The 57,336-nt window shown below is 58.9% G+C and carries 52 protein-coding genes (2 of these 52 cut by a window edge); 27 read left to right on the top strand and 25 right to left on the bottom strand.

What is annotated here, in order from left to right; genetic code table 11:
• The 4 genes from BUB72_RS12355 to BUB72_RS12340 form a co-directional block, all read left to right on the top strand.
• Positions 1–84, top strand: the end of a protein-coding gene (locus BUB72_RS12355) for an acyl-CoA thioesterase (protein ID WP_073144184.1). The gene continues 444 nt to the left of window position 1, outside the view; only the last 84 of its 528 coding nucleotides appear in the window; its start codon lies beyond the left edge, outside the window; it ends in the stop codon at positions 82–84.
• Between the two features lie 103 nt (positions 85–187).
• Positions 188–1,591 (top strand): MFS transporter, encoded by a 1,404-nt coding sequence (locus BUB72_RS12350; protein WP_073144182.1) that lies wholly within the window; start codon positions 188–190, stop codon positions 1,589–1,591.
• Between the two features lie 26 nt (positions 1,592–1,617).
• Positions 1,618–2,448, top strand: coding sequence for a penicillin-insensitive murein endopeptidase (gene mepA / locus BUB72_RS12345; protein WP_073144406.1), 831 nt, complete (start codon positions 1,618–1,620; stop codon positions 2,446–2,448).
• Positions 2,421–3,305 carry an esterase-like activity of phytase family protein gene (locus BUB72_RS12340; RefSeq protein ID WP_073144181.1) on the top strand — a complete coding sequence of 295 codons (885 nt, stop codon included), beginning with the start codon at positions 2,421–2,423 and terminating at the stop codon, positions 3,303–3,305. Before mepA ends, BUB72_RS12340 begins: the two co-directional genes overlap by 28 nt.
• 97 nt (positions 3,306–3,402) lie before the next feature.
• Here the strand turns inward: BUB72_RS12340 and BUB72_RS18850 are convergent, their stop codons facing one another.
• Positions 3,403–3,927 carry a hypothetical protein gene (locus tag BUB72_RS18850; protein ID WP_175549158.1) on the bottom strand — a complete coding sequence of 175 codons (525 nt, stop codon included), beginning with the start codon at positions 3,925–3,927 and terminating at the stop codon, positions 3,403–3,405.
• A 125-nt stretch (positions 3,928–4,052) separates the two neighbouring features.
• Positions 4,053–4,856 (bottom strand): LOG family protein, encoded by an 804-nt coding sequence (locus BUB72_RS12335; RefSeq protein WP_073144179.1) that lies wholly within the window; start codon positions 4,854–4,856, stop codon positions 4,053–4,055.
• 88 nt (positions 4,857–4,944) lie between these two features.
• Between BUB72_RS12335 and dapD the strand changes: the two genes are divergently transcribed.
• Complete coding sequence (gene dapD, locus BUB72_RS12330) at positions 4,945–5,772, top strand: 2,3,4,5-tetrahydropyridine-2,6-dicarboxylate N-succinyltransferase (RefSeq protein ID WP_073144177.1); 828 nt, start codon at positions 4,945–4,947, stop codon at positions 5,770–5,772.
• Entirely contained in the window at positions 5,772–6,146 is a 375-nt protein-coding gene (locus BUB72_RS12325; RefSeq protein WP_425435168.1) for a hypothetical protein, read from the top strand. Before dapD ends, BUB72_RS12325 begins: the two co-directional genes overlap by 1 nt.
• Here BUB72_RS12325 and BUB72_RS12320 read toward each other — a convergent pair.
• The gene (locus BUB72_RS12320) at positions 6,143–6,790 is read right to left on the bottom strand and encodes a Hint domain-containing protein (protein ID WP_073144175.1); all 648 of its coding nucleotides are present in this window, start codon (positions 6,788–6,790) and stop codon (positions 6,143–6,145) included. The genes BUB72_RS12325 and BUB72_RS12320 overlap by 4 nt on opposite strands.
• Positions 6,791–6,925: 135 nt before the next feature.
• Positions 6,926–8,506: a Hint domain-containing protein gene (locus BUB72_RS12315; protein WP_073144173.1), complete on the bottom strand. Its 1,581-nt coding sequence runs from the start codon at positions 8,504–8,506 to the stop codon at positions 6,926–6,928.
• A 297-nt stretch (positions 8,507–8,803) separates the two neighbouring features.
• Between BUB72_RS12315 and dapE the strand changes: the two genes are divergently transcribed.
• The 4 genes from dapE to BUB72_RS12295 all read left to right on the top strand — a co-directional run bounded on the left by dapE (position 8,804) and on the right by BUB72_RS12295 (position 14,239).
• Positions 8,804–9,952, top strand: a complete 1,149-nt coding sequence (gene dapE / locus BUB72_RS12310; protein ID WP_073144171.1) for a succinyl-diaminopimelate desuccinylase — start codon at positions 8,804–8,806, stop codon at positions 9,950–9,952.
• A complete protein-coding gene (locus BUB72_RS12305) occupies positions 9,945–10,544 on the top strand; it encodes a TIGR04282 family arsenosugar biosynthesis glycosyltransferase (RefSeq protein ID WP_073144169.1) in 600 nt (199 codons plus the stop codon). The genes dapE and BUB72_RS12305 overlap by 8 nt, the downstream gene beginning before the upstream one ends.
• Before the next feature lie 31 nt (positions 10,545–10,575).
• Positions 10,576–12,819 (top strand): ribonuclease R, encoded by a 2,244-nt coding sequence (gene rnr / locus BUB72_RS12300; protein WP_073144166.1) that lies wholly within the window; start codon positions 10,576–10,578, stop codon positions 12,817–12,819.
• A 64-nt stretch (positions 12,820–12,883) separates the two neighbouring features.
• On the top strand, positions 12,884–14,239 hold the full coding sequence (locus BUB72_RS12295; RefSeq protein ID WP_073144164.1) for a lytic murein transglycosylase: 1,356 nt from the start codon (positions 12,884–12,886) through the stop codon (positions 14,237–14,239).
• Between the two features lie 358 nt (positions 14,240–14,597).
• On the opposite strand, the gene BUB72_RS12290 is transcribed toward BUB72_RS12295, so the two are convergent.
• Positions 14,598–15,335: a response regulator gene (locus tag BUB72_RS12290; RefSeq protein ID WP_073144162.1), complete on the bottom strand. Its 738-nt coding sequence runs from the start codon at positions 15,333–15,335 to the stop codon at positions 14,598–14,600.
• 147 nt (positions 15,336–15,482) lie between these two features.
• On the opposite strand from BUB72_RS12290, the gene BUB72_RS12285 reads away from it, so the two are divergent.
• The 10 genes from BUB72_RS12285 to BUB72_RS12240 all read left to right on the top strand — a co-directional run bounded on the left by BUB72_RS12285 (position 15,483) and on the right by BUB72_RS12240 (position 29,987).
• Positions 15,483–17,636, top strand: a complete 2,154-nt coding sequence (locus tag BUB72_RS12285; protein ID WP_175549157.1) for a hybrid sensor histidine kinase/response regulator — start codon at positions 15,483–15,485, stop codon at positions 17,634–17,636.
• A 269-nt stretch (positions 17,637–17,905) separates the two neighbouring features.
• On the top strand, positions 17,906–18,979 hold the full coding sequence (locus BUB72_RS12280; protein WP_073144158.1) for a cytochrome-c peroxidase: 1,074 nt from the start codon (positions 17,906–17,908) through the stop codon (positions 18,977–18,979).
• 12 nt (positions 18,980–18,991) lie between these two features.
• Complete coding sequence (locus BUB72_RS12275; protein WP_073144156.1) at positions 18,992–20,116, top strand: cytochrome-c peroxidase; 1,125 nt, start codon at positions 18,992–18,994, stop codon at positions 20,114–20,116.
• A gap of 16 nt (positions 20,117–20,132) precedes the next feature.
• The gene (locus tag BUB72_RS12270) at positions 20,133–20,720 is read left to right on the top strand and encodes an arsenate reductase (azurin) small subunit (protein WP_073144154.1); all 588 of its coding nucleotides are present in this window, start codon (positions 20,133–20,135) and stop codon (positions 20,718–20,720) included.
• Between the two features lie 12 nt (positions 20,721–20,732).
• Positions 20,733–23,408, top strand: coding sequence for an arsenate reductase (azurin) large subunit (locus tag BUB72_RS12265; protein WP_073144152.1), 2,676 nt, complete (start codon positions 20,733–20,735; stop codon positions 23,406–23,408).
• 70 nt (positions 23,409–23,478) lie between these two features.
• Positions 23,479–25,623 (top strand): HEAT repeat domain-containing protein, encoded by a 2,145-nt coding sequence (locus BUB72_RS12260; protein ID WP_073144150.1) that lies wholly within the window; start codon positions 23,479–23,481, stop codon positions 25,621–25,623.
• 44 nt (positions 25,624–25,667) lie between these two features.
• Complete coding sequence (locus tag BUB72_RS12255) at positions 25,668–25,904, top strand: hypothetical protein (RefSeq protein WP_073144148.1); 237 nt, start codon at positions 25,668–25,670, stop codon at positions 25,902–25,904.
• Positions 25,905–26,043: 139 nt separating this feature from the next.
• Positions 26,044–27,861, top strand: a complete 1,818-nt coding sequence (gene typA, locus BUB72_RS12250; RefSeq protein ID WP_073144145.1) for a translational GTPase TypA — start codon at positions 26,044–26,046, stop codon at positions 27,859–27,861.
• 143 nt (positions 27,862–28,004) lie between these two features.
• Positions 28,005–29,276 (top strand): tetratricopeptide repeat protein, encoded by a 1,272-nt coding sequence (locus BUB72_RS12245; RefSeq protein ID WP_073144143.1) that lies wholly within the window; start codon positions 28,005–28,007, stop codon positions 29,274–29,276.
• Positions 29,277–29,366: 90 nt separating this feature from the next.
• Positions 29,367–29,987: a hypothetical protein gene (locus BUB72_RS12240; protein WP_073144140.1), complete on the top strand. Its 621-nt coding sequence runs from the start codon at positions 29,367–29,369 to the stop codon at positions 29,985–29,987.
• 51 nt (positions 29,988–30,038) lie between these two features.
• On the opposite strand, the gene BUB72_RS12235 is transcribed toward BUB72_RS12240, so the two are convergent.
• The 6 genes from BUB72_RS12235 to recQ form a co-directional block, all read right to left on the bottom strand.
• Positions 30,039–30,299, bottom strand: a complete 261-nt coding sequence (locus tag BUB72_RS12235; RefSeq protein WP_073144138.1) for a hypothetical protein — start codon at positions 30,297–30,299, stop codon at positions 30,039–30,041.
• Complete coding sequence (locus tag BUB72_RS12230; RefSeq protein WP_073144136.1) at positions 30,300–31,355, bottom strand: hypothetical protein; 1,056 nt, start codon at positions 31,353–31,355, stop codon at positions 30,300–30,302.
• Positions 31,352–31,759 carry a hypothetical protein gene (locus tag BUB72_RS12225; protein ID WP_073144135.1) on the bottom strand — a complete coding sequence of 136 codons (408 nt, stop codon included), beginning with the start codon at positions 31,757–31,759 and terminating at the stop codon, positions 31,352–31,354. The genes BUB72_RS12230 and BUB72_RS12225 overlap by 4 nt, the downstream gene beginning before the upstream one ends.
• Before the next feature lie 4 nt (positions 31,760–31,763).
• On the bottom strand, positions 31,764–33,248 hold the full coding sequence (locus BUB72_RS12220; RefSeq protein WP_073144133.1) for an FAD-binding oxidoreductase: 1,485 nt from the start codon (positions 33,246–33,248) through the stop codon (positions 31,764–31,766).
• 129 nt (positions 33,249–33,377) lie between these two features.
• On the bottom strand, positions 33,378–34,160 hold the full coding sequence (gene yaaA, locus BUB72_RS12215; RefSeq protein WP_073144131.1) for a peroxide stress protein YaaA: 783 nt from the start codon (positions 34,158–34,160) through the stop codon (positions 33,378–33,380).
• A gap of 46 nt (positions 34,161–34,206) precedes the next feature.
• Positions 34,207–36,246 (bottom strand): DNA helicase RecQ, encoded by a 2,040-nt coding sequence (recQ, locus tag BUB72_RS12210; protein WP_073144401.1) that lies wholly within the window; start codon positions 36,244–36,246, stop codon positions 34,207–34,209.
• Positions 36,247–36,442: 196 nt separating this feature from the next.
• On the opposite strand from recQ, the gene BUB72_RS12205 reads away from it, so the two are divergent.
• A complete protein-coding gene (locus BUB72_RS12205) occupies positions 36,443–37,468 on the top strand; it encodes a TRAP transporter substrate-binding protein (RefSeq protein ID WP_073144129.1) in 1,026 nt (341 codons plus the stop codon).
• A gap of 59 nt (positions 37,469–37,527) precedes the next feature.
• On the opposite strand, the gene BUB72_RS12200 is transcribed toward BUB72_RS12205, so the two are convergent.
• The 4 genes from BUB72_RS12200 to BUB72_RS12185 are packed head-to-tail and all read right to left on the bottom strand — an operon-like array spanning position 37,528 to position 40,131.
• Complete coding sequence (locus BUB72_RS12200) at positions 37,528–37,872, bottom strand: hypothetical protein (protein WP_073144126.1); 345 nt, start codon at positions 37,870–37,872, stop codon at positions 37,528–37,530.
• Positions 37,869–38,375: a hypothetical protein gene (locus tag BUB72_RS12195; RefSeq protein WP_073144125.1), complete on the bottom strand. Its 507-nt coding sequence runs from the start codon at positions 38,373–38,375 to the stop codon at positions 37,869–37,871. Before BUB72_RS12195 ends, BUB72_RS12200 begins: the two co-directional genes overlap by 4 nt.
• Positions 38,372–38,932: a 16S rRNA (guanine(966)-N(2))-methyltransferase RsmD gene (gene rsmD / locus BUB72_RS12190; RefSeq protein ID WP_073144122.1), complete on the bottom strand. Its 561-nt coding sequence runs from the start codon at positions 38,930–38,932 to the stop codon at positions 38,372–38,374. The genes BUB72_RS12195 and rsmD overlap by 4 nt, the downstream gene beginning before the upstream one ends.
• Positions 38,929–40,131: an NAD(P)/FAD-dependent oxidoreductase gene (locus tag BUB72_RS12185; protein ID WP_073144120.1), complete on the bottom strand. Its 1,203-nt coding sequence runs from the start codon at positions 40,129–40,131 to the stop codon at positions 38,929–38,931. Before BUB72_RS12185 ends, rsmD begins: the two co-directional genes overlap by 4 nt.
• A gap of 79 nt (positions 40,132–40,210) precedes the next feature.
• On the opposite strand from BUB72_RS12185, the gene BUB72_RS12180 reads away from it, so the two are divergent.
• Together BUB72_RS12180 and BUB72_RS12175 are read left to right on the top strand one after the other, a co-directional pair.
• Positions 40,211–40,699: a peroxiredoxin gene (locus BUB72_RS12180; RefSeq protein WP_073144399.1), complete on the top strand. Its 489-nt coding sequence runs from the start codon at positions 40,211–40,213 to the stop codon at positions 40,697–40,699.
• Between the two features lie 152 nt (positions 40,700–40,851).
• Positions 40,852–41,241, top strand: coding sequence for an eCIS core domain-containing protein (locus BUB72_RS12175; protein WP_073144118.1), 390 nt, complete (start codon positions 40,852–40,854; stop codon positions 41,239–41,241).
• Between the two features lie 12 nt (positions 41,242–41,253).
• On the opposite strand, the gene BUB72_RS12170 is transcribed toward BUB72_RS12175, so the two are convergent.
• The 7 genes from BUB72_RS12170 to BUB72_RS12140 are packed head-to-tail and all read right to left on the bottom strand — an operon-like array spanning position 41,254 to position 47,895.
• Positions 41,254–42,099, bottom strand: a complete 846-nt coding sequence (locus tag BUB72_RS12170) for a mechanosensitive ion channel family protein (protein ID WP_073144116.1) — start codon at positions 42,097–42,099, stop codon at positions 41,254–41,256.
• Positions 42,100–42,399, bottom strand: coding sequence for a 4a-hydroxytetrahydrobiopterin dehydratase (locus BUB72_RS12165; protein ID WP_073144114.1), 300 nt, complete (start codon positions 42,397–42,399; stop codon positions 42,100–42,102). It lies immediately after the preceding gene.
• A complete protein-coding gene (locus BUB72_RS12160) occupies positions 42,396–43,601 on the bottom strand; it encodes a GNAT family N-acetyltransferase (protein ID WP_073144112.1) in 1,206 nt (401 codons plus the stop codon). The genes BUB72_RS12165 and BUB72_RS12160 overlap by 4 nt, the downstream gene beginning before the upstream one ends.
• 30 nt (positions 43,602–43,631) lie before the next feature.
• Positions 43,632–44,387 (bottom strand): glycerophosphodiester phosphodiesterase family protein, encoded by a 756-nt coding sequence (locus tag BUB72_RS12155; protein WP_073144110.1) that lies wholly within the window; start codon positions 44,385–44,387, stop codon positions 43,632–43,634.
• Positions 44,384–44,848, bottom strand: a complete 465-nt coding sequence (locus BUB72_RS12150) for a RidA family protein (protein ID WP_073144108.1) — start codon at positions 44,846–44,848, stop codon at positions 44,384–44,386. Before BUB72_RS12150 ends, BUB72_RS12155 begins: the two co-directional genes overlap by 4 nt.
• A gap of 12 nt (positions 44,849–44,860) precedes the next feature.
• Positions 44,861–46,162 carry an HlyD family type I secretion periplasmic adaptor subunit gene (locus BUB72_RS12145; RefSeq protein ID WP_073144106.1) on the bottom strand — a complete coding sequence of 434 codons (1,302 nt, stop codon included), beginning with the start codon at positions 46,160–46,162 and terminating at the stop codon, positions 44,861–44,863.
• Positions 46,159–47,895, bottom strand: a complete 1,737-nt coding sequence (locus BUB72_RS12140) for a type I secretion system permease/ATPase (RefSeq protein ID WP_073144104.1) — start codon at positions 47,893–47,895, stop codon at positions 46,159–46,161. Before BUB72_RS12140 ends, BUB72_RS12145 begins: the two co-directional genes overlap by 4 nt.
• A gap of 184 nt (positions 47,896–48,079) precedes the next feature.
• Between BUB72_RS12140 and BUB72_RS12135 the strand changes: the two genes are divergently transcribed.
• A complete protein-coding gene (locus BUB72_RS12135; RefSeq protein WP_073144102.1) occupies positions 48,080–48,832 on the top strand; it encodes an MlaA family lipoprotein in 753 nt (250 codons plus the stop codon).
• Positions 48,825–49,418 (top strand): MlaC/ttg2D family ABC transporter substrate-binding protein, encoded by a 594-nt coding sequence (locus tag BUB72_RS12130; RefSeq protein WP_083588662.1) that lies wholly within the window; start codon positions 48,825–48,827, stop codon positions 49,416–49,418. The genes BUB72_RS12135 and BUB72_RS12130 overlap by 8 nt, the downstream gene beginning before the upstream one ends.
• On the opposite strand, the gene BUB72_RS12125 is transcribed toward BUB72_RS12130, so the two are convergent.
• A complete protein-coding gene (locus BUB72_RS12125; protein ID WP_073144097.1) occupies positions 49,415–51,625 on the bottom strand; it encodes a transglycosylase domain-containing protein in 2,211 nt (736 codons plus the stop codon). The genes BUB72_RS12130 and BUB72_RS12125 overlap by 4 nt on opposite strands.
• Positions 51,626–51,883: 258 nt before the next feature.
• On the opposite strand from BUB72_RS12125, the gene BUB72_RS12120 reads away from it, so the two are divergent.
• Both BUB72_RS12120 and BUB72_RS12115 read left to right on the top strand, forming a co-directional pair.
• On the top strand, positions 51,884–52,222 hold the full coding sequence (locus BUB72_RS12120) for a P-II family nitrogen regulator (protein ID WP_073144095.1): 339 nt from the start codon (positions 51,884–51,886) through the stop codon (positions 52,220–52,222).
• Between the two features lie 13 nt (positions 52,223–52,235).
• A complete protein-coding gene (locus tag BUB72_RS12115; RefSeq protein WP_073144092.1) occupies positions 52,236–53,552 on the top strand; it encodes an ammonium transporter in 1,317 nt (438 codons plus the stop codon).
• A 73-nt stretch (positions 53,553–53,625) separates the two neighbouring features.
• Here BUB72_RS12115 and trxA read toward each other — a convergent pair whose 3' ends face one another.
• Together trxA and addA are read right to left on the bottom strand one after the other, a co-directional pair.
• Positions 53,626–53,946, bottom strand: coding sequence for a thioredoxin (gene trxA / locus BUB72_RS12110; protein WP_073144090.1), 321 nt, complete (start codon positions 53,944–53,946; stop codon positions 53,626–53,628).
• Positions 53,947–54,010: 64 nt separating this feature from the next.
• On the bottom strand, positions 54,011–57,336 hold the 3' portion of the coding sequence (gene addA, locus BUB72_RS12105; RefSeq protein WP_073144088.1) for a double-strand break repair helicase AddA. Its footprint extends 13 nt past the window's final position; 3,326 of the gene's 3,339 nt are visible here — the last part of the coding sequence; its start codon lies off the right edge, out of view; it ends in the stop codon at positions 54,011–54,013.

The following is a 57,336-nucleotide window of genomic DNA, read 5'->3' as shown; positions in this document are numbered from 1 at the left end:
CTGAAGATGGAGGCCCCCGAGGTGCCAGCGTGGATCAAGGCCTGGACCGAAGCCGAAGCACTGCGTCCGTGGCCTCCATTCTAGCCTTAAAGTGACGTCAACGTCAGTTTTGTAAGGTAAGTTATTCCTTGCTTCGTGAGCTTAGATAGCCCTAGGTCAATGCAACAGTGCTGGGAAATATGTAACTATGGCGACCTCTGCCAAGAAGCGCATTTGGGGATGGTTTATGTTCGACTGGGCTTCCCAGCCGTATAATACCTTGTTGCTGACATTCATTTTTGGCCCCTATTTTGCCGAGCTTGTAACCGCGCAATATGTGGCTGACGGCATGGAAGTGGACTTGGCCAAGGCCAGCGCCCAAAGCATGTGGGGCTGGGTGCTGACCATCTCTGGCCTGCTAATCGCGCTATCTGCGCCTGTGCTGGGTGCCGTCGCGGACAGCACCGGACGCAAGCTTCCGTATATCTGGGTCTTTTCAGTACTATACGTCTTTGGCGCGGCTGGCACGTGGTATGCCGACCCGCAAGGTTTCAGCCTGCCTTTGGTGATGGGATTGTTCATTGTCGGGCTCATCGGAATGGAGTTCGCGACGATCTTCACCAACGCCATGCTACCGGATTTGGGCACGCGCGAGGAAATCGGGCGCATTTCCGGTTCGGGCTGGGCGATGGGGTATTGGGGCGGCTTGCTGGCCTTGATTTTTGCCCTGCTGTTTCTGGCGGAAAACAATGAGGGCCGCACCCTGATCGGATTGTCGCCCTTGGGCGGGCTCGACTCCGAACAGCGTGAAGGGACGCGCTTTGTCGGTGTTTTCTCGGCCATTTGGTTCATTCTGTTCATGGTGCCATTCTATATCTGGGTGCGGGACTCGAAAGATCGCCCCGCTCGCACAAAGGGCGTTATTGCGGCCGGCCTTCGCAACTTGGGCCGCACCATAAAGCGGCTGCCAAGAAGCCCGAGTCTTGCGAATTATCTGGCGTCTTCGATGCTGTACCGCGACGCGTTGAACGGCATGTATACGTTCGGCGGTGTTTATGCGGTCGGAGTTTTGGGTTGGAGCGTTGTGGATGTTGGCGTTTTCGGCATCCTCGCAGTGATTGGCGGGGCCATCGCGGCCTATCTGGGCGGACGGGCTGACAGCCGTTTCGGGCCTAAACCGGTTATTCTGGTGTCGATTATTGCGCTAATTATTGCGGCGATTTCGATTGTGATGATTACGCCGACCTCGATATTCGGGTTTGCGGTTCTGGACGAGGGCGTAGTCGCAGGCCGCACCGCGTCCGACATCGCGTTTTATCTGGCGGGTATTCTTGTCGGGGCCGCGGGTGGCACGATCCAGTCCGCGTCGCGCACAATGATGGTCCGGCAGGCCAACCCGAACCGCATGACCGAGGCGTTTGGCTTGTATGCGCTGGCGGGCAAAGCGACGTCGTTCCTTGCGCCGGGATTGATCGCGCTGGTCACCACATTGTCCGGGTCCCAAAGAATTGGCGTGACACCGCTCATCGGCCTCTTTCTTTTGGGGCTGGTCCTGTTACTCTGGGTGAAACCAGACGGAGAGGACGCATCAGTATGGGAATCCGGCACCTGATAGTTGCGGCATTGGCGGCGGTCTGCATGACCTTGCCTGCCAGCGCGGAGAAGCTAGCAAAGCAGTATTTCGGGGCCAAGAGAGATGGCTCTGCGCAACAAGCAGCGGCCTTTGGCTCTTACGCCAAAGGATGCGCCGCCGGCTTGGTGCAAATGCCGGAGACCGGCCCGACATGGCAGTCCATGCGCCTGTCGCGTAACCGTAATTGGGGCCATCCCGAATTGATTGATTTCAGCCAGAAGCTGAGCCGTGTTGCGGTGAAGCAGGGCTGGAAGGGGCTGTATTTCGGCGACTTCTCGCAGCCGCGTGGCGGGCCGATGCTAACAGGTCACCGCAGCCACCAGCTGGGGCTGGACGCCGATATCTGGATGAATCCGGTGGGCCGCGTGAACCTGAACCGCAACCAGCGCGAGAATATTTCCGCCATGTCCATGCGGCGCGCGGGCGGGGCTTATGTGAACGACAAATGGACCCGCGCGCATCATGAAATCCTAAAAGCCGCCGCGAGTGACCCGCGGGTGGCGCGGATTTTCGTCTTCCCCGGTGCGAAGGTGCAGATGTGCAAGGACGAGAAGGCCAAAAGCAAGCGCAAGCGGGCATGGCTGCGCAAAATCCGGCCTTGGTGGGGACATCACTACCATTTCCACGTGCGCCTGAGCTGCCCGAAAGGGTCGCGCGGTTGCGTGAACCAAGACCCGCCACCCGCTGGTGACGGCTGCGCAGATGCCCAGCAATGGGTGAACAACATCCTGAACCCGCCACCCCCGCCAAAGAACCCGCCGAAAGCGAAGAAGCGGCGCGAACTGCGGCTAGCTGATCTACCAAAAGCATGCGTTGGCGTTCTGAACTCCAACTAGCACTCGCCGCCCTCGGGCTTTCTGCGGGGATTGCCTGTGCGCAATCGCTGGAGTTTGTCAGCAGGTATGGCTGGCAGAATGCTGTCGACGGCTTCGGCGGGTTTTCCTCGCTTGAGGTGAGCCGGAATGGTGTCGGTTTCATCACCACCTCCGACAAGGGCATGATCGCCGAGGGGCGTATCCTGCGCGATGGCAACCGCATTCGCGGCTTGGACAACCTGCGGTTTATGCCTTTGTTGAACGCAGACGGTGTGCCTTGGCGAAGCTATCGCTCCGATGCGGAGGGGTTGGCGGTGTCGCCCGGCGGGACGATCTATGTGTCTTACGAGGGGACGCATCGGGTTGTGGCCTATGACAGCTTAGGTGGCGTGGGCAGACCATTGCCGGACCTGCCTTGGCGCGAGTCCCTGCAAAGCAATTCGTCGCTTGAAGCGCTGGCGATCGACAATGCGGGTGTGCTGTATACGATGCCGGAACGCTCCGGTGATCTGAACCGGCCCTTTCCGGTGTATCGCTATCGTGGCGGGCGATGGGACCGCACGCTGAGCATCCCGCGCCGCGACGGGTTCTTGCCGGTTGGCGCGGATTTCGGGCCGGACGGGCGGCTGTATCTGCTGGAACGGGAACTGGTGGGGCTAAGCGGCTTCGCCAGCCGCGTGCGCAGCTTCAAGCTGAGCCGCAACGCGCTGACCGACGAGCGCGAGTTGCTGCGAACGACCGCGGGCACGCATGACAATCTGGAAGGCATTGCCGTGTGGGCCACCCCCGAAGGGGCGATCCGTGTCACGATGATTTCGGACGACAACTTCAGGTTTTTCCAGCGCACCGAGTTGGTGGAGTACCGGTTGGTTCAGTGAGGTGGATTTTTTGCTGGAATGGGGAGGTCGGGTTTGAGCCCATAGCGGACATCTTTGGGAGCGCCAATCCACTCCAAATGATTAAAATTGATGTAATTCAAGCCTGCTTAGAGAGTAGATTTCGCAGTTTACGCGCCCTTGCGCGAACCGAAGCGGCTCCATCTGCATCTGCTGCCTCAAGGTCAAGTATGACTGCAGGTCTGAGCTTGGCGTACCTGATCCCAAGCATCACTCTCGCATTCAGACTCCATGCTCTCAGAAATGGGCGGGGGTGGTCAGAAAGACGTGTAACCCACTGTATGAACTGATCAGCTTGAGTTGCCGTAAATTGAAAGCCCTCAACTGATTGACAAATATGAAGTTTTGCTTGCCAAGATTGAAGGCGCTCCAATGAATTGACAACGAGATCAACCAGGTCAGGTGCCAGTTTTGCACCTTCTTCGAACTCGGCCTTGAGTATCCAAGTGGCTCCAACTGAAACAAGCGGTCTAGGATCAAAACACAATGATACTAGGTCTTCAAAATAACCGCTCGCACTTCTGCAGGCAACTCGCGCCTCCGACAATACGGAAACGGCAATACCATCAAAATGCTGTATTTGAGACTCAAGACCGGATTGCATGGATTGCAGTGTAGAACGAGTCTCAGCACGTTGTCATCAAAGCCTGCTTCGTCCGCATAGCGGCCCTTCTTAGACGCGCTTATCTGCCGGATCATCTCTCAGGCACTGGCGGGGTGACCCCCGCGCTACTTGTGCGCATCGATGACGGCGATGGCTTCCTCGGCGGTTTCGACGAAGTGGAACAGCTCAAGGTCGTCGGCGCCGATAGTGCCTGCATCCAGTAGTGCCTCCCAGTTTATGATCTTGCGCCAGAACGCCTCGCCGAACAGCACGAAAGGCACGCGGTTCATCCGGCCGGTCTGGATCAGGGTCAGCGCCTCGAAGGTTTCATCCAAAGTGCCGAAGCCGCCGGGGAACACGGTGATCGCGCAGGCGCGCATCAGGAAGTGCATCTTGCGGATGGCGAAGTAGTGGAAGTTGAAGCACAGCTCCGGCGTGACGTATTCGTTCGGGGCCTGCTCGTGGGGTAGAACGATGTTGAGGCCGACGGAGCGCCCGCCTGCCTCCAGCGCGCCGCGGCTGCCGGCCTCCATGACACCGGGGCCGCCGCCGGTGCAGATCACGTTGTGATTGCCGTCGGAGCGTTCGGTCATCAGGTGCGCGAATTTGCGGGCCTCTTCATAGTATTTCGACAGCTCGGCCAGCGTTTCGGTGCGGGCGGTATCTTTCTTGGCAGGCTCGGGGATGCGCGCGCCGCCGAACAGAACGACGGTCGAGACAATTCCGGCCTCGTCCATCATCAGTTGCGGCTTCAGCAATTCCAGCTGCAAGCGCACGGGGCGCAATTCTTCGCGGCACATGAAGTCATTGTCGGTAAAGGCCAGTTGGTAGGCAGGGGACCGCGTCTGCGGGGTGTCGGGGATCTGTTTGACCTCCTCCATGTCCTGACGGGAGTGGCGCATAGGGTGCCTGCGGTGGTCGTCTTTCATAATGTCTGCCTCTTCATTGCGCGGATGCGTCGTTTCGGTCTATAGGCGTTCAAGTTTTGAAACCAGACACGATTCAAGGAACCCTACCATGTCCAACGCTCAGCTAGAGACTGCTATCGAGGCCGCATGGGAGGCCCGCGACACCATCACGCCATCGACCACGGGTGAAACACGTGACGCCATTGAAGACACGCTGAACGCGTTGGATAGCGGTAAGTTGCGGGTTGCCGAGAAGCAGGACGACGGGTCTTGGCATGTGAACCAGTGGGCCAAAAAGGCCGTGCTGCTGGGCTTCCGCATCAAGGATATGGAACAGCAAGACGGTGGCCCGCAGGGTGCGGGCTGGTGGGACAAGGTTGATTCCAAGTTCAAAGGCTGGGGCGACAACCAGTGGAAAGCCGCAGGGTTCCGCGCTGTGCCGAACTGTATCGTGCGCAAGTCGGCGTTCATTGCGCCGGGCGTGGTGCTGATGCCGTCCTTTGTGAACCTTGGCGCGTATGTCGACGAGGGCACTATGGTCGACACATGGGCGACCGTCGGGTCCTGCGCGCAGATCGGCAAAAATGTGCATTTGTCCGGCGGCGTTGGCATTGGCGGCGTGTTGGAGCCGATGCAAGCCGGCCCGACGATCATCGAGGACAACTGCTTTATCGGCGCGCGGTCCGAAGTGGTTGAGGGCTGCATCGTGCGCGAAGGCGCGGTTCTGGGGATGGGCGTGTTTATTGGCCAGTCGACCAAGATCGTGGACCGCGAAACTGGCGAAGTGATGTATGGCGAAGTGCCGCCGTATTCCGTGGTTGTCGCGGGCTCCATGCCGTCGAAAAACGGCGTGAACCTGTATTGCGCCGTTATCGTGAAGCGTGTGGATGCGCGCACGCGGTCCAAGACTGGCATCAACGAGCTGCTGCGTGACTAATGGCAGAGCTTTGGACGGAGGCGCATGAGTCGCTGATGGTTAAGGATAAACCAAAGAAGCAGCATAAAGTGTTCACCCTTCTGGTCGAAGTTGGCCGGAAGGAGGAAGACGGGCTGCCGGATGCGGCGTCAGGTGCCGCGCTGATGTGCTACGCCAGTGGTGTGGACGAGGCGGAAGCGGTGCGCGAAACCGTGGCGCTGATGAAGCAGGCGGGGTTGGCCCCGCTGGATGTCACGGGCTACGGCTCGCTCGATGACCGGTTGGCGGAAGGGCATGACATTGAGGAAGAAGAGCGCGTGCTGATGCAACGGGCGCTTGACGAGAACTCTGTCGTTGTGGCGCAAACCACCGCGTTTTACGAAGGTGACGCCTAGTTCTGGAAGCCGACGCGGTGCTCGGTTGCGAAGCAGCGGGCTTCTTCGTCGCTGAGCACGCGTCCTTGCGTTGCCCCGTCCTTATACAAGGCGGATACCGCGCAACGGCCAATGGCCATCGGCTCGGGTGTGTCGAGCTGTAGCTGATACATCCGGTCGGTCGAGCGGGTTTCATAATGGCCGACCTTGCGACCATCGGCCAATGCCCAAACCGGCATGATCACCGTTTCCTCGCCAAACAGGTATTCAGCGATATCGGATGTAACGACGATCTTTTGATCGGGGGCGAGAACCACATCGTGGTCCAACCCGAAATAGGGCGCGCGCATCAGGAACGAGTTGCGCGGCGCGTCGGTTTTCAGAACGTGGCGGATTTTGGCTTCACGGCCCTGCGCGTCCAGCACGGTATCGCCGGCAGACAATTCGTCGATGCGGCGAGGCCCTGCGGGCGTTGCGATACGTGTATCGGCCATCATGCCGGTATTCGCGGGGGCTTCTGGCAAATCGTTGATGTTTGAGGACGCGGGCTTGAGGCCCATATCGTTGGCAACACGACCGTTGGCGCGTAATGCAACTGTTTCCAACAGCTCTTCACGGCCCAGTATGGCTTCGTGCCCGTATATTTTTAACGCGATTTGTCTCATTACCTAATACCCCACACACGACCAAACAGGTCTTTGGATGTATGTTGGATATCGGTCATCCGCGCCAAAAGCGTGAAAAGGCCGTGATCATTCCGAGGAATAACCAAGGCATTGTTGCCATATTTGGGGGTAATGCTACGCAGCATAGCCTTGCGACAGCAGCAGCTGCGCCTCGTATCCCTTTAGCGCGGTGCGCGCTGCTGCCCCATATCCAGTTCCGGTCATGGGATCAATCTCGGGGAAAATGGTGCAGATTTCGTTTATGACGTCATGGTCAAAGCTTTGGAGCGACTGCGGCCCGGGTAGGAAGCTTTCGGTGGCCAAGCGTTCCGAATAGACCACCTGATGGGTGTCGAAGAGGATATGAACGTAAGTGACCTGCGCGTGTGACGTGTCGCGGCGCACGGTCTGATCGTTGACCAGATCCTTTGCGGCGACCAGTACCTCTTTCTCGCCAAACAGGATTTCGGCCATCTCGTCACTGATCAGAATGCGGTGCTGCGGAGAGACCGACAAGGCGTCGTGATCGCCGAAGGCTCCGGCCTCGATGCGGATGGGGGCCAGCGTTCCAGTGGCGTCCACCGCGCGCGACCCGATCCAGCGCACGGGCTGCGCGCCCTCGTCTTTGGTGATGACCAGATCGCCAGGGACCAGAGTTTCGACCGCGCGCGCACCGGAGGGTGTTTCCACCAAGGTTCCGGCAACAAAGCAGGGGATGGTGTTGACCGTCACGAACGCGACGTCCGACACGCCGGAGCTGTTCTCGACCGTATAGGTAAAGCTGATATCTTCGATATCGGCATCGTTCACATAGCCGAATGTCCCATCCGCGTTCAACGTGACCTGCGCGCCGGTTGCCAGCGTGACGGTGCTGCCGGTCGTCACGGCCTGCCCGTTGATATGGGTGATGGTAAGTGTGCCGCCCAGATGCTCCACATCGTTGCCCAGCACGTCGAGCGTCGGGGTGCCGTTCTGGACCACGTCAAACGCATCGTCATAGGCCAGCACGTCGCTTTGAATCGAGCCGCCCGCGATGAGCAGGTTACTGTCGTAGTTGCTATCGGCCACGTCGGCGATGCCGATGCGGATGGAGTTCACCACGCCCGGGTTGACGTTCAGCGTCAGCGTAAGGGTGACGGTGAAGCCGTCCATTTCGGTGTTGTAGTCGTCGGTCGTGTTGTCGTTATACAGGTTCTGGTTGTTGGTGGCGTGGATGTTGCCGATGTCGGACACCCCGTCGCCCACCGCCAGTGACACCGGCGCCCCATTGACCCAGACGCCAACAAGGTCGTTGTAGATGGAGTTCACGTATTCCGGATATTCTTCTGAGGAATAGACGAACTGCAATGACAGCGTATCGCCATCAGGGATGAAATCCACAGTAAGGATCGACGCGTCATAGGTGTTGGTGCCCGCAAGTGCGTTGAATTGCGCATCATTGCTTGCACCCGACGTATTTGTGGAGGTGTTGGTATCCTGGTTGGCCTGCCCGCGCGAGTTGGTGAAGTGGCTGGCCCGCCCTGTGGACAGGATCACGCCGGTATCGCTGGGCGTCGCCCCGGGGGACACGCTGTCACCGTTGGAATAGATGCCGGACGACTGTGACCAACCGGAATAAGATGCGTCGACCACGGTTGCGCCGTTGCCGAAAATCTCGTTGGCCATCTGCACTGCAGACGCGCCTTCATTGATCGGAATTTCCGATGCTGCAACCATTACTGCCTCCGTCCCCAGAGGGCAGGCGAGCGTAAACCGGAGAAAGAAAACGATTCTTTCCGCGTAAGCTGGAACTCGGTAATCTAACGCTCGAACGGTTCTATTGCGAACCGCATACCCTGCCTCGGGCTAAATATTATTAATATCTTGTTAACGTACGGTTTTGCTTTCGGGGAAGGATTTTCTTGGGATCGGCCCAATTTCCCCAAGATTTTGCCTTAGTTTCAGCCTGCCTGTTGCGATTGCGCCGCACCTACGGGGCGGGCTAGAAGGGGTGGAGAATGAGCGGAGAGCGATATGACCCAACCTGTTGATCCTGTTGACCTAACGGCAGCTTTAGTGCGCTGTGCATCGGTGACGCCTGTCGAAGGGGGCGCCTTGGTGGCCTTAGAAACGCTGCTGACAGAGGCCGGATTTGACTGCACGCGGGTCGACCGGGGTGGAGTTTCGAACCTCTATGCGCGCTGGGGTGACAAGGGCCACGGACGCAGCTTTGGCTTCAACGGACACACGGATGTGGTGCCTTTGGGGGACGAGGCCGCTTGGACGATGGACCCGTTCGGGGCGGAGATCAAAGACGGGTATTTATACGGGCGCGGCGCGACCGATATGAAGTCCGGTGTGGCTGCTTTTGCTGCCGCAGCGGTGGATTTTGTGCGTGAGACGCCACCCGACGGCGCCGTGATTCTGGCGATTACCGGCGATGAGGAAGGGGACGCGGTGGACGGCACCGTGGCGCTCTTGGACTGGATGAAGTCGCAGGGCGAGGCGATGAGCGTCTGTTTGGTGGGCGAACCGACCTGCCCCGACAAGATGGGCGAGATGATGAAGATCGGGCGTCGCGGCTCAATGACCGCCTATTTCACCGTGAAGGGTATGCAGGGGCATTCGGCCTACCCGCACCGCGCGTTGAACCCCGTGCCGGTGATGGCGCGGCTGATGGACCGGCTGGCGTCTCATGTGCTGGACGAGGGGACGGATCATTTTGACGCGTCCACCTTGGCGGTGACGACGATTGATACGGGGAACACCGCCAACAACGTCATTCCGGCGGACTGCCGCGCGACGGTGAATATCCGCTTCAATGACGACCATACGTCAGACGGCCTGATCGCGTGGCTGCGGGCGGAGGCGGATAAGATCGCCGCCGAGAGTGGGGCTGTGGTCGAGATGAGAACCCAAGTGTCGGGCGAAAGCTTCCTGACCCCGCCGGGGGAATTGTCGGCGATGGTCGCCAAAAGCGTCGAGGCGGAGACGGGTGTGGTGCCGGAGATGTCCACCTCTGGCGGGACGTCGGATGCGCGGTTCGTGAAAGATCATTGCCCCGTGGTAGAGTTCGGGCTTGTGGGCAAGACGATGCATCAAGTGGATGAGCGGGTGAGTGTGGAACAGGTGCGCCAGCTTAAAGGTATCTACACCCGCATTTTGCAGGACTACTTTGCGTAAATCCCTCGTCGTCATGGTCAAGGAGCCGCATCCGGGCCGCGTGAAGACGCGGCTGGGGCGGGATCTGGGCATGGTCGGGGCGGCATGGTGGTTTCGCCATCAGACGGGCGCGCTGTTACGGCGGTTGCGCGATCCGCGATGGGACTTGGCGCTGGCGGTGTCGCCGGATGTAGAAGGGCTGGTGTCCAGGGTTTGGCCTGGGGATTTGCCGAGGTTTGCACAGGGTCGCGGGGACTTGGGCGACCGGATGGGCGCAGCAATGGATGCCATGCCAGCGGGGCCGGTTTGCTTGATCGGCGCGGATATTCCGGGCGTGACACGGGCGCATGTGGCACGCGCGTTCGCGGCATTGGGATCGGCGGAGGCCGTGTTCGGCCCTGCGCCTGATGGCGGCTATTGGTTGGTTGGCCTCAAGCGGATGCGCCGCCATGCGGGGCTTTTTGACGACGTGCGCTGGTCGACGGAATATGCGCTGGCCGACAGTGTTGCGTCGCTGCACGGGGCGCGGGTGGCTTATGTTGATACTCTTAGGGACGTCGATACTGTGGCGGACCTTGGTGCTGTGAATATTTATACCAAGATGAAGCAATGACGTCCCGCGTGGGGCATGCTAGGCGGTACCCATGAAAAATCTTCCCACCAAAGCCGACATCCTGTCCTTTATCGAGGACAACCCGACCAAGACCAACAAGCGCGACATCGCACGCGCCTTTGGCATCAAGGGCGCCGCGCGGATTGATCTGAAGCGGATGCTCAAGGAATTGCAGAACGAGGGGCATCTGGAGAAGCGGCGCAAGACCTACCGCGAGGACGGGGCGTTGCCGCCTGTTTCGGTGTGTCGTGTTATTGGAGTGGATACGGATGGCGATTTGTTTCTGGAGCCGGTGGAGGTGGATGATACCCCGCCGCGTGTTCTGTTCATCGCCAAGGACGGCGATCCGGCTTTGGCCGAAGGCGACCGCGTATTGTGCCGCCTGACCAAGGTGTCGGGCGAGGATCATGCCTACGAGGCGCGTCTGATCCGGCGCATCGGCACGGGACCGGCGAAGATTTTGGGCATCTACCGCAAAGGCGCGGAAGGCGGGCGGGTGACGCCCATCGACAAGGGTGACGACAAGGAATGGCGGGTGCCGCCGGGTGCCGTGTCCGGCGCACTAGACGGCGAGTTGGTCGAGGCGGAGCAGACGGGGCCGAAGTCGCGGATGGGGTTGCCGCAGGCGCGGATCGTGGCGCGGCTGGGCGACCCTGCGGGGCCGCGTGCGGTGTCGCTGATCGCCATTCACCAGCATGGGATACCGGATGAATTCCCTGACGACGTGATTGCGGAGGCCGAAGCGGCCAAGCCAGTGAGGCTGGGCAAGCGCGAGGATTTGCGCAAACTGCCGTTGGTTACCATCGACCCCAGCGATGCGCGGGACCATGACGATGCGTGTTACGCCCACGCCGACGACGACCCGAAGAACAAGGGCGGGCATGTGGTTTGGGTCGCGATTGCGGATGTGGCGTATTATGTGACGCCCGGCTCGAAGCTGGATGTCGAGGCGCGCAAACGGGGCAATTCCACCTATTTCCCCGACCGTGTGGTGCCGATGCTGCCGGAGGCGCTGTCGGGCGATTTGTGTTCGTTACATGAGGGGGTTGAACGCCCGTGTATGGCCGTGCGCATGGTGCTGGATTCGCAAGGCAACAAGTTGGCGCACCGGTTCACGCGCGGGCTGATGCGCTCCCCTGCGTCGTTGAATTACGAAGAGGTTCAGGCGGGGCAGGATGGCACGCCGAATGACAAGGTTGCGCCGTTGATGGAGAGCGTGATCGCGCCGCTGTTTGCCGCCTATGAGGCGTTGAAATCCGCGCGGGTGCGGCGGCAACCTTTGGAGTTGGACTTGCCGGAGCGGCGCATTGCGATGGATGACGACGGCAAGGTGATCTCGGTCGCGTTCAGGGACCGTCTGGATGCCCACAAGCTGATCGAGGAATTCATGGTGTTGGCAAATGTCTGCGCCGCCGAGGAACTGAAAGCGCGCAACACGCCGCTGCTGTACCGTGTTCATGAGGAACCCAGCCCCGAAAAACTGGATGCCTTGCGCGAGATTGTGCAGGCCAGCGGGCTGACGCTGGCCAAGGGGCAGGTGCTGCAAACGCGGCATCTGAACCAGCTTCTGGCACAGGCTGAGGGGACGGATCAGGCGGAGTTGATCAACATCTCTGCCTTGCGTTCGATGACGCAAGCCTATTACGGGCCGCAGAATTTCGGGCATTTCGGGCTGGCCTTGAAGGATTACGCGCATTTCACCTCGCCCATCCGGCGCTATGCGGATTTGATTGTACACCGTGCGCTGATCTCGGCGCATAATTTTGGCAATGACGGGCTGGTCGATGACGATCTGAAATCGACAGGCGAGCATATCTCGATGACCGAGCGGCGCTCTATGGTGGCGGAACGTGACACCACCGACCGCTATCTGGCCGCCTATCTGGCGGATCGTGTGGGGACCGAGATGGAGGGCCGCGTCAGCGGGATCGCCAAATTCGGGATGTTCGTGAAGCTGGACGGGTCTGGCGCAGACGGGTTGATCCCGATTGGCACGTTGGGGCGCGAATACTTCGCCTATGACCGCGACGCGCAGACCTTGCGGGGCGAAAAATCCGGCGTGGTGATTGGACTAGGCGCACGGGTTCTGGTGCGTTTGGCGGAGGCCACGCCGATCACCGGCGGATTGGTGCTGGAATTGCTGGAGCTGGACGGAAAAGCGCTACCGCAAACGGGTGGGCGCGGTCGTGGTGGTCCGCCAAAAGGGCGCAAGACCGGCAAATACAAGGCCAAAGGTGCCAAGCTGAAGAAGAAGCTGTCGCGCAAGCGGGGTTAGCTTTCCTCGGGCCGTGATTCTGGGTAGACTGTTTCCAAATCGAGAACACGAGCAGGTGTCCAAAATGAGAATTCTTACTGCGATAACAGTCGCAATCTGCATGGCGCAGGGCGCCTTGGCCGAGGGGTCGAAGCGCCCGATATTGCGGCCTGCCTTTGACGTGCCAGCGGTGCAGGCGGCGCTGGTCATTCCGCCTACGAGCTCGCGCTTGGCGGTGGAGCGGTCCTTGCGCCCGCGTTTGCGCGGCGTTGTGCGCGAGGCGGCCCCCGCAGAGCCTGCTCCGGTTGATTTAGTCGCATCCAATGCGCGGTTTCAGGCATGGATCAAAGGGTTCCGCCCGCGCGCGCTTGCCAATGGCATTTCCGGGGCGACCTTTGATCAGGCGTTTCAGGGTGTCCGCTATGATGCGGATGTGATCAAGCGCGATCGCAACCAGTCCGAATTTACCAAGACGCTTTGGGACTATCTCGATAGTGCGGCCAGCGACGTGCGGATTGCCAATGGCAAGGCGGCGGTGGCCAAGCATCGCAGCACGCTGGACCGGATCGAGGCGCGTTATGGTGTCGACAAGGAGGTTGTGGCTGCCGTGTGGGGGCTGGAGAGCGCCTATGGTACGTTCCGCGGCTCAAAGGATCTGGTGGGCTCGCTTGCGACCTTGGCATTTGACGCGCGGCGCGGCGCGTTTTTCGAGCAGCAGTTGATTGCGGGTCTGAAAATCCTGCAATCCGGTGACGTCGCCCCGCGCAGTATGACCGGCTCATGGGCCGGTGCGATGGGGCATACACAGTTTATCCCGACATCTTATCTGGACTACGCGGTGGATTTCACCGGCGACGGCAAGCGCGACATTTGGGGGGATGACCCGACGGATGCGCTGGCGTCGACGGCTAATTATCTGGCGAAGTTCGGTTGGGTGAAGGGCCAGCCTTGGGGGGTGGAGGTCACCTTGCCTCAAGGGTTCGACTACGCGCTGGCGAACCGCAAGATACTGAAATCGCCTGCAGAATGGGGGGCTTTGGGGATCAAGGGGTTGAATGGCCAGAACGTCACCAACCATGGGCAGGCGTCGATCCTGTTGCCTGCGGGGGCAAAGGGGGCGGCGTTTATGATCTTCAAGAATTTCTCGGTCATCGAGCGCTACAACACCGCGGATGCCTATGTGATCGGGGTCGGGCATTTGTCGGACCGGTTGAAGGGTAAACCGGCGATCCGCTCGGGGTGGCCGCGCGGCGACCGTGCCTTGAAGTTTGCAGAGCGCAAAGAGATGCAGCGGCTGCTGACCGCCAAGGGCTTCGACACCAAGAAAATCGACGGCAAGATCGGGCCGCTGACAATCGAGGCGGTGCGGGGGTTCCAGCGGTCTGTCGGGTTGGTGCCGGACGGGTATGCGAGCTTGGATATCTTAAAGCGGTTGCGGTAGGCGGAAGTTAATGCCGCGGACGCTGACAGGCCGCCAGCAACACCTTGTCCGCGAATCGGAAGGTTAACGCCAGTAAATGCTGGGGTTTCGGCGGTCTGCAAACCGTCTGCACCCTGTCGGCTTTGCGTCGGGCAACATGTGTGGCTGGGGCGGGGTTAACGGGGCGGTCGGTAAGGATGGTTAAGGAAGTGTGTGGCTTTGACGCACGGGATGCCCGAGCGGTTGCGAGCATACTTTGGGCTGGGCCGAAATGTGTGATGCGTTTGGGGCGGTGCGCTGCCAGTCTGAGGCCACAACATGCGCGACGGGCGCGGAGCAGACATACGCGGAGGTTAATGTAAGAGTCAGCGATGCAGGACTACTGCTCTTCGCGGGCAAAGTTTACCAATTCGAGCTCGGCTGCAAATACATATCCTTTTCCATGCACTGCGCGGATTAACGACGCACTACCATCATTGATATCAATCTTTCGCCGCAGCCTAGTGACATGGGCATCGATCGCCCGGTCAGTTACTGTGACGCTGTTTCCATACAGCGTATCCATGATTGCCGCACGCGAAAGCACTTTATTCGCATGCTGAACTAATGCATGGAGCAGCGTAAACTCTGTGTTGGTCAGTGGGATGGCGTGGTTATCTGACGCATTGATTAGTGTGCGTTGAGAAAGGCTAAGTTCCAGTCCCATGAAGCGTATCGTTTGCGCTTCTATTGGTTCGTTGTTCGGCTCATTAGACGTGGACCGTCTTAATACTGACCTGATCCGCGCCAGCAGTTCTCGTGGTTCATATGGTTTGGTGACGTAGTCGTCCGCGCCGATCTCCAGGCCGACAATTCGGTCATAAACTTCGTCGCGCGCGGTTAGCATTATGACGGGTGTCTGGGACTCGTGTCGGATTTCACCGGCTATTTCCAAACCGTCTGCATCTGGCAGATTTAAATCAAGTACTACCAACGCATATGTGTCCGACTTCAGCAAATGACGCGCGTCACGTCCAGTTGCGGCAATGTCGGTTTTGAACCCCTGCTTGTCCAGAAACCTCTTCAAGAAGGCGGTCAACTGACCGTCATCATCGACAACTAGAACGCGGTTGCACATCCACTTCTTCCCATTTTTTTACTTGTTGCTATCTTGCGAATTCCGGAGGCGTTTACAACCGACTCCTAAGTGAGGTCGATTTCTATGCCTGAGGCTGTGAACAAAAACACCTTGTCGCGGAGCCAACGAATTCGTCTCGCGTCAGTGATGCTATTGCTTCTGACTGTCTCGCTTGGAATATATCTTGGCCTGCAAACGAGGGCCCAGTTTCGTGAAGTCGAAGCCAGTTGGTCTGATTATTCAGATGGCGTTGGTCGCAAAGGCGTCTGGATCAGTTCCATTCGCGGGCATCTGGGATATGGCGGAATTATTCACAATTTCAAAAACTATGTGCTGCGCCGCGAAGAAGTGTACTTGGATCGCACAAGAGAGCAGATTGACCAGTTCATGACGACGACGGCCGAATATTTGGAAGCCACAGTCGACCCGGATGAGCGCAACGCGATCGGCATGGTTCGGAGAACGATTAAACAATACAGCGCTATCCTACCACTTGCTGTTCAGGCCGCAGAAGAGCAGTGGGATGTCGCGCGAACTGACGATGCTGTCAGAATAGATGACGCTGCCGCGATCCAGGCGCTTGCAGAACTGGAACGCCTTTGGACTGCTAATCGACAAGTCAGTGCGGAACGGATGCTGAGTGCGGTTAGTCGCGGGCAAACGCTAATCTGGATTGGCTTTGCGTCCATAGCGGGACTTGTTATGTCGTCGCTGTTGATTGGCTATCTATTGATCCTTCTGCTGCGGGATATGCGAGGCGCATTGTCTCAATTGTCTGACGAATTGAAGAAGCGGCGCGCGTTACAACAGTCCAATGAGCGGCTGGCACGCGCGGTAGAACAAAGCCCCGCTACAATCTTTATGACCGATACTGATGCTCGGATCATTTATGCCAATCGTCAATTCGAGAAGCTAACTGGATGGTCACGCGACGAGGTCATTGGCCAGACGCCTCAGTTCTTGCAATCTGGTGACACGCCCCCAGCCGAATACGAAATTATCCGTAAGCGTTTGGCAAAAGGGCTCGACTGGCGGGGTGTTTTTCGCAACCGGAGTAAGGATGGGGGTAGTTATTGGGCTGAGACCAAAATCCTTCCACTCGTCGCCGCAGATGGCACAGTTCAGAACTACATTGGCATCGGCGAAGACGTGACCGAGAAAAGGCAAGCCCGCGAGCAGGTCGCACGGGCTCAGAAACTCGAGGCCGTTGGGCTCTTGGCAGGCGGGATTGCGCACGACTTTAATAATGTCTTAACAACCATAGTAGGTGCGGCGCATCTGGCTGCACTGGATGCGCCGGAACGAAGTGAAATTGCGGTCGAGATCGAGCAGATCGATATTGCGGCGCGACGCGCTCAGAGCCTTGTACGCGGACTGCTGACATTCGCGCGCCGAGAACCAGGACTTCGAAAGCCGACAGATTTTGGCGCAATCATTGACGAAGTATCTAGGCTCTTGAATGCTTCAATGCCTCCGACGATCACACTGGACTGCACAGCAGTTGAAGATAAGCTGATTGTGCTTGGTGATGAAACACACCTGCATCAAATCGTTATGAACTTATGCCGCAATTCGATTGAAGCTATTGGCGGGTCGTTGGGTGAAATTCGAGTCTTGGCTCGAACCTTGTACGATGATTTGCCAGAAGGGCTGGCCTCCCGACCAGGCGGGTGGATTCTGTTTGAAGTTGCCGACAATGGTCCCGGAATGAGCACCGAAACGCTGCAGCACCTGTTTGATCCGTTTTTCACGACAAAGCCCTTGGGCAAAGGCTCTGGGCTTGGCCTCGCGGTGGTATTCGGGCTGATTGAAGAGTTGGACGGGACAATCGATGTCACGAGCAAGCCAAAGCAGGGGGCAAAATTTACCATTTACTTGCCGGGCACGGAAAGCGACACCTCCCAACCTAAACTTGAAAACACGGATATCCCACGTGGCCGGGAGCGCATCGTTGTGGTGGATGATCAGGCAGAAGTCGCGGCGACATTCCGTCGGGTGTTACTGCGCCTCGGCTATCAAGTCGAGGCGTTTACATCACCGCTAACTGCGCTTGAGCATATTCGCGCAGAACCTCAACGCCCTGATTTGCTTATCTCCGACATGGTCATGCCACAGATGAGCGGCGAGGAGTTGGTGAATGCGGTGCGCGAACTGCGCCCAGATATTCCGGTGATAATCTGCACTGGATATAATCCGTCAGGGTTAGAGATTGCCGGGCCTGCCGTCGATTTAATGAACAAGCCGGTGGATCCAGCAAAACTGGCGCGCAGCATTCGGGCAATGATTGACGCCGCCTCCTAGGTAAGTCCGGCCTGAGAAGCCTAGCGCGGCTCAGGCCGTCGCATTTCGTCATAAGAAGTCACATAAGACCATGCTGCCCGCAACAATTGGGAGCAGCGGTTCGCCTAGGCTGTGGTCAGGCTGAGTCCCTGTGTCATTTGATGCAACTGTCCGCCTGCTGAATATTCTCACGGCGACCGCGTGCAAGTGCGATCGCTTACAATAGGTTTGATCAGTCGAAACAGCCGAATTGATCAAAGCCTGCTGGAATGACCCAAGGGGAGGCATTCATGCTAAAAAAACTCACTTTGATTTGCTCACTGCTAGCCGGTACGGCTGCAATCGCACAGGACGTGGTTCCTATCCCTCCAATGGATGTGAATGCTGCGCGTGCCGAACTGGGCAAACGCCTGTTCTACGACACGCGCCTTTCGGGGGATACCACGCTCAGCTGCTCAAGCTGCCACCAGCCGGACAAGGCGTTCACAGATGGCGAGGCTTTGAGCCAAGCATATACCGGGGCCGGGCATTTCAGAAATGCTCCGACGTTGGCCAATGTAGGTTATCGCGACGCTTGGTTGCATGATGGACGTCTGGGGACAAACCTGAACGATGTCGCGCGTGAGATGATTACTGAAACCTACCTGATGAACATGGACATGCGTATCATGCAGGAGCGTTTAAAGCAGGACCCAATCTATGTGGAAATGTTCGCTGCGGCTGGCATGTCAGAGCCCGGAAATGGTGGCGCTCGTAACGCCTTGATGGATTTCATGAAAACAATCGTATCGCGCGGTGCAGCGGTCGACACGGGCACTCTGAGTTCAGCGGCAGAGCGCGGCAAAGGTATCTTCGAAGGCAAAGGCAGTTGTTCCTCGTGCCATGCTGGTGCGCGCTACACTGATGACAAGCCGCACAACACCGGTGTGCCGGACAATCCCGATATCTGGGCCAGCCCTGAGCGGCACTCGGCTTTTGTGACCTACGCCAAGTTCATGGGAGTCGAGAACTACATGAACCTGCGTGAAGATCTTGGGGCCTATATCCGCACGCACAAAGATGACACCAAACGCAGCTTCCTGACGCCGACATTGCGCGAGTTGGTGTGGACCGCGCCTTACATGCACAACGGTGCGTTCGAGACGCTCGAGGAAGTCGTGGACTTTTACGACGCTGGTGGCGGGAACGACCCGCTGAAAGACGCGCGCCTGAAGCCCTTGGGACTGGTGCCCAGCGAGAAGGCCGATCTGGTTGCCTATCTCGAAGCAATGTCGGGCGAGAGCTTCGACACCGATGAATATGTCTGGCGCGAGGATGATTACGACTACGTGCCAATTGAAGACTGGAACAACGCCAAAAACTAAGGAGGCAGGACCATGAAACACTTAACCGCATTCGCCTTTGGCCTGACCACTTTGACGGCTACCGCCATAATGGCTCAAGATCGACCCGAGGGTTTGGCCGCTCTTGGCCCACCACCAATTCCGGCAGACAACGCCATGACCCCAGAAAAGATCGCTTTGGGTGAGAAACTGTTCTTTGACCCAATCCTTTCAGGCAACAACGCTATGCCGTGTTCGTCGTGCCACCTTCCTGATGCCGGTTGGGCCATTCAGGATAAAATTAGCTTTGGCTATCCCGGGACGACACACTGGCGCAATAGCCAGACAATTGTAAATTCAGCTTACTACGGCAAGCTGTTTTGGGCTGGTTCGTCCGGATCGCTTGAACATCAGGCGCGTTCAGCCGCACGCGGCGGCGTCGCGGGCAATGGCGAAGACGACATGATGGAAGCGCGCCTTGCCTTTGTGCCTGAATACCGCAAAGCCTTCGCAGAGGTTTTTGGCGATGACTGGCCCAATGTCCGGCATGCTTATATGGCGATCGCTGCCTATGAGCGCTCGATCGTGCAAACGGACACACCGTTCGATATCTACATGGACGGAGACGATGACGCGCTGGATGACGCGCAAAAACGCGGCTTGGATCTGTTTGTCGGTAAAGCCAAATGCATTGCCTGTCATTCTGGCCCGTTACTGACCGATGAAAGCTATCATAATCTTGGCGTTCCCGCCTATGACGGCTGGCAGGATGATGCCATCGCGCAGATCACGTTCCGGTTCGAACTTTTGGCCAAAGGATCCACCGAGGAAATGTATCGGACGACCAAGGACGATCCAGGTCTCTATTTCCGCACCAAGCAGAAATCCGACAAGGGCAAGTTCCGCACGCCAAGCCTGCGCTATACCAAATACACCTATCCCTACATGCATAACGGCATGATTGAGACGCTGCACGACGTTGTGGAATTCTACAATGCAGGCGGCGGTGAGAACGAGTTTGCCGACAATAAATCACCCCTGATTGAGCCGCTTGGCCTGTCTGATAGCGAGGTGAATGATCTGGTGGCCTTCCTCGAAAGCTTGAGCGGGGATGAAATTTTGCCCACCGAGCCAGACCTGCCCGAAATGCAACCTTTGCCCGTCGCGGCCAACAATTGAACAGGAGACAGGACCAATGAACGATCTTGATCCCAAAATCGCTGCTGCCATTAATGGCGAAAATGGTGAAGCGGAGAAGGCAGGTACTCGCAACTGCTTGATGAACCGTCGCCAGTTTTTGCTGACCAGTGGCATCACTACAACCGTCGTAATGGTTGGCATTCCGGGCATGCCGCAGGCACAAACACCAGCCGTCGTGTCGACCTATCAGCGCAAGTTCATCGCGAAGCTAAGCGAGCTGGTTGTCGATGAACCGTTTGATTTCGAATATCCGGACTCGGGGGAATACGCTGAAAGCATTTTGGTTAAGCTGGGTAAGGAAGCCGGGGGAGGCCTGGGACCAAACAGGGATGTTGTGGCCTTCAACTATACCTGCACCCACCAAGGCGGTCCGCTGCAAGGCACCTATCAAGCCGCAGACAAAGCGCTAGGGCCTTGTCCGCTGCACTTGACCACCTTTGATCTGACTCGCCACGGGATATTCATCTCCGGTCAGGCTTACCAATCGCTACCACAGGTCCTTTTGGAATTGGATGGCGACGACATTTACGCCGTCGGCATGTTTGGCCTGATCTACGGCCGTTTTGACAATCTGCAAGGTTGAGGAGGAACACCAATGTCCACACCATATTATGTGCCGGAACAATCCATCCCGTTGCCTCCACCAGACGCTGATGTGATTTCTACCGCCTGCGATTACTGTATCGTTGCCTGCGGTTACAAGGTTTACCGCTGGCCCGTTGCAGGCGGGCGCAATGGTGGCCCGGCGGCCGACCAGAACGCCTTCGGTGAAGATTTTCCAGTGTCTCCTTTGGGGGCTTGGGTGGCGCCGAACCAACACAACATCGTGCTCCACAATGGTGAGCCGCATCACGTCGTAATCATTCCCGACAAAGACACCGATTTCGTGAATTATTCCGGGAATTCGTCCATTCGTGGCGGTGCGCTGGCGCAGAAAGTTTATAACCCTCAGACACCGACCCGTGACCGCCTAAAATCACCAATGGTGCGTATGTTCGGGGTGCTGATGCCTGTTACTTGGGACTTCGCACTGGATATTGCTGCTGAGGTTGGCAACCACGTGCTCAAAAAACACGGCACTAACGCCTACGGCGTGAAGACGTTCTCTTACGGGTATATGGAGAACACATATGCCATCACGAAATATGCGCTTCGCCATATTAACACCGCGAACTTCACATTTCATGACACACCTTCCGACGTATCATCGACACCGGGCTTCAGGGATGCAGGGTTCGATAATTTTGGACCCAGCTACGACGACTGGGCAGATGCTGATACGCTGATGATGTGCGGAACGGACCCCTACGAATCCAAGACAATCTTGTTCACCGACTACATCATGCCTGCCATCCAAGGAGGTCAAAAAACCATCTTCATGCTGCCACGCCGAACTGCGGGCACGGCATTCGCTGAAAAGAACGGCGGCATCGTTCTGGACATCCAGCCCGGCACCGATTTGCCCGTGGTTTTGGCGATTGCCCGCGTCATCGTCGAAAACGGCTGGCAGGATGACGAATGGATCGAGAAATGGGTGAACAACAAGTGGGAAAGCTCGTCCGGCTTTGGTCAAGGCACGCGTAACACGCCGTGGCAGTGGCGCACAACTTGGGGCAAATTTCAGACTGATGGCTTTGAGGATTGGAAAGAATGGCTGTTAGCCCAGGACTATACTGTTCCTGAGAAAGCCGCCGAGATTGCCCAAATCGATGTGCAGAAAATATATACTGCCGCCGAATGGATGGCCAAACCCAAAGAGGACGGCACTCGCCCCAAAACCTCGATCATGATCGAGAAAGGGTTCTATTGGTCCAATAACACTGGCAACACTCAAGCAATTTCCGCTCTGGGGATTGCGGTTGGTGCAGGCGGGCGTCCCGGTCAGGTTATCGGGCGTGCAGGCGGTCACCAGCGTGGTGGTCTTCGCGGTGGTGGGTACCCTCGCAATAAGTCACCCGAAAAGCTGCCCGGTCGGCGGCGTCGCGCTATGGACACAGACCGCTACCTGATGAGCGGCCATACACGGCTAGCCCACGTCATAGGTACAACTTGGGTTCAAGCGATGTGCGGCAGCCAATCGTTGCAAGCCAAGTTCGATGAGCTAACGACACGCAACCCGCATCAAGTCCAGAGCTTCGAGAAGCAGGATATCATCGACACGTTAAAGCGGCGTGCTGATAGCGGCGGTATGGTTGTTTGGAATCAAGACATTTATCTGGTCGACCCGATCGGTGCGCGCTACGCGGACATCGTGTTCCCGGCCTCGGGTTGGGGAGAAGAAACTTTCACCCGTGCAAATGGCGAACGTCGCCTGAGGTTGTACCCCAAATTCTACGACGCCCCCGGCGAAGCAAAACCCGATTGGTGGATCATCGCCAATCTGGCCAAAAAGATGGGCTTTGAGGGGTTCGACTGGAAGGACTCTAACGACGTGTTGGAAGAGGGTGCGCGCCACTCTCGCGGGTCTCGTAAAGACTTCAACATGGTCCACGTTGCGGCGAAACGTGAAGGCAAGACCCTGCACGAAAAATTCGGTGAATTCGGGACGAACGGCATTCAAGGCCCAGTCTTGATGCTTCCAGACGGCTCTTTGGAGGGAACTAAACGGCTGCACGATGTGAATCGCGTTCTTCCAGATACCGGTCCTCAGGGGGCCAATGTGTTCAACAAGAAGTTGACCCATTTCAACAGCCAGACCGGCAAGTGCAACATTCAAAAAGCGCCTTGGGATTTGTTCTCGAGCTATTGGGAGTGGATGAAGCCTCGCGAAGACGAGATCTGGATTTCCTCGGGACGCATTAACGAGCGTTGGCAATCGGGATATGACGACCGACGTCGTCCCTATATTGTGCAGCGCTGGCCGGAAAACTGGATTGAAATCCACCCTTCTGTTGCCGAGGCGCGTGGCATCGAAAGTGGCGACTACGTGCAGGTTTATTCCGACCGAATTCCTGTTCAGACCGATACAATTGTCGGTGTGGAAGGAAGCGATTTTGATTTTGCGGAGCTGTTGAAAAACGGCCATGTGGAGTTGACGAAAGGGTCGATTACGGCCGTGGCGATCGTGACCCCTGCGGTCAAAGAGAACCTTGGCTACATGGATTTCTTGCACACTTCGCAGCCAGCAAACGCTTTGTCAGGACGTGTCGTTGACTGGATCAGCGGCAACTACAACTACAAGATGGGCGTCGGTAAGGTCCGGAAAATGGGTGTCAGTCCATACAAAAACCAATTCCGGTCAATGTCGTTTGCGCGGCGCGACATAGCCTGAGTTGCGCGGCATCTGTCCGGCTCGACCAAGGCCGGACAGACCAAAATATAATCGCAGACAGGAGCCGTTCATGTTGGGCAACAGCGCCATACCCGCCACAGATCATCTCGACCCAATTCGTTTAATCTTGGAGCACCTATCCAATGGCAACGAGGTTATCCGCACCGGCGCCGTCCGTGCAGTTGCCGCCATTGGGCTTCACGACAATCGGGTGCACGATGCCCTTTTGGCCAGCCTGCTGGACGAAGACCCGGACGTGCGCACGGATGCGATGGACGCCTTGGTGCTGTGCGGCAAGCCGGAAGAGGTAGACACCTTGCGTCTATCCTTATGCGGAGACCCCGTGCGCGAAGTCAAACATGCAGCCATTCAGGCCTTGGCCAAGCTAAATGACGCAGCGTCGATCCCGATATTTCGCCAACTTGTAGCCTCACGCGCCAGCGATGACGTGGCATGGGAAGACGACAGTGATGCTTGGGATGATTGGCTGGATGTGCAGGTTGCGGTGATCAAGGCATTGGGCGAAATGAATGCCAAGGGCAGCATTCAGGACATCCTCGCCGCACGCGACGATGAAGAGGGTCAAGTCTTAGATGGCCCTGTATTTGCCGCCCTGGCAGCTATGGGCAGTGATGGAGCCGTTTGGCTATTGTCTATTGCGCAAACGGAAACAGGCCTCGGACGCAAACGTGCACTTGAGGCTTTGGCCAACATGCGCTCGGAGCTCCTGCACGATTACCTTGACGTCATTGTAAAGGACAGTGCTGCTGATGTTAGGCGTTTAGCCTTGCCACTACTGAAGAATGATGATGATCGCGTTGAGGCATTGACGCTGCACGATCCGGACGAAAATTTGCGATGTGAGGCGTTGTCTCATTTTGCCGCGGCTCGCCCCGATATTGTGGTCAAATCACTCTCGGATCCAAGCGAGTTGGTGCAAGCCGCAGCGCTGGATCAAGTGCAATTACCGCTTGATGTCGAACTTCACGCCAGTTTGATAGCTAACGTTTTAGCATGGGTCTCCATCAGCAAGTCCAGCTTGGCCACTGCCGCGGCACGAATCTTGCCACGCCTCGCTCCCGAAATGGCTTTGGAGCCGTTGTTGGATTTGGTCCGCGATACCACGCGCCCGCTGGAGGCGCGGCTTGCCGCCGTCTCATCATTGGCACACCTCAACGACGCATCGTCGACCGAGCGTCTGGTCGCGTTGTTGAGCAATGAAACTCAGCAAGTTCGCACGGTTGCGCTGACGCGATTGGTGGAACGGTGCAACGACGGCGATTCATCTGCGGGCCACGCATTGGCCATGTCTATCGACGGCACATTGTTGTCCCCAGACAAAGCGATTGTGACGCATGTGGATGAAGACGGCTCCGATCTAGCGATGTCCAAGATTGACACTCCGCCTCGCGGACATGTCAAAATTTCGCGTGACGGAAAAATCGTTGAAGTAGAGAAGGGTGAAGGGGTCGATTCAGCGCAGTCGACTCTGTCTGCGCTTCAAAGCGAGGAATCGCAGTTCGTGGAAGCAGAGCTTGCTGAAGACACGCCCGAAGAATCCGGTGCCAAACGCAAACATCGCCGACCCGTCGAAGGTCCAGACGCTATTGCCGACGACCTGCGTGTGGTCGCGCTTGGCATCGCTGGCCGCGCAAATGATCGGGCAATCGAAACGGCCGTTTTCGACGCATGCGAAAGCGAAGATGACGCCCTTCGTCTCGCTGCTTGGCGCGCTCTTGAACAGCGGGCAGAGGCGGGCCTACTCAACGCTCAACCTGAGGTCGACATCGAGGTTGGGCTTACAGATGAAAATCCAGCCATTCGATCCGCTACCGCAAATATTCTGGCGATGACCCCGGAAACCACACATGCGCTCAGGGGCGCATTGTTGGACCCGGATGCCCTTGTGCGCGCAATTGCCTTGCGCCATTGCTCATCCGATGGTGAGGCAATAACAGCGCTAAGTGATTCAACATTGGTCGTGCGAGTGGCCGCGCTCGAAAGAATTCTGGCGTCGAAAGATACCGGTCTTGCTGCATTAGTGTTTGACACCTTGGTGAAAGCAGAGCGCATCGACACTTTGGCGGATGCTTGCAGCAAATCCGACGAAATTCTGACTCTCAGCATTCAAGCTCTAGCAGAGACTGAAATCTCGCCAAAACGAGCCCATGTGCTTCTCGAAGCAGTGGCGCGATCAAGGCCAGTCTACGGCTAGCCTAGGCGAACAAGGTTAGAGGATTTTGTGCTGATTGGACATGAATGAAAAATGTAACGGCCTTCACACAAGAATGCCTGCCAGTTCCTTCCGATGACTTTCTTCTCTTTGATACTGATCAATTCTTTGGCCACGACACTGGATTGTTCTACGTTGAATTAGGCAAGAATGGCCTAAGCAATCAAGCACTATTAGGCCTTGCTGAACAGATACGCGACGAACAGCGCCGCGTTCTAGGCTATATCCTTGAATGTCCGCTTCGGGCTTCCAGCCGCTTCTAAAATCCGACCTTTCAACACTAACTGCACACTGCAACCCGGCCGGCATGTGCTCTGCTTGTGTCTTGATCCCCCTTTTTACTAGCCATTGCGCCCTTAGTGCGATAGGTCGCGCGCAAACACTCCTTACAAGGTTAGTCTAATGGACCTTCGCAATATTGCGATTATCGCTCACGTTGACCACGGCAAAACGACGCTCGTGGATGAAATGCTTAAGCAATCCGGCTCTTTCCGCGCGAACCAGGCTGTGGCCGAACGCGCCATGGACAGCAATGATCTGGAACGCGAGCGCGGGATTACGATTCTTGCCAAAGCCACCTCGGTTGAGTGGAAAGGCATTCGTATGAACATCGTCGACACCCCTGGCCACGCGGATTTCGGCGGCGAGGTGGAGCGCATCCTGTCCATGGTGGACGGCGTTGTGCTGCTGGTCGATGCGGCTGAAGGCCCGATGCCCCAGACCAAATTCGTAACCTCAAAAGCGCTGGCCTTGGGTCTGCGTCCGATTGTGGTCTTGAACAAAGTAGACAAGGGCGATGCCGAGCCTGACCGTGCTTTGGACGAGTGTTTTGATCTGTTCGCGAACCTTGGTGCGACTGACGATCAGTTGGACTTTCCGTCGATGTATGCCTCTGGCCGGTCGGGCTGGGCTGACATGGAGCTGGATGGCCCGCGCAAAGACCTGTCGGCCCTGATGGACCTGATTGTCGAGCATGTGCCTGCCCCTGCGCAGGTCGCAAACCGTGACAAGCCGTTCAGCATGCTGGCGACCACCTTGGGCGCCGATCCGTTTATTGGCCGTCTTCTGACGGGTCGTGTCGAAACCGGCACGTTGAAAGTCGGTGAGACTGTTAAGGCAATGTCGCTGGACGGCACCAAGGTCGAGCAGTTCCGCGCCACAAAAATTCTGGCAGCGCGCGGTTTGACTCAAGAGCCTATCGACGTGGCTGAAGCCGGTGACATCGTCTCGCTGGCCGGTATGACCAAGGCAACCGTGGCGGATACGCTTTGCGCTGTGGAAGTGAGCGAAGCGATCCCTGCGCAGCCGATTGATCCGCCAACCATTACCGTGACCTTCGGGATCAATGACAGCCCGCTGGCGGGCAAGGACGGCAAGAAAGTGCAGTCACGCGTTATTCGTGACCGCCTGATGAAGGAAGCCGAGTCCAATGTCGCCATCAAGATCAGCGACACCCCCGGTGGCGACGCTTTCGAGGTTGCCGGTCGTGGCGAATTGCAGATGGGCGTTCTGATCGAGAACATGCGTCGCGAAGGGTTTGAGTTGTCGATCTCCCGCCCGCAGGTTCTGTTTCAAGAAATTGACGGCGTGCGCCACGAGCCAATCGAGGAAGTCACTGTCGACGTGGATGACGAATATTCGGGCGTTGTGATCGAAAAGCTGACCGGCGTTCGCAAAGGCGATCTGACCGAGATGAAGCCTGCCGGTGCCGGCAAGACCCGCATTATCGCGCATGTGCCGTCGCGTGGCCTGATCGGCTACCACGGGGAATTTCTGACCGACACGCGCGGGACAGGCGTTCTGAACCGCGTGTTTCACGAATGGGCGCCGCATAAGGGCGAAATTCCGGGCCGTCGTGCAGGGGTTCTGATCTCGATGGAAAGCGGCGTGTCCGTGGCCTATGCGATCTTCAACCTTGAAGACCGTGGCAAGTTCTTCATCGGCGCGCAAGAAGCGCTGTATCAGGGCATGATCATCGGGGAGCATTCCCGTGAGAACGATCTGGAAGTGAACCCGCTGAAAGGCAAGAAGCTGACCAACGTGCGGGCCTCCGGCACTGACGAAGCGGTGCGTCTGACCACACCAGTGCGCATGTCGCTGGAAGAGGCGATTGCCTATATCGACAATGACGAACTGGTCGAGGTCACCCCGAACGCCATCCGTCTGCGCAAGCGTCACCTTGACCCGCACGAGCGCAAACGCGCGTCGCGCTCGGCTTAAGGTCACTCCGATAACTTGATGTGAGGCCTCGGCAGAAATGCCGGGGCCTTTTCCGTTGCAGGAGCCTTGGATGGTGTAAGTCGCTGGGCAGACAAATCGCGCGTTTTAATGTATCTTGGCGGCGTCCAGCGAAGGTACACCCAATGAAGGACCGCTACGAAAACCCAGTGTCTACCGATTCCCAAGCTGCGCGGGACGCGTATGTTTCAGGGCTTGATCTGTTCCTTGGTGCCGGAACCGGGGTGGAAGCCGCACTCACTTTGGCCAACCGCGAAGACCCCGATTTTGCCCTGCCTTACGCGGTTCTGGCCCGCTACCGTCAGCTTATTGGAAACGTTGAAGGCGCACGCGCGGCCCTAGATGCGGCACAGAAGTGCGGCAGGCCGTTGACCGACCGCGAGCAACGGCAGATCCATATCGTCGGGTTATTGGTCGCGGGCCGAAGCACCGCCGCCTACGATGCCGCCCGCGAGCAACTGCGCGACTATCCCCGCGACGTGCTTGTCGCACAGGCCTGCCTTGGCGTTCTGAGTTTGATCGGGTTCAGCGGACAGCCCGGGCGGGAGGCGGACAACCTTGCAATGGCGGAAATTCTAGCGCCGCATTACGGCGACGATTGGTGGTTTCAAGGTCTTTTGGGCTTTGCACAGGTTGAGGTGGGGCAGTTTGATCGCGCAGAGATCAGCATCGACAAATCCCTGACGGCGAATCCGCGAAATGCTCATGGTGCCCATTTCCGGTCTCATCTTTACTATGAGACCGGCCAAACCGACGCCGGATATGTGTTTATCACCGACTGGCAAAGCTCTTACGAGAAAGAGGGGCAAATGCACTGCCATATCGCGTGGCACATCGCGCTGTGGGCGTTGGCGCGCGGTGACACAGATGAGATGTGGCGGGTGGTAGACCGCGATATCGACCCCAGCGGGGCGTGGGGGCCTCCACTCAACGTGATGGTTGATCTGGCCGCCGTCCTCTACCGCGCCGAACTGTCGGGCGTCGAGGTTCCTAAGAGGCGCTGGCAGGTCGTTTGTGACTATGCCGCCGCGAAATTCCCACAACCGCGGTTGGGGTTCGCGGATGCACACGCGGCACTTGCCTACGCGATGGCCGGACGGTCAGAGGCGCTAGAGCGCATCATTATCGGCGCCAAGGGCCCCGCCGCAGATATAGTGCGCTATCTGGCGGAGGCGTTCAGGGCTATTGCGGATCAGAACTGGTCTACGGCGAACGACTATTTGACCAAGGCGATGTGGGATCATGCGCGGCTGGGGGGAAGTCGTGCGCAACGCGATCTGATTGAATATGCGTCGATCGGGGTCTTACTGCGACTGGGACGTCACGACGAAGCGCGCCGGCAATTGGCCATGCACCGCCCCCAGGCCGCGATTGGCAACGCGGTCCTCGGGCTTTGATTTGCGTCGCTGCAGGCCGCCTTCACGCACGTTCTTTTCAACGGGCTTAATGTCGGGCAAACTGGCCGCATTGTTTTTTGGAGTTTCACAATGCGCCTACACCGACTTGCCCTGATTTTGATGTTGCCACTGGCCGCCTGTCTTGATGTCGAATCCGAGGTTACGATCGGCGAGGACGAGATCATTACCGCCGACACCACGATGGTGCTGGGGCGTCAGCTGTTCGATATGATGCAGATGATGGGGGAGCAGGGGGCAGGGCTTTGCCCGCCGGACTCCGAGAAGGTTGAGACACCGGAAAGCGTGTCCTGCCGGACCACCGAGACCATGACCATCGACGACGCCATGAAGGAAGCCGAGAAGGCCAAAACCGAAGACCCGTTCTTTGGCGAGATGGAGTTTGTGCGGCTGGATGACGAGCGGATGAAGATCAGCCTGCCGCTGGACTTTGAAAACATCGAAGGCAAGCCGGACGAACTTGACGCCAGCAACCCGATGTTCGGAATGATCACCGGTGGGTTGGAAGGGTCCGAGATTGTCATGCGGTTCCGCGCGCTGGAAGTGGAAAGCTCCAACGGGACGATTTCTGCGGATGGCACGACGGTGGAGCTTGTGATCCCGACGCTGGAGATTATCCAGCCGTCTGGCACCTTGCCGAAGACGTTTGAAGCGGTTCTGAAATATCGCGATTGCGGGTTTTTCGGCTGCTGACGGAATTTGAGTATTTTTGACCAAATGGAAACAGGGGTTTGCCATGCGTCTTCAGCGTTGCAGCTCGAGGCAGGTCTTGCGACGGGCGGGCAACACGAAGGCCGCGCCTGCCTGGTATAGTTTGCTCACGTAGTCCGGATCATCGCTGCGTAGAATGAGCAAGCCGGGGGCGGTGCCGATGATCGCGACATTCGCGGGGATGCGGGTGCCTTTGGGGACCGCCGCCGTGGCGATTGTGCCCGTGAGCATGGCGCCGAGGGCCAAGGCGACCCATGCGACGGCGAGGGTGCATATGATCAGGAACGGGCGCATCTAGTAGTCATATATGTGCTCTAGCGCGCTCAGCTTCAATGTGGGGGTGAGCGTATGCAACTGGTTGACTTTCATCGCAACCAGCACGCGGGTTCGCTCGTAAAAGCCAACGCGATTGGTGATGGACAGCACGTTCAGATCGTCACGGAGCACAGGATTTGCGCGGGCGTCGAGGCTGATAAGGATGTCGTCATTGCCCGCGATTTCCAAGATGCGGGCCTGACTGTAGTCGAAGAGGAGCTTTTCGACGAGTTTGGTGAAGGTGCGGTAGCGGGGGGCTTCGGCGATGATGATGCCGCCTTCGTTGGAGATCACGGTGATCTCGGGATAGGCCGTCAGATCATCGGGCGTGACGCCTTGGATGGCGATGCGCATGGTAAGCTCGTCCACACCCACCGCGCCTGCGGCCTTGGCGATGAGGCGGGCATAGGCCGCCTTGGCTTTCCATTCGATGCCGAGTGCGATGCGGCGCTCGTGGGAGCGGACCCCTTCGGTGGGCGCGGCCATGAGCTTGGCGTACCATGCGTCGAAGTCGTACTTGTACCACGGGATTTCCTGCAGGAATGTGGCGTAATCGGCGGCCATTGCCATCTCGACCTTATCTTGCGGCGAGGTGTCGGAGGTCCATGACGCGACGCGCCCGATGGTTTCCTCGTAGGCGGCTTTGAACAGCATCTCCAGCGTGAAGCTGGCGCCGATGGTGTAGATCGTCAGCTTGGCATCGGTGCCTGCCTTGCCCAGCTCATCTGCCTTTTGGGTCAAGGCGCAGAGGGACGACCAGAAGCCGATGATAGCGTTGGTATAGGGGAAGTTGTGCGGGTCGGCGCGTTTCAGGACCTCGGCGTAACCCTCATAGGCGTAGACGATGTGCCACTCAGGGTAGGTCAGATAGGTGCGGGCCTCAGCCCGTTGCCATGCGGGGTCGGTGATGTATCTAGCCTCGGCCTGTTCCAGCGGGGTGCCGCGGCACATGGTTTCGGTGTAGGCGATTGGGGTGGCGATCAGCAAGATCAGCGCCAGAAACGCCAGCCCGAGCCATTTGAGCAGGCGCTTCATTTGCGGCCGAAATAGTCGGCGGCGAGGGCGAAGCCACCTAAGAACAAGTGCGGGATGTTGGCGGCGAGCTTGATCAGGAAGCTGGGGTATTCATAGAAACCGTAGATCAGGATGCCCGCGTCCAGAAAGCCGGAACCTGTGGCAAGGCCGAGCAGGCCGTCAGCAAAGTACAAAGCGCCGAAATAGGTCAGGAAAATGCGGCTGGCGCGGTGCGAGATCAGCGCGGCGGCGAGCGCCCACAGGGCGGAGGCGACGTGCAGCAGGTCGTCGAACACATCGAGCGCGAAGATGCCGAAGGCGTAGCCTTGGTCGTCGATGATGCCGGGTATCGGCAGGTAGTTCAGCGACGCCGCGATAAGCAGCGAGACAAAGTAGCCGAGTGTGATCAGGCGCAATGTGGTCATCGGGCTAACCCCTTGCCATATATGTGTCCCACATCGCATGGCGGAACAGGTTGGTGGGGTCCATGGCGCGCTTCTTGGCCACGAAGGGGCGTAGGCCGGGATAGGCCTTGATGATCTGGTCTTGGCGCGCATGAAGGCGGTAGGGCAGGTAATAGCTGCCGCCCAGATCGAGCGTGCGGTCGATCAGTTCCTGCGTCATGCGCTTCATGTCCTCCTCACCGCGATGGGTTTTCTCCTGAGAGAACAGCATCACGCAGGCGATGCGGTCGGCGGGGGCGTAGCTGAGCCAGCTTTCGCCGTCTTGGGCGACATAGCGCAGCGTGATGTTGAGCAGCTCTTGGTAGCTTGAGGGGATCACCTCGCGGCAGGCGTGTATCCAGCCTGCGAATTTGTCGGGTGCGATGAAGTATTCGTGCAGGATGTCGGTGCGGGTGTCGTCGCGGTCGTCCAGCGTGATGACTGGCTCGTTCAGCAACGTGTTGCGGGTGACCTCGCCGCCGCCGATCCATGGCCCAAGGCCGGACTCGAACCACCAGCGACGATGCTTGGCGCTGTCGGAGCCGAGCTGCGCGCGGAAGACCGACCGCGCCGCTTTGGACATGAAGCCCGATCCGGGGGCGGGGGGCAGGTCGCTTTGATCCTGAGTTGGGCGGTAGGTGATCATCATCGCCCGCTCGAAAAAGCGATCCTTGCTGACGTCGAGGCGACCATAGGCCATTTGTACGCCGGTCTCTCCCTTGACGGCTTGCACGAAGCGGGGGCCGAACAGCTCGGCGTCCATCTTCTCGAAGGTCGGTTGCAGGCGGGAGTTGGACACCATCTTGACGGTCATGTCGGTGATCACGCCAAACAGCCCGTAGCCGCCCATTGCGGCAAAGAAGATGTCGGCATTCTCGTCGCGAGAGCAGTTGATATAAGACCCGTCGGCCAGCATCATGCGCAGGCTGACGACGGTAGAGCCCATGCCGGAATAGGGCGTTGGCCAGCCATGAGCATTGACCGAAAACGTAGCGGCCACGCCGAAATCATTGTTGGACTGCATGACGGCGGGAGAGAACCCTTCCGCGTCCAGCTTGGCGATCACGGTCGACCAGCGGGTGCCAGCGCCGCAGCGATAGGTGAGCGCGGTTTTGTCCATCTCGATCCAGTCGTGGTCCATGGTGATCGTGGTGCCAGCAACGGCCATGCTTTGCCCGCCCATCGAATGGCGCGCAGCGGAGGCTATGACGGGGCGGCCCGCTTGTTTGGCGTCGGCCAACTCGGCCCTGAGCGCGTCGATCTGCGGGGTCTCGAACCGGTCAGTGAGCGTGAGATGTTTGGCCACCCGCGTTGGTGACAGCTCGGAGGCGTCATTGAGGACAAGCGGATCGTTCGAGACGCCACCAAGCAGACGACCGGACGGATCGGGCGTGGTGTAATACTTGCGGGTTGCATAAGCGCCAGCCAATGCGCCGGTGCCGAGCAGGAATGCGCGTCTTGTATTGCTCATCTGGTGTCCTCTGCCCCGTCTTCTGTTTCGACCCCGTCATTGAAATTTCCGCGGAGTTTGTAACGGATATCGGCAGATTAAGCAGATTCTATCTGTTTGGCAAAAGATGCGTTGCCACCCGCTGGCGAACTAGGAGGCCTTGGCGAGCGCCTCGGCGCGTAGGAAGACAGGGCGGTCCGGTGTGGATTGATCCGGCTGGTAGGCATAGCCGCCGGTGTCGAAGTCGCGGATTTGCTCTGGCTTGGTCAGGCGGTTCTGGATGATGAACCGCGCCATCGCGCCACGGGCCTGCTTGGCATAGAAGCTGACGATCTTTGGGCCGCCGGGTTTGTCCTCGTAGAATTGCGGGGTGACGACATTCAGCGTCAACGCGTCGGGCTTCACCGCGCCGAAATATTCCTGACTGGCGCAGTTGATGAGCGTGTCGGTTTGCACTTGTTCGGCCTGTGCGTTCAGCGCCTCGCTGATGGTGCTGCCCCAGTAGTCATAGAGCGACTTGCCGCGCTGTGTTTTCAGGCGGCTGCCCATTTCCAAGCGGTAGGGCTGGATCGCGTCGAGGGGCTTCAACAGGCCGTAGAGACCCGACAGGATGCGCAGGTGGTTTTGGGCGAAGGTGACTTCGTCTTGGTCTAGACTTTTGGCCTCCAGCCCCGTGTATGTGTCGCCCGCGAAAATATACATCGCGGCTTTGGCATTTTCGGGCGTGCTGGCATCGGCGAAATCGCGGAAGCGGTCTCGGTTCAGCGTCGCCAGATTTTCGGAGATGTCCATTAGCTTGCGCAGATCATTGACGGACAGCTTACGGGCCACCTTTGCCAATTCGTTTGCCTGTGTCTGGAACTCCGGCAGGGTCGGGGTGATGTCGACAGCGGACATATCCAGTTTCTTGGCGGGCGAAATGACTGTCAGCATGGGGCGGTCTCCTTTGGGAGGCAATGTAGTCGGCTAGGCGCTGGCCTCAAGAGGCTTTCAGCACATTCAGGAATGCCTCGCCGAAACGCTCCGCGCGGCGATCGCCCAGAAGGCGGGCCATGGAGTTGGGGTCGCTTGGCTTTATCTCGGCCACCTTCGCGATCAAGGAGGCGGAGCAACTGAGGGGTTTGTCGTAGCCCTCGGGGCCACGGGAGAGATTGGCTTGCGCCTCTAGTAGTTGGTCGTAGAGCGCGCCGCTGTCGCGGCCTGCCAGCTTGCGGCGGGTCGGGTGCAACTCTGGGGTTGGCGCGCCGTTGATGATTTCCAGAAAGGCCGCGCCGAAGCTTTCGAGCTTCTTGGCCCCAACGCCGGAGATGCGGGCGAATTCGTCCAGATCGGCGGGGCGGGTTTCGGCCATCTCGATCAGGGTCTTGTCGTTGAAGATCACATAAGCGGGCGCGCGGGCCGCCTCGGCAAAGGCGCGGCGTTTGGCCTTGAGGGCGGAGAGCAGCGGCGCATCTTCGTCCGAGACAAGCGTTTTGACGGCGGGGCGGTTCGCGCCCTTCTTGATGGTATCTTTGCGCAGCGTGATCGTGGCCTCGTCGCGCAGAATCGGACGAGCGGCCTCGGTCATGCGGAACGCGCCGTGGCGGGACGGGTCTGGGCGGATCAGGTCGCGGCCCATCATCTGCCGGAACACCGCCTGCCAGCCGCGTTTGTCGTATTCCCCGCCAATGCCGAAAGTGGGCAGTTGGTCGTGACCGCGCGCCTGCACCTTGTCGGTGGAGTTGCCCAAGAGGATGTCGATCAGGTGGCCTGCGCCGAAATACTCGCCGGTGCGCAGGATGGCGGACAGTGCCTTGCGCACGGCGACGGTGCCGTCGAACGTGTCGGGGGCCTTGTCGCACAGATCGCAGTTGCCGCAGGTGATATCGGTATCGCCGAAATATTCCAGCAGGGGTTTGCGGCGGCATTCAAGCGCCTCGGCCAGTCCGAGCAGCGCGTTCAGGCGGGCGTGGTCGGCGGCTTTGCGGTCGTCGGGGGCAAGGCCCTCGTCGATTTGCTGGCGGCGGAAGCGGATGTCGTCTGGGCCGTAAAGCGTCAGCGTGTCGGCAGGGGTGCCGTCGCGGCCTGCGCGGCCGATTTCCTGATAGTAGCCTTCGATGGATTTTGGCAGATCGGCGTGGGCGACCCAGCGGATATCGGGTTTGTCGACGCCCATGCCAAAGGCGATGGTGGCGACAACGATGAGGCCGTCTTCTTGGTTGAACCGGCGCTCCACCTCGCGGCGGTCGTCCTTGTCCATGCCGCCGTGATAAAAACAGGCGGAATGGCCTGCCTCACGCAGGGCTTGGGCCAGCGTTTCGGTTTTGGCGCGGGTGCCGCAATAGACGATGCCCGCCTGATCGCGATGCGCGGCGGCGAAGTCGAGGATCTGGCGACGGGGGCCGTCCTTGACCTCGAACGCGAGATTCAGGTTGGGACGGTCGAAGCCCTGCATAAAGGTTTCGGGCTGCACCCCGTCAAACAGTCGGATGACGATTTCTTCGCGGGTTTCGGCGTCGGCTGTCGCGGTGAAGGCAGCGAGGGGGACGTTCAAGGCGCGGCGCAGCTCGCCGATGCGCAGGTAATCGGGTCGGAAGTCGTGGCCCCACTGGCTGACGCAATGTGCCTCGTCCACGGCGATCATGGTGCAATTGGCACGGGTCAGCATGTCGCGCGTGCCGGTAGAGGCGAGGCGTTCGGGGGCGATGTAGAGCAGTTTCAGGGTGCCCGCGTGCAGCGCGTCGAAGACCATGTCGGTCTCTTCCTCGGTGTTGCCTGAGGTGAGCGCACCGGCCTGCACGCCCGCCGCCCGCATGGCGCGGACCTGATCGCGCATCAGGGCAATCAGCGGTGAGATCACCACGGTTAGCCCGTCACGTGCCAGCGCAGGCAGTTGGAAGCACAGGGACTTGCCGCCACCTGTGGGCATGATGGCGAGCGTGTTCTTTCCTGCGCAAACGGCATCCACAATGTCGCGTTGGCCGGCACGGAAGGCGTCGAATCCGAATATATCGGCCAGCAGCGTTTGCGGGTCTTGCATGGAGGTGTCGCCTGTTTTTGTCATTTGCTCGATTTTGACCGAAACTCCCATATTTTACTTGTGCAAACAATCCCTGTGACCACTACATCTAGAAGAAGTTTTTGCGAATGACTTGCAATAAGAGTATCTCTGCTTACATATTTTCTGCGATGCAGCTAATGCTTCGCCAACCGATCTTGCAAAAGGAGGTCTTAAGATGACCTTTCTCAAAACCACGACTTTCGCCCTTTTCACCATGGCAAGCGCCTCGACGGCCTTCGCACAGGACGTGACATTGCGTTTCCAGCACTTCGTGTCGCCGAAATCAGCGAACCCGACCTATTTCATGCAGCCATGGGCGGACAAGATCGAGAAGGACTCGGATGGCCGCATCAAAGTGGAGCTGTACCCGTTCATGCAGTTGGGTGGCAAAGCGCCGAACCAGTATGACCTGATCCGCGACGGTGCGGTGGATGGCGGCTGGGTGATCCCCGGCTACCAGCCCGGTCGCTTCCCCGAGGCGGAGGCGATGGAGCTGCCCTTCATGACCACCAAATCCGGCGAGGCCGCATCGGTGGCGGCTTGGAAATTTACCCAGAAATACCTGATGGACGACTTCAAGGACGTTCACCTTATCGCGGCCCACATGCACGGTCCGGGGATCGTGCACAAGAAAGGCCCGTCGATCAAAAAGGTCGAGGACTTCAAGGGTCTGAAACTGCGCGGCCCGTCGCGCCCTGCAACGCTGTTGCTTGATAAAATGGGGGCAACTCCGATTGGCATGCCTGTGCCGGCCTTCCCCGAGGCGCTGTCTAAAGGTGTCGTGGATGGTGGCGTGATTACATGGGAAATGTCGCCGTCGCTGAAGCTGGACGAATTGACAGATAGCCACACGGATGTAGCAGGTGATCAGGCGCTGTATAACCTGTATTTCATCTGGGCGATGAACAAGGACAAGTACGACAGCCTGCCCGCCGATCTGAAGGCTATAATCGACGCCAATTCCGGCGAATTCGCATCCGCTTGGGCCGGTCGCGCCCATGACGAGGGCGACGTGGTCGGCAAGCAGGTGATGACCGCTGACGGCAACGAAATCGGGGTTCTGTCCGAGGAAGAAACGGCCCGCATCATGGCGCTTGGCGAAGAAGTCACTGCCGAGTGGATCGTTGAAGCGACAGAAAAAGGCCTTGATGGCGCGGCCCTCGTTGAAGATGCCAAAGCGTTTGTTGCTGAAGGTCAGTAATTACCCAATGTCGCTAGTGAGATTACCCAGCCGCTCCGAATTTCGGGGCGGCTTTTTCGTTAGTCTTTGCGAATGTCGATGGATTTGAACAGGCCTTCGGTGTCCGTCGCGCGATACCGCGAAAGCAACGGTTGCGCCACGATGCCACCAAAGCGCGCCTCGGTGAGATACACGTCGCGATTTAGAATGTAGCAGTAAAGACCACGGCAGGTTGTCCAGTCACCCGTCCCGACATACCGCCATTGGAAGCCACCCGACATGCTGACATTGGTGCATTCCACCTGTCGCCCGCTGCCATCGGTCGCTTGTTCGCAGCAGTCGTTGCAGAAGTGCCAAGCGTAGCGCGGGAAGCTTTTTCGGGCGACACCACAACCGGGGCAGAAATGATCGGGGGTGTCGGTCATGCCGTCAATCCGGTGAGGTTTTCCAGAAGCGAAACCATGTCCTTCCGGCTTAAGCTATCGGGCAGGGCTGTATCGAGAATTGGCATATATTCGACGTCGCCAATGGCCAGCACGATCATATTTTTCACCGGCTTGATGGCTGACACGGTGCTCCATGCCGCCCAGTTTTCGGTTCTGGCGGTGTGGACGCGGTAGCCGTCTTGCTCCAGCGTCACGGTGACCCCGCCAAGTCGCGAGGGGGAGTTTCGGATACCTGCGGCCATCTTTCTATAGCGAAGCGCGCTCCATGCAATGCACGCATAGACTCCGACTAAAAAGCCGAAGAGGCCAGCAGCACCGTTGGAGGACGACAATGCCCGATCTACCAAGGCCGCGACGGCTGCGCCGCCAAACAGTAAACCAAAGGTTTGCCACCATTTTGGATTGAAATTAGCGGACAGTGCTTTGGAGGCGACCGCTTGGTTCACATCCTTCCAGTCGAAAGAGAACGTGACCGGCGTCATGCGGGTTCCAGAAACGTGATGTGGGTGGAGCCATATTTTTTGCTTTCCAGCACCACGAAACCCTCGGGCGCGGATTGCGGGGTTTCTTCTTCCCAGATGATCAGCGCGTCGTCGGCGATCCAGCCTTGCGCCTTGGCATTGGTGAGCGCTGCGGGGCCAAGTGCCTTGCCATAGGGCGGGTCGAGAAACACCAGATCGAAGGGCTTGTAGGGGTTCGCGGGCAGGCGGGTGGCGTCCCATGTGAGCGCGTTGGTGACCTCGCCCGCGCGGAGCTTGGCTATGTTCTTGCTGAGGATTTTGTAGCCCGCGCGCCCCTTTTCGATAAAGCAGACCTGACTAGCGCCGCGTGACAAGGCTTCCAAGCCAAGCGCGCCGGTGCCAGCGAACAGGTCCAGCACCCGTGCGCCGTTTACGGGGTCACCAAAGCGCCCGCCCGCCAGCACGTTGAACAGGCTTTCGCGGATGCGGTCGGTGGTGGGGCGCAGGTGGCCCGCCTCGTCGCCCTTGCCAACGGGCGTGAGGGCGACCGAGCGGTGGATGCCGCCGATGATCCTCACTTGAGCAGGGCCTTCATGTCGGTGTCAGGGTCGCTGACCAAATCCGCCGAGGGGCTTTTGCCCGCCTCGATCAGACGCTTGCCGATCATGTAGCTGCGCGGGTCGTTCATCGCATCGACGGCCAGCAGTTTGTCGCCCTTGTAATACCAGTAGGACACCGCATCATCGATGTGGCGCACGGCGATTTTGTCGTAGCCGGTGTTCAGCCCCGCGATTTGCAATTTGACGTCGTATTGGTCGGACCAGAACCACGGCATCGGCATGTAATCCTTGCCTGCGCCCATGATGTTTTCGGCCACAAGCTCGGCTTGGTCGATGGCGTTTTGCACCGACTCCAGACGGATGCGCCCGCCTTGCCAAGGGAAGGAGGCGCAGTCGCCGGCGGCCCAGATATCGGGGTCGGAAGTGCGGCCATGGGCGTCGGTCTCAACGCCGTTATTAATGGTCAGACCCGCGTCCGCCGCAAGTGCGTCACCCGGTGTGATGCCGACGCCGACGATCACCATATCTACGTCGATATGGCTGCCATCGGTCAGCTTGGCACCGCTGACATGGGACTCTCCCAGCAAGCGGTCCAGCCCGACACTTTCCCGAATATCGACGCCATGTGCTTCGTGCAGCTTGCGAAAGTAGCCGGAGGTCTCGGGGGCCGCGACCCGTTGCAGGATGCGGTCGGCCATCTCGATCACGGTGACCGTCAGCCCCATCTTGGAGGCCACGGCGGCGGCTTCTAGTCCGATATATCCGCCACCGACGATCAAGGCGCGTTTGCCGGGGGCCATTTCGGCTCCCATGGCGTCCACATCATCCAGGCTGCGCACGACATGTACGCCGTGCAACGCACCGCCAATGCTGGCGGGCAGGTGGCGTGGGTTGGAGCCGGTGGTCAGCACGAGTTGGTCGTATTCGAGCGTCTCGCCCGCGACGGAGACCGTCTTGGCCGCGCGGTCAATGGCGGTCACGGGTGCGCCAAGGCGCAGGGTGATGTTCTGATCCGCGTAGAATTGTTCGGGGCGCAGGAACAGGCGCTCTTTCTCCATTTCACCCAACAAATAGGCCTTGGACAGTGGCGGGCGTTGGTAGGGTGGCACGGTTTCCGACCCGATCAGCGTGATGTCCCCGTCAAAGCCCGAGTTGCGCAACTTGGCTGTCAGGGATGATCCGGCCTGCCCTGCCCCGATCACGATAATATGGCTCATGCAGACTGCCTTTTTCTGGTCTAGCGTTCGGTATGAACCTATATGCATGGGTAACCAGAACTCAATCAGGGAAAACGACATGGCTATTTCTACCGGCGACACACTGCCCGACGTAAACCTTATCCGCCTCGGTGCAGAGGGGCCGGAAGCGGTGTCCCTGACGAGCCTTACCAAAGGCCGCAAGGTTGTGATCTTTGCCGTGCCGGGGGCCTATACCCCGACCTGCCATTCCGCCCACGTGCCAAGCTTCATCCGGACCAAGGACGATTTTGACGCCAAAGGCGTGGACGAGATCGTTTGCGTGTCGGTCAACGACCCGTTCGTGATGAAGGCATGGGGCGAGGCGACGGGGGCTTCTGACGCTGGCCTGACAATGCTGTCCGACGCAGGGTCCGAGTTCACCAAGGCCATAGGCATGGATTTTGACGCACCGCCAGCGGGTCTGATCGCCCGCTCCAAACGCTACGCGATGTATGCCGAGGACGGTGTGGTGAAGGTGCTGCAAGCCGAGGAAAACCCTGGTACTTGCGAAGTGTCCGGCGGCGAAGCGCTGCTCGCCAGTCTTTAAAAATTCCAAGGCCCTGCCGGATTGGCGGGGCCTTTACCTGCTTGTCGCACGTACCTGCGGGCGCGTGGAGGGCAGCGCGGCCAGCTTGTTATTGGGCATATGGCCGTTTTGTGATAGGGTGACGCCATATATTTTTAGAAAGCGTTTATTCCATGCACATCAAAACTCCAGTTTCGGCCGCACATTTTTCGCTCTCCATTGACGGAGCCCAGATCGCAAGTTTCTCGGAATTGCAGGGAGTGTCCAGTAAAGCCAATACGAAGGCGGCCCCACGCAAACTCCTCGCTCACGAATTGACACATACCGCTCAGCAAATGGTTGGGGTTGGCCGTGTTGCGGTAAGCGTCAAGACGGCCGATCTGGGTCCTGCTGCGGCGCAAAAGTTGCGGGGGTCTGTCGGGCGCATGGTGACCATCAGCGCGACCAACCCTCAGGGTGGCGTCGCCGCGAGCTATCAGGGCAAGCTGATGACACCCGAGCGGGCCGCGTCCGGCGAAACTGTCACCATAGTTTGCGATCACTTGCAGCGGGCGTCACTCTGAACCTTTCCGGGGTCAGGAAGCTTCCGAGATAATCGTGCGTGTGGGGTACGGGATGTCGATATCCGCCTCGTCCAGCGCCTCTTTCACCTTGCGGGTCATGTCGGCCCTGAAAGCGAAATACTCGGTCCGGTCGCACCAGACCCGCACCAGAAAATCGACCGAGCTGCCACCCAGATTGGTCACCTGAATGAACGGCTCCGGGTCGGCATGGGCACGTTCGTCGGCCATGATGGTGTCGCGGATGACTTGTTCGGCCTTCGCCAGATTGACGCCGTAGCCGACGCCGAAGGTCCATTCCGCGCGGCGGGTCGGGTAGACGGAATAGTTTGTGATCGTGTTGCCCCAGACTTCCGAGTTGGGAACGATGACCTGCGTGTTCGACAGCGACGCCATCTCGACAAAGTTCAGGGTAACATCCTTCACCGTTCCGCTTTTGTCGTTGATCTCGACAAAGTCGCCGACCTTGATCGGGCGGAACAGGATCAGCATCACACCCGCCGCGACATTCGACAGGGTACCTTGCAAGGCCAAACCGATCGCCAAGCCAGCGGCACCAATCGCCGCGACCATGGAGGTGGTCTGGATACCAAACGTGTTCAGCACGAACAGGATCGCGAAGGCCATCACTACATAGCGGGCGATGTTCGACAGGAAATTAAACAGGGTGTCGTCCAGCTTGGCGTGGTTCTCGCCAATGCCGCGAATACGGCGGCTGATCCAGCCGGACACAAGCAACGCGATCACCAGAATGGCGATTGCGCTGGCGATACTGCCAATGACGGAAACCATCATGTCGAGGGTGAGATAATCGGCAATGCTTTTGCCGTTCCAGATTTCGGTCTTCAGTAACTCTTCCACTTAACTCTCTCGCAGTCGGTCCATAATCCGAGCCAGTTTCACATCCAGCGGGGAAATGCCGTCTACGTCATGGGTGATCAAGGTGACCGCCACTTTGTTGTAGACATTGGACCACTCTGGGTGGTGGTTCAGCTTTTCCGCATGAATGGCGGCTCGGGACATAAACCCGAATGCGTCGATAAAGTTCCGAAATTTATAGGTTTTTGTGATGGCATCGCGGTCGGGATGCGTTTCCCAGCCGTTTTGCAACAGCTCCTGAAGGTCGGTTTTGCGGGCGTCGTCGCTGAGGGCGTCGGTCATGGGTCCACCTTTTGGTCAGATTTCTTGAACGGGCCGTATTCGGTCATAATCTCGATATCCTCGTCGATGGCCGCGCGTTCTGCATCAAGGAACTGCTGCACCGCGTCGCGAAATCCCTCGTCGGCAATCCAGTGCAGCGAGTGGGTGGCGACCGGCAAATACCCCCGTGCCAGTTTGTGCGCGCCTTGCGCACCTGCCTCGACGCGGGTCAACCCGTGGGTGATCGCCCAGTCGATGGCTTGATAATAGCACAGCTCGAAATGCAGGCAGGGGTGGTCCTCGATGCAGCCCCAGTAGCGACCATAGAGGGTGTCGCGCCCGATGAAGTTCAGCGCGCCCGCGATGTACCGCCCGTCACGTTCTGCCAGTAGCAAAACCATGTCGTCGCGCAGAACCTCCTGTGCCTCGTCAAAGAACGCGCGGGTGAGGTAGGGCGTCCCCCATTTTCGCGCGCCGGTATCTTGGTAGAACAGCCAGAAGGCGTCCCAGTGTTCAGGCTGGATCTGGTCGCCGGTTAGCGCGTGGATGGTGCCGCCAAACTTCGCCGCTTGCGCGCGTTCGCGGCGGATGTTCTTGCGTTTACGCGCCGACAGCGAGGCAAGGAAATCGTCGAAGGTTTTGTACCCGTTCGACACCCAGTGGAACTGCTGGCTGAGTCTTGGCATCAGGCCCATCTGTGCGCCTACTTCGGCCTCGTCCTCGGTGCAAAACGTGATGTGCAGGGAGGAGACGTGGTTTTGCGACGCCAGTTGCACCGCACCTTGCACCAGCGCAGATTGCGCCACGGCCTCGTATCCGGGCTTTACCAGCAGCCTGCGCCCTGTGGCGGGGGTGTGCGGAACAGCCATTTGCAACTTGGGGTAGTAGTTCCCGCCCGCCCGCTCGAAGGCATGCGCCCAATTGTGGTCGAAGATGTATTCGCCCTGCGAGTGGTTTTTGGCATAGAGCGGTGCCGCGCCGATCAGCGTGCCGTTCTGGCGGGCGAGCAGGTATTGCGGCTGCCACCCCGTGCCAGCGCCAACAGAGCCGGAGCGTTCCAATGCCAGCAGAAACCGATGCGTGGTGAACGGATCAATAGCACGACCTTCCCCCGCCTCGGGGCACGCACAGGCGTCCCAGTCGGCAGCATCAATCTGCGTGAGGCTCGCGATGACGCTGATCTCTACCTGCGTCTCCGCCTTATCATCGGTCCCGTCATGCATGACTGAAAGATGGGCCTTCAAGATGCAGGGTCAAGCGGGGATGAACCCCTCGAAGGTGATGTTCTGCGCGATTTCCAACGCCTTATCCGCCTTTGCCTGTGATTTGATCGTCCAGCAGAGGATCTGTGCGCCCTTGGCCTTCAGTTCCGCCACACGGGGTCGGCGAAGGTCGGCGGCTTTATGCGAGATGAAGGAGGCCGTGCTCCAGCCATAGTCAGGAATGTCGCGCAACCGCCTGCAAATCTTGGGTGACAATGGCGCCCAGTTGGACGGTCTAAAGGGGTCTGTAACCAGTCCGCGGGGCCGGTTGGGGCTGAGTTCTGACATCATTCTGGTAGAATGCGGGTTGAAAGACATGACCGCTGCGTCGCCACGGTAGCCGTCTAACGCATCGGCCACGGCGCGTTCCAATGGGCCCACATTCGGACCCATCGCGCCGTCTTGATCCTTCACCTCGATGAGTACAGGAACACGCCCGTCGATCAGGTCCAGCACGGCGGGCAGGTCGAAGATTGTGTCGTGGCTTTTGCTGAGCGTCATGCCCCGTATGGTCTCGGCGGTGCGGGTCTGGATCGGGCCACTTTCACCCGTCAGGCGCGCCATGTCGTAGTCATGAAACACCATCGCCTGCCCATCGAAAGACTGTTGAACGTCCAGCTCGATCCCGTAGCCCGCGTCGATGGCGGCCTTGAAGGCCGACATGGAGTTTTCGATCACGCCCTTGGAGCGGTCGTGCAACCCCCGATGGGTGATTGGACGTGCAAAATACGCGGCGGGCAGGGTCATGTTTTGATCTGGAAAATGCCTTCGATCTCGACGGCGACGTTAAAGGGCAACGCACCAGCACTCACGGCGGAGCGGGCGTGTTTTCCAGCGTCACCCAGTGCTTCGACAAGGAAATCCGACGCGCCGTTGATAACCTTCGGCTGCTCGGTGAAATCGGGTGTGGAGTTCACAAATCCGGTCAGCTTCACCACACGCACAAGGCGGCTCAGGTCACCGCCGCAGGCGGCTTTCAGTTGCGCCAGAAGCGAGATTGCGCAGGTGCGGGCGGCTGCGGTACCTTGCTGGACGGTCAGGTCTGCACCGATTTTTCCGGTGATGAACCCGTCGTCGTTCTGGCTGATCTGGCCGGAGATATACACCGTGTCGCCAACGATAACGCTTGGCACATAATTGGCGGCAGGCGCAGGGGCGTCGGGCAGAGTGACGCCAAGTTCGGCAAGGCGGGTTTCGTAATGTGACATGGTGATCTCCGTTTAGGTCTCGCGGAAGGCGCGATTGAAGTAATCGGTAAAAGGTTTCAGCAGATATGTCATCGGTGATCTGTCGGCGGTTCGGATGAATCCGTCCACTGGCATGCCCGGTACAAGATCTACATCGCCCAAGCGGTCGATCTCGCCCTCTTTCAAAGTCATCTCGACTCGGTAGAAGCTGCGGCCCGTTGCCTCGTCGCGGAACGCATCGCCAGAGATGGACGAAACGGTGCCGAACACCTCCGGCGTGGTGCGAGCATCAAAGGTGGCGAAGCGCAGGGTGACGTCTTGGCCCAGATAGACTTCGTCCACATGGATCGGCTCTATTTCACCGGTGATCACCATCGGGCGGTCTTGCGGCACGATAAACATCAGCGCTTCGGCAGGTTTGATAACGGCGCGTTCTGCAAAGACCGTGAGGCCGAAAATCAGCCCTGAAACTGGTGCGGTGATATCAAGTCGCGACAGGCGCTCTTGCAAAGACAGGCGTTGTTCGCGCAGTTCAAATTCGCGGTATTGCAGGTCGCGTAGCTGGGTGATCGCCTCTTCCTTGCGCTGGGTGGCAAGGCGCAGGATTTCGAGGTCGATCTCGGTGATGCGACCTTCGTTTTCGGCGGCAGAGGCCGTCAGTTCACCTACCGTCCCACGCAGCCGCGCATCTTCACGGCGCAGCGCCAATACGCGGCTGGATTGCGCCAAACCTTTGTCGAGCAGGCCTTGCTGGGTCAGTAGTTCTTCTTGCAGCAAGTCCAGCTGGGTCTCCAGCGCTTGTTGTTGCGCGCGGACTCCGTCCACCTGATTGTCGATTTGAGCCTTGCGTTTTTCAAGCTGCTCGATCGCTTGGTTCGCGGAAGACACGCGCGTTTCGAATAGTAGTTGTTGCCCGTCGATCAGTTCCAGAAGTTGCGGGCGGCGTTGTGCGGCGTCCAGAAGCAGCGGGTCAAACCTGATCTCAGCCTTTTCGTCACGTTCAGCCTTCAACCGGCCATTCCGTGCAAGGATTTCAAACAGCTGCCCTTCGACGATCAACAATTCGGAGCGCAGACGCGTGTCGTCCAGTTTGACCAGTAAATCGCCCTTTTTAACGCGATCCCCTTCGCGCACCGGCACCGCGGCGACCACACCGCCGTCTGGGTGTTGTAGCACCTGACGGTTTTGGTCGACCTCGATGCGCCCCGGCGCGATAATTGCGCCAGAGATGTTGGCCTCCACCGCCCATAGACCGAAGCCGCCCAGCAAGACCACTAGGGCTAGCAGGCCGATGCTGACGGGGGTGCGGGCGGACCATTTGTTTGCGTCACTCATGACACGCCTCCCGGTCCGGACTTTTTGGCAATGGCCTCATGGTTTGCAACCGTGCCGCGCAGGACCTCGTCGCGGGGGCCGAAGGCGCGGCGCTGGCCTTGCTCCAGAACCATCAAAAGCTCGCATTCAGATATGGCGGACGGGCGATGGGCCATGATGATGATCGACCCACCGTCCGCCTTCATCGCGCGGATGGCGGTGTTCAGGGCGAGCGATCCGTCATTGTCGAGGTTGGAGTTCGGCTCGTCCAGCACCAGCAAAACCGGCTCCCCGAACAGCGCGCGGGCCAACCCGATGCGCTGCAACTCGCCGCCGGACATGCGCCCGCGCGTGGCCGAGATATGCGTGTCGTAGCCGTTCGGCTGGCGCAGGATCAGATCATGGGCGTCCGCCTTTTGCGCGGCCTTGATGATTGCCTCAGGATCGGCGTTGGCTTGCAGTCGCGCGATATTTTCGCCGATCGTGCCGTCAAACAGGGTCACTTTCTGCGGCAGATAGCCGATATGGCTTCCCAACGTGTCAGGGTCGTATTGGTCCAGCGCGGCCCCGCCAAGGCGGATTTTGCCACCCACAGTCGGCCAGATGCCCGTCAGCGCCTTTGCCAGCGTGGACTTGCCCGCACCGGACGGCCCGATCACGCCCATGGCCTGACCAGCTGGCAGATCGAACGACACCATGCGCAATGTGGCCTGCTTTTCGCCCGGTGGAATAACGGTGACCTGTTCGCCGCGCAGATGTGCCTCGGGGCGCGGCAGCGGGGTGCGGGGCGGCAGAACGGCAACCTCGGATAGCAACGCCTTGAGGCTGTCCCATCCCATCAAAGCGCGTTGCACCAAGGCCCATTGCCCGATTGCCATTTCGATCGGTGCAAGTGCGCGGCCTAACAGGATAGAGCCCGCGATCATTGCGCCCGCCGTCATTTCGTTTTGGAGCACCAGATAGGCACCAAGGCCAAGCATTGCGGACTGCAAGAACAGCCGTAGCGTCTTGGTGGTGGCGCTGATCGCGCCCGCGCGGTCGGCTTTCAGGATGGATTTTTGCAAGGATTCCGAGCGGAACTTTTGCCAGCGGTCAAAGCTGGCCCCTCGCATTCCAAGGCCTGCGATGACTTCGGTTTCTTCCATGATTTCGTCGGATAGCCGATTTGCTTGCAGGCCGGAAATTCCGGCTTCCAGTTGTGGCTGTCGGGTGGTGCGCTGGTTGACCAATGTCAGGATCACCAGAAGCGTGCCACCGGCGACGGCCAGATATCCCAACCATGGGTGAAAGATGAAAATGGCGGCAACGAAAAACGGCGTCCATGGCATGTCGAACAAGGCCAGCAATGCTGGCGAGGACAGCAGGGTCTGTACCGATTCCAGATCGCGCAAGCCGGTGTTGTTGTCGCCTGATTGCGGGGCAAGGTTGGATTTGCGTTGCATCGCGGAAAAGACGCGGCGGTCGAGTTTGTCCTGAAACCGCGCGCCGATCCGTGATAGGATGCGCCCGCGGGCATAATCCAAAATGCCCATCATAGCGTAAAGGAACACCACAAGGATTGAGAGGGCGACGAGTGTTTCCTCGGAGCGGGAGCCGAGGACACGGTCATAGACCTGCAGCATGTAAAGCGGGCCAGTTAACATCAGGAGGTTAACAAAGATGCTGAAAATGAAGGCCGCGACGAATAGTGGGCGGCTCTCGCGGCGCGCGGCGGTTAGTTCAGCCCGGCCAAGGTGATTTTGCTCTCTTCTCATGCGAAAGTTTTAACCCCATTTTTACTGTCTCGCGCCAGTGCATTGTGAATTCTGCGGCGGATTGTGCCTTTCAATCCTCTATCCACAAAAGATTGAGAGGTCGTGACTTGAACATCTGGAACTTTATAACATCGTCTCATATAGCGCGACACTTGGACTTAAAGACGACCCTGATGGGGGCAAGATGACAAAATTTGCACAAGTACTGCTGAAGCACGCTGCTGTCGTGTTGGTGGCTGCGGCTGTCGCCGGTTGCACCGCTGCGCCTATTGGCGTCGGGATTGACGACCCGATTGAACAGCAAAACCGTGACACCCACGCCACGAACCGTGCTTTGGACAAAGCCTTGGTGCGTCCTGCGTCGAACGGCTACGGCTCTGTGGTACCGTCTCCTGTGCGCACGGGCGTGTCGAACTTTGCGTCAAACCTGAACATGCCGGGGCAGGTGCTCAACAACCTGCTGCAATTCCGCATCGAGAATGCAGGCCACAACACCTTCCGTTTCCTTATGAATACGATGTTGGGGTTCGGTGGTTTGCTGGATGTGGCGACAGAGGCCGGTTTGGAAAACAGACGCACAGATTTCGGCGAGACACTGCATGTCTGGGGCGCGCCTGAGGGGGCATATCTGGAGCTTCCGCTCATTGGTCCCTCGACCGAGCGTCATGCCGCTGGTCGTGTTGTCGACATTCTGATGAACCCGCTGAATTTCGGCGTTGAAGGCCCGCTGCGAAGCGCTGGAACCGGGGCCAGCGTGGCCGCACGGTTTGGTGATCGCTACCGCTATTCAGATTTGGTAGACTCTGTTCTATATGAAAGCGAAGACAGCTACGCACAGGCGCGGCTTCTGTATCTGCAAAACCGGCGCTTCAAGCTCTCGGGCGGGGCGCAGCCGGACTATATTGACCCCTATGAGGCCGTCTATGGTAATGAATAACCTCTTTTCCCGTCGCGCGTTTGTCGCCAGCCTTGCTGCGCTGACGTTTCCCCTTCCCGCCTTCGCGATTTCCGGCCCTGCTGCCGAAAAGCTTGTCGAGAACGCGGTCGGCGACATCAACAAGATCATCGCTTCGGGCAAGTCCGGGAATGCGATGTTGCGTGATTTCGAACGTGTCTTCGACCGTTACGCTGATGTGAACATCATCGCGCTGACAACGCTTGGTCCAGCACGTCGTAGCGCCAGCAAGGCCGAAGTGTCGGCTTTTGTGGCCGCCTTCAAGGGCTACTTCACGCGCAAATACGGCAAGCGTTTCAACGAGTTCGTCGGTGGTCAAATCATCGTCGAAGGCTCCCGTGCTTCCAAAAGCAACGTGGAGGTTCAGTCCACCGCCAAGCTGCGCGGCTCTGCGCCGTTCAAGGTAACTTGGCTGGTGTCCGATAAATCTGGCAGCCCGAAAATCTTCAATATCATCATTGAAGGCGTGAATACGCTTACCTCCGAGCGGGCCGAAATCGGTGCCATGCTCGACAAGCGGCGCGGCGATATTGGCGCGTTGACCGCCGACCTCAAAAAGCTGGGTTAATTCCCGCCTAACAGCTTCCCGAGCAGATTGCCCACATCGCGGATGATCTGCTCGGTGACGTTCTCCAGATTTTGGTTGCCTTGCGTGTTGCCACCGTTTCCGCGTGGTCGCTGTGCCACTTGTGGTTGTTGCACGGGTTCTGGCCGCGTGACGCGGGGCGGGTTGGCGGGGCGGATCATCGGCAGCGGTTCCGCCGGAAGGCCGTCCGTGACGCGCACCATGGTCTCTTTCCAGATCTCCGCCGGCAATCCTCCGCCGGTCACACCTTTCAGCGGGGTGTTGTCGTCATAGCCCATCCAGACGCCGACCACATATTGCGCGGTGAAACCGATGAACCACGCATCCTTTGCAGCACTTGTGGTGCCGGTCTTGCCCGCGACTTCGCGGTCGCCCAGTTTGGCGCGCCGTCCCGTGCCGTCATTGACGACGCGGTACATCATATATGTCAGCTGCTGCGCGGCGCTCTCTGTGATAACCCGCTCGCCGTAACCGCCGCCTTGGCCGAACAGCGCTTCCTGGTCGCCTTTCAGGCGCAGCTCGCGGATGCCGTATGGCGACACTGCACGCCCGCCATTCAGGATGCCCGCATAGGCCCCCGTCATCTCCAGCAACGTGCTTTCAGACGCACCAAGCGCCAGCGCGGGGCCGGCGGCCAACTCATTGTCGATGCCGAATCTTTCGGCCACATCGCGCACGTTGTCACGGCCCACGGCTTCGGACACTTTAACGGCCACGGTGTTTATGGACTGCGCCAGCGCATCGGTCAGCGTCATTTCGCCTTTGAAGTTGCGTGTGTAGTTCTTCGGCGTGTAGGGGCCCGAGCCGGGGACGTTGATAGTGAAGGGTTCATCCACCACGATGCTGTCATACTGGAAGCCCAAATCCATCGCGGCGGCATAAACGAATGGCTTGAACGCCGATCCGGTTTGCCGCTTGGCCTGCACCGCGCGATTGAATGCGCCGGAGACCTTGGCCTGACGTCCACCCACCATGGCGCGCACTGCGCCATCGGCGGACATGACCACAATCGCGGCCTGCGCCTCGGAGCCTTCGCGCACTTTTTCTTCGAAGATGTAATCCAGCGCGTCTTCCGCGGCCTTTTGCAGGCGCGTGTCGAATGTCGAGCGGATCATAACGTCTTCGGTCGTATCGTTCGCCAGAAAGTCGGGCGCGGTGTCCATCACCCAGTCCACGAAATATCCACCGGCCCGCGCTTGCGCGGCTTTGGACAGGGTCGCAGGGGTGGCATTTGCCGCAGCCTCGTCGGAGGAGGTAATGTAATCCTGCTCACGCATCAGTTTCAGCACTGTCGCCGCGCGGTCTTGGGCGCGTTGCAGATTGTTGGTCGGCGCATAGGTGGACGGGGCTTTCAGCAAGCCCGCCAGCATTGCGGCTTCCGGCACGCTGACTTTGGCGGCGTGTTTGCCGAAATAGATTTGCGATGCGGCCTCGAACCCGCGTGCGCCGCTGCCCAGATAGGCGCGGTTCAGGTAGATCGACAGGATGTCGTTCTTTGAATACTTGGCTTCCATCGCCAGCGCGTAGAGCGCTTCCTTGCCTTTGCGAGCCAAAGTGGTGCGGCGGCAGTCGGATTCGTACTCCGTTTCGTTCTTCCACTTGGAGGGGTCAAACTTCACACCAAGGCATAGCAGCTTGGCCGTTTGTTGCGTCAGGGTAGAGCCGCCGTTGCCTTTCCACGGTTTGCGCCCCTCGCGCATGTTGATGCGCATCGCCGATGCGACACCACGGGGCGAGATGCCCAGATGCCAGTAGAACCGCTTGTCCTCGGTCGCGACCACGGCGTTCTTCAACGCAGGCGCCACGGATTCCGCGCGGACCGCGCCGCCGAAATTGTCACCGCGCCATGCGAAAACCACGTTTTCGCGGTCCAGCACCGTGACCGAGCCGCGGGTCCGCCCGTCCAGCAATTCCTCGACCGGAGGCAGTTGCGCATAGGTATAGGCCACGGCAGCCGCCAGCAGAATCGCGGCGACGGCGGTGATCCGCCATGTCAGCCGCCAGATCAGCCGGAAGGTCCAGACAAACGGGAACAAAATCCACCCGATCACGCCACGTTTGCGCGGTGCGGCCTTGCGCTTGGTCACGCGGGGCTTCGGCTTGGCCTTGGGTTTCGGCTTCGCTGCGGGCGCCTTGGAATAGCGCTTTTCTGCCACCAATGGGGGCTTTTTACGTCCGGAATTGCTCATGTACCTGCGCTTCAAGGCTGCTTTTTGTTCGGGTCAATATAGGGCGGCTTGTTGCAGATGTGGAGAGGAAGTCTGCGCAGAGCACGTCTCAATTGTGCCCAATTCGTAGGCATCGGTTAAAAATTGTGCAAAAATTCATGCCGCATGGCAGCATTTTCTCTGAAATCGCGGCGGGAAACATTGCTGCGCGCCCCGCTTCCTCGCTGTCTTGCTTTCAGACCTGCCCTGCGTATCAGGGCGAAATCGAAGGGGAAGACAGTGAAACTGATCATTGCAGCAATCAAGCCGTTCAAGTTGGAGGAGGTTCGCGAGGCGCTGACCGCCATCGGCGTGCGCGGGATGATGGTGACCGAGATTAAGGGCTTCGGCTCTCAGTCCGGTCACACCGAAATTTACCGTGGCGCGGAATACGCCGTGAACTTTGTGCCAAAGGTCAAGCTGGAGATCGCGGTGACCGCCGCCATGGCCGACCAAGTGGTCGAGACCATCGCCAACACCGCGCGGACCGACAAGATCGGGGATGGCAAAATCCTCGTGCTGGACGTGACGCAGGCTGTGCGCGTGCGCACCGGCGAAACCAACGAAGATGCGTTGTAAGGGAACCCAACACATGAAACTCACTCAAATTCTAACCGTTGCCACGCTGATCGCGCTGCCAACGACGGGCTTCGCCCAAGACGCCGAAACCCTGCCGGTCAGCACGGAAGTCGGCTTTATCTTCAACACCTTCATGTTCCTTGTCGCGGGCTTTCTGGTGTTCTGGATGGCGGCAGGTTTCGCCATGCTGGAGGCAGGTCTGGTCCGCTCCAAAAACGTGGCAATGCAGCTCACTAAGAACATCGCGCTGTTCTCGCTGGCGGCGATTGCTTATTACCTTATCGGCTACAACCTGATGTATCCTGGTGATGGCTGGTCCATTGACGGCATCATCGGGGCCTTCTCGATGGCCTCGCTGGAACCTGTGGGTCTTGAAGGGGCAACGCCTGACCTGACCTACGCTTCAGTCGGCTCCGACTTCTTCTTCCAGTTGATGTTCTGCGCCACCACCGCGTCTATTGTGTCCGGTACATTGGCCGAGCGTATCAAGCTGTGGCCCTTCCTGTTCTTCGTGATCGCGCTGACCGCGTTCATCTACCCTATCCAGGCCTCTTGGAAATGGGGCGGTGGCTTCCTTGACGGCATGGGCTTCCTCGACTTCGCAGGCTCCACGGTCGTGCACTCCGTCGGGGGCTGGGCAGCACTTGCAGGCGCTTTGATCCTCGGGCCACGTCTGGGCAAATACAAGGACGGACGCACGGTGCCTTTCATGGGCTCCAACCTGCCACTGGCCACGCTTGGCACGTTCATCCTGTGGCTCGGCTGGTTCGGCTTCAACGGCGGCTCGCAGCTTTACATGAACACCGCGGGCAATGTGGGCGACATCAGCCGCATCTTCGCCAACACCAACACGGCTGCTGCCGGTGGCGCTGTCGCTGCACTGCTGCTGACGCAACTGCTCTATAAGAAGGTCGACCTGACCATGGTGCTGAACGGCGCGTTGGCCGGTCTGGTTTCCATCACGGCGGAACCACTGACCCCGAGCTTGGGCGCAGCGACCCTGATTGGTGCTGTCGGTGGGGTAATCGTGGTCTTCGCGGTGCCCTTCCTCGACAAGCTGAAAATCGACGATGTTGTCGGTGCGATTCCGGTGCACTTGATGGCAGGTATCTGGGGAACTATCGCTGTGGTCTTTACAAACGGCGACGCCAGCATCGGCACGCAGCTCTATTCGATCCTTGTGGTGGGTGCGTTTACCTTCATCGTGTCCGGCGCCATCTGGTTCATCCTCAAGTCGACCATCGGTATCCGCGTATCCGAGGAAGACGAAGTCATGGGGCTCGATATGGCAGAGCTGGGTATGGAGGCCTATCCAGAGTTCACCAACTAGGCATCTACGACGAGATAAAAAAAGGGCGCGGCCATCTGGCTGCGCCCTTTCCTGTTTCTAACTGAAAACCGAACTAGACGGTCTCTTTGATCCAGCCTTCAAACGCTGATTTCGGAGCAGCGCCAACTTTGTTGGAGACGACTTCGCCGTCTTTGAACATGAATAATGCCGGAATGGAGCGGACGCCAACGGCGGCTGCGGAATTCGGGTTCTCGTCGACGTTAACTTTGACGATTTTCACCTTACCTTCGTATTCGGCGGACAATTCTTCCAGAGCTGGGCCGATTTGCTTGCAAGGGCCACACCATTCGGCCCAAAAATCGACCATGACCGGGATGTCCGAGTTGCGTACTTCGGCGTCAAAAGTTGCATCGGTGACTGCGACGGTGGCCATATTTAGCCCTCCAAACTGAATGAGATTTGCGTTGGTTGGAACCTAGGTAGCCCCGCACCGCACGTCAAGATGTATGGGCTGCGACCAGTGCGCACCTCACGATGTCGTGCGGAAGCGTCATAAGCTGCGCGGATTGCGTCCAAAGGATTGCCACCTCTACAGATTTTTGCGGATAGAGCTGCTCCAGCATCTCCAGATACGCCCCCATCTGCGACAGAATCCCTGTCGGTGTTTTTTCTGCCGTGTCGGGCAGGACCACGTTTGACTTGAAATCCACGGCAAGGATTCGGTCGTCTTCGATGATCAACCGGTCGATCGTACCCAAAACCACCTGCCCGCCAAGCGAGGGCAGCTTTGCGGTCAATGTGACCTCCGCCAAAGTGCCATCCGCGAAGATATGGGCCAAGGACGGATCGCCCAGAACCGCCTGCGCCAACGGGTACAGGTCTTCCTCATTCGGGCCATATCGACCCAAGCGATTGGCCAAATCCATCGGGTCAGCAGCATGGGGCAAATGCTCAAACAAGCGGTGCAGCGCTGTTCCCCGCGCCTTGGCATCCTCTTCCGACAAGGCCGCGCCACTCGGATCGGGCAGCGCCTTTGCGCCTTCAAACTTAGATGGCGATAAGGGTTCTGGCGTTGGCGCGACGGTCGGGGCTTTGGTCTCCACCCAAGCGGGCAGGGCCGCGCGTTCGGGTTTCGCCTCGGCCTCGCGGCGGGGCAGATCATCGGGCCAGTTCAAATGCGCCAATCGCCCGTCTACCACGCCCGCCTTGGCCATTCCGGCCTCGGCCACCGCATACCAGCCGCCATCCTCCAGCTTCGCAGGTTTGCCCGCGCCACAGATAATCAGCCAGCTTTCCGCGCGTGTCATTGCCACATAGAGCAGCCGCATCCGCTCCTCGCGCTGGCGCTTCTTGATCTCGTCGCTCAACTCTACCTGCGCAGGTGGCATGTCGTCGGACTTGGCCTTCCACAAGGCCACCCCGTCGCGGTTCAGCACGTCATCACGGACCGAGTTCCGCACCTGCCCCGTATCCGGCAAGATCACGATCGGCGCTTCCAGCCCCTTGGCCCCGTGCACCGTCATCACCCGAATGGCGTCGCCGGCGCTGTCCATCTGACGCTTGATCGTTACCTCGTCGCGGGCCAGCCATTCCAGAAAACCTGTCAGTGACGGGATGTCCGCCCGCTCATACGCCATCGCCTGATCCAGCAGCGCGGCGATACCTTCGTCCGCCTCGATCCCCAGACGCGCCAGCAATTTTTCGCGGCCATTGTGGCGGGTCAGCACCCGCTCCAGCAGGTCGTACGGGCGCAGGTAGTCCGCACTGTTTCGCAGATCACGCAGCATCTCGCTCACATGCGCAAAGCGGTCTTTCTGCTCCTCCAAAGCGCGCGTCAGATAATTTGGGCGTCCATGGGCAAGGTCGAACAACTCCCCTTCCGACAGCCCGCATAAGGGGGAGCGCAGCACGGCGGCCAGCGACAAATCATCCTCCGGCGTCGCCAGATAGCGCATCAGTGCGGTCAGGTCTTTCACCCCAAGCTCCGCCCCGATCCGAAGCCGGTCCGCGCCCGCCATAGGCAGGCCTGCATCCTTACAAGCGCGGATAATCTCGTGGAACAGGGTCGATCTGCGCTGCACGAGGATCAGGAAATCCCCCGCCATGATCCGGCGGGTTTCCTGCACATCACGCCCGTCCACGCGCTTCACTTCGGTGATCTGACCGTGCAGCAAGCGGTCCTTGATTGTCGCCGCAATCTGGCGCGCCAGCAGAACCGAATGGTGGTCGTCGCCCACAGTATCAACCGGATCAAACCAGTCCTTCTTCTCGGCTTTCTCGGTCTCGTCGATCCAGTCCCACTGATCGACCCGTCCGGGCAGGTCTTGTTTGAAGGCCACATGCTCCACCCGGCCGCCCATGCCGCGCATCAGATCGCCGGTGAAGCTGGCATCCACCAGACCCAAAACCGCCCTAGAAGACCGGAATGAGTGCAACAAGTCCTGTCGTTGCAAAGGCTGCCCGATGGCGGTCAGCGCCTCGTCGAAATGGGCACGCATCGCTTCGAACGCGTCGGGATCCGCGCCTTGGAACGAGTAGATAGACTGCTTCTGGTCGCCCACCACGAAAATCGTCCGTTCAGTATCCGCGCGTGCGCCTTGGCCCGCGGTAAATTCCTGCGCCAGCAGGCGCACCACATCCCATTGGCGCGGGGCGGTGTCCTGCGCCTCGTCCACCAGAATGTGGTCGATTCCACCATCCAGACGGAACAGCACCCACGCCGCGACGCTTGGATCGGTCAACAGCCCGCGGGCTTTCAAAATCAGGTCGTCGAAATCCAGCCATGCATGGGACTGCTTAAGGGAGTCCAAACGAGGCAGATAGGCCTGCGCAAATTTATGCAGCGCCAGATTGCGCGCGTGCGCAGCCAGTGCCTGCCGTATCGGTCGCGCCTCGGATACGCGCATTCGAAGGGCGTCAAAAGGGTCTAACAATGCCCCAAACGCCTCTTTCGCGCCTTTGGTCGGTGGATGTAGCTTCGGCAATCCTTCCGATTTGCCGGACGCGGACAGGAACAGCTTTTCCAACTGCGTCAGGAGCGCCAAGCTTGGCGTGGAGCAATCCAGCATAGCCAAGCTCTGCCCAAGCTGCATATCACTCTTGCCGGTGCAGCTTTGCAGCACCGCCGCCACATCGCGCAGCATCGCAGCCTCATTCCCATGGAATACAGACTCTAAAACGACCGCTTCGGTTACACCTGAGCCCAACCCGCCCGCAGCACGCAGGTCAGCGTCCGTGGCGGCACTGTCAAACAGCTCCTTGCGCCCAAGCAGCTCTTGCAGGAACCCGTCCACTTCCGCTCCGCTGAAATGTTGCGCGAAGGCGGCCATGGCGTCGGGGTCTTGTAATGCTACCTCTTCCATCACGTCTTCGCGCAAGGCTTTGGCCGCGCGGTCGTCCATTTCGGTAAACGCCGGAGATACGCCAGCTTCCAGCGGAAAACGCCGCAATAGGGACGCGCAGAACGAGTGGATGGTCTGGATTTTCAACCCGCCCGGTGTCTCGATCGCCTTGGCGAACAGCCGACGTGCCTCCGACAGCACGTCCGGCGCGATGTCTTCCGCGCCCAAAGCCGTCAGGCTTTCCCGTAGCTTCGCGTCTGGCATCATCGCCCAATCGCCCAATCGCTGGAACAGGCGGTTCTGCATCTCCGACGCCGCCGCTTTGGTATAGGTTAGACACAAAATCCGTTGCGGCGGCACGCCGTCCAGCAGCAACCGCGCCACGCGGTCGGTCAGCACCCGCGTTTTGCCGGATCCCGCATTAGCGGCGAGCCATGTCGATGCCTTCGGGTTGGCTGCTGCAACCTGCGCCTGCGTGGCCG

This window comes from Litoreibacter ascidiaceicola (assembly GCF_900129235.1).
In the GTDB taxonomy this organism is placed as follows: Bacteria; Pseudomonadota; Alphaproteobacteria; order Rhodobacterales; family Rhodobacteraceae; genus Litoreibacter; species Litoreibacter ascidiaceicola.
The sequence above is the reverse complement of the archived record's forward strand: the minus strand, read 5'-3'. Positions and strand labels throughout refer to the sequence as shown.

Excerpts from the sequence above, each read along its gene's own strand:
- BUB72_RS12350 (WP_073144182.1), top strand. The coding sequence starts at position 188 with ATGGCGACCTCTGCCAAGAAGCGCATTTGGGGATGGTTTATGTTCGAC.
- mepA (WP_073144406.1), top strand. The coding sequence starts at position 1,618 with ATGACCTTGCCTGCCAGCGCGGAGAAGCTAGCAAAGCAGTATTTCGGG.
- BUB72_RS12340 (WP_073144181.1), top strand. The coding sequence starts at position 2,421 with ATGCGTTGGCGTTCTGAACTCCAACTAGCACTCGCCGCCCTCGGGCTT.
- BUB72_RS18850 (WP_175549158.1), bottom strand. The coding sequence starts at position 3,927 with ATGCAATCCGGTCTTGAGTCTCAAATACAGCATTTTGATGGTATTGCC.
- BUB72_RS12335 (WP_073144179.1), bottom strand. The coding sequence starts at position 4,856 with ATGAAAGACGACCACCGCAGGCACCCTATGCGCCACTCCCGTCAGGAC.
- dapD (WP_073144177.1), top strand. The coding sequence starts at position 4,945 with ATGTCCAACGCTCAGCTAGAGACTGCTATCGAGGCCGCATGGGAGGCC.
- BUB72_RS12325 (WP_425435168.1), top strand. The coding sequence starts at position 5,772 with ATGGCAGAGCTTTGGACGGAGGCGCATGAGTCGCTGATGGTTAAGGAT.
- BUB72_RS12320 (WP_073144175.1), bottom strand. The coding sequence starts at position 6,790 with ATGAGACAAATCGCGTTAAAAATATACGGGCACGAAGCCATACTGGGC.
- BUB72_RS12315 (WP_073144173.1), bottom strand. The coding sequence starts at position 8,506 with ATGGTTGCAGCATCGGAAATTCCGATCAATGAAGGCGCGTCTGCAGTG.
- dapE (WP_073144171.1), top strand. The coding sequence starts at position 8,804 with ATGACCCAACCTGTTGATCCTGTTGACCTAACGGCAGCTTTAGTGCGC.
- rnr (WP_073144166.1), top strand. The coding sequence starts at position 10,576 with ATGAAAAATCTTCCCACCAAAGCCGACATCCTGTCCTTTATCGAGGAC.
- BUB72_RS12295 (WP_073144164.1), top strand. The coding sequence starts at position 12,884 with ATGAGAATTCTTACTGCGATAACAGTCGCAATCTGCATGGCGCAGGGC.
- BUB72_RS12290 (WP_073144162.1), bottom strand. The coding sequence starts at position 15,335 with ATGTGCAACCGCGTTCTAGTTGTCGATGATGACGGTCAGTTGACCGCC.
- BUB72_RS12285 (WP_175549157.1), top strand. The coding sequence starts at position 15,483 with ATGCTATTGCTTCTGACTGTCTCGCTTGGAATATATCTTGGCCTGCAA.
- BUB72_RS12280 (WP_073144158.1), top strand. The coding sequence starts at position 17,906 with ATGCTAAAAAAACTCACTTTGATTTGCTCACTGCTAGCCGGTACGGCT.
- BUB72_RS12275 (WP_073144156.1), top strand. The coding sequence starts at position 18,992 with ATGAAACACTTAACCGCATTCGCCTTTGGCCTGACCACTTTGACGGCT.
- BUB72_RS12270 (WP_073144154.1), top strand. The coding sequence starts at position 20,133 with ATGAACGATCTTGATCCCAAAATCGCTGCTGCCATTAATGGCGAAAAT.
- BUB72_RS12265 (WP_073144152.1), top strand. The coding sequence starts at position 20,733 with ATGTCCACACCATATTATGTGCCGGAACAATCCATCCCGTTGCCTCCA.
- BUB72_RS12260 (WP_073144150.1), top strand. The coding sequence starts at position 23,479 with ATGTTGGGCAACAGCGCCATACCCGCCACAGATCATCTCGACCCAATT.
- BUB72_RS12255 (WP_073144148.1), top strand. The coding sequence starts at position 25,668 with ATGAAAAATGTAACGGCCTTCACACAAGAATGCCTGCCAGTTCCTTCC.
- typA (WP_073144145.1), top strand. The coding sequence starts at position 26,044 with ATGGACCTTCGCAATATTGCGATTATCGCTCACGTTGACCACGGCAAA.
- BUB72_RS12245 (WP_073144143.1), top strand. The coding sequence starts at position 28,005 with ATGAAGGACCGCTACGAAAACCCAGTGTCTACCGATTCCCAAGCTGCG.
- BUB72_RS12240 (WP_073144140.1), top strand. The coding sequence starts at position 29,367 with ATGCGCCTACACCGACTTGCCCTGATTTTGATGTTGCCACTGGCCGCC.
- BUB72_RS12235 (WP_073144138.1), bottom strand. The coding sequence starts at position 30,299 with ATGCGCCCGTTCCTGATCATATGCACCCTCGCCGTCGCATGGGTCGCC.
- BUB72_RS12230 (WP_073144136.1), bottom strand. The coding sequence starts at position 31,355 with ATGAAGCGCCTGCTCAAATGGCTCGGGCTGGCGTTTCTGGCGCTGATC.
- BUB72_RS12225 (WP_073144135.1), bottom strand. The coding sequence starts at position 31,759 with ATGACCACATTGCGCCTGATCACACTCGGCTACTTTGTCTCGCTGCTT.
- BUB72_RS12220 (WP_073144133.1), bottom strand. The coding sequence starts at position 33,248 with ATGAGCAATACAAGACGCGCATTCCTGCTCGGCACCGGCGCATTGGCT.
- yaaA (WP_073144131.1), bottom strand. The coding sequence starts at position 34,160 with ATGCTGACAGTCATTTCGCCCGCCAAGAAACTGGATATGTCCGCTGTC.
- recQ (WP_073144401.1), bottom strand. The coding sequence starts at position 36,246 with ATGCAAGACCCGCAAACGCTGCTGGCCGATATATTCGGATTCGACGCC.
- BUB72_RS12205 (WP_073144129.1), top strand. The coding sequence starts at position 36,443 with ATGACCTTTCTCAAAACCACGACTTTCGCCCTTTTCACCATGGCAAGC.
- BUB72_RS12200 (WP_073144126.1), bottom strand. The coding sequence starts at position 37,872 with ATGACCGACACCCCCGATCATTTCTGCCCCGGTTGTGGTGTCGCCCGA.
- BUB72_RS12195 (WP_073144125.1), bottom strand. The coding sequence starts at position 38,375 with ATGACGCCGGTCACGTTCTCTTTCGACTGGAAGGATGTGAACCAAGCG.
- BUB72_RS12185 (WP_073144120.1), bottom strand. The coding sequence starts at position 40,131 with ATGAGCCATATTATCGTGATCGGGGCAGGGCAGGCCGGATCATCCCTG.
- BUB72_RS12180 (WP_073144399.1), top strand. The coding sequence starts at position 40,211 with ATGGCTATTTCTACCGGCGACACACTGCCCGACGTAAACCTTATCCGC.
- BUB72_RS12175 (WP_073144118.1), top strand. The coding sequence starts at position 40,852 with ATGCACATCAAAACTCCAGTTTCGGCCGCACATTTTTCGCTCTCCATT.
- BUB72_RS12165 (WP_073144114.1), bottom strand. The coding sequence starts at position 42,399 with ATGACCGACGCCCTCAGCGACGACGCCCGCAAAACCGACCTTCAGGAG.
- BUB72_RS12160 (WP_073144112.1), bottom strand. The coding sequence starts at position 43,601 with ATGCATGACGGGACCGATGATAAGGCGGAGACGCAGGTAGAGATCAGC.
- BUB72_RS12155 (WP_073144110.1), bottom strand. The coding sequence starts at position 44,387 with ATGACCCTGCCCGCCGCGTATTTTGCACGTCCAATCACCCATCGGGGG.
- BUB72_RS12150 (WP_073144108.1), bottom strand. The coding sequence starts at position 44,848 with ATGTCACATTACGAAACCCGCCTTGCCGAACTTGGCGTCACTCTGCCC.
- BUB72_RS12145 (WP_073144106.1), bottom strand. The coding sequence starts at position 46,162 with ATGAGTGACGCAAACAAATGGTCCGCCCGCACCCCCGTCAGCATCGGC.
- BUB72_RS12140 (WP_073144104.1), bottom strand. The coding sequence starts at position 47,895 with ATGAGAAGAGAGCAAAATCACCTTGGCCGGGCTGAACTAACCGCCGCG.
- BUB72_RS12135 (WP_073144102.1), top strand. The coding sequence starts at position 48,080 with ATGACAAAATTTGCACAAGTACTGCTGAAGCACGCTGCTGTCGTGTTG.
- BUB72_RS12130 (WP_083588662.1), top strand. The coding sequence starts at position 48,825 with ATGAATAACCTCTTTTCCCGTCGCGCGTTTGTCGCCAGCCTTGCTGCG.
- BUB72_RS12125 (WP_073144097.1), bottom strand. The coding sequence starts at position 51,625 with ATGAGCAATTCCGGACGTAAAAAGCCCCCATTGGTGGCAGAAAAGCGC.
- BUB72_RS12115 (WP_073144092.1), top strand. The coding sequence starts at position 52,236 with ATGAAACTCACTCAAATTCTAACCGTTGCCACGCTGATCGCGCTGCCA.
- trxA (WP_073144090.1), bottom strand. The coding sequence starts at position 53,946 with ATGGCCACCGTCGCAGTCACCGATGCAACTTTTGACGCCGAAGTACGC.